Origin of the sequence: Nocardia bovistercoris (assembly GCF_015674855.1) — a bacterium.
Classification (GTDB): domain Bacteria; phylum Actinomycetota; class Actinomycetes; order Mycobacteriales; family Mycobacteriaceae; genus Nocardia; species Nocardia bovistercoris.
Genome location: NZ_JADMLG010000001.1, coordinates 417,536 through 474,229, shown reverse-complemented (window position 1 = coordinate 474,229; position 56,694 = coordinate 417,536). Strand labels below are relative to the sequence as shown.

General features: G+C 67.9%; 53 protein-coding genes and 4 tRNA genes (2 of these 57 only partly in view). 37 read left to right on the top strand and 20 right to left on the bottom strand.

Going from position 1 to position 56,694, the window contains the following annotated elements; genetic code table 11:
- Positions 1–1,189, top strand: partial view of a protoporphyrinogen oxidase gene (locus IT779_RS02150; protein ID WP_196147407.1) — the 3' portion only. Its footprint begins 182 nt before the window's first position; only the last 1,189 of its 1,371 coding nucleotides appear in the window; its start codon lies off the left edge, out of view; the stop codon is at positions 1,187–1,189.
- A 34-nt stretch (positions 1,190–1,223) separates the two neighbouring features.
- Complete coding sequence (gene hemQ, locus IT779_RS02145) at positions 1,224–1,919, top strand: hydrogen peroxide-dependent heme synthase (RefSeq protein ID WP_196147406.1); 696 nt, start codon at positions 1,224–1,226, stop codon at positions 1,917–1,919.
- A gap of 453 nt (positions 1,920–2,372) precedes the next feature.
- On the opposite strand, the gene msrB is transcribed toward hemQ, so the two are convergent.
- From msrB to IT779_RS02125, 4 genes are all read right to left on the bottom strand, one after another.
- Positions 2,373–2,816, bottom strand: a complete 444-nt coding sequence (msrB, locus tag IT779_RS02140) for a peptide-methionine (R)-S-oxide reductase MsrB (protein ID WP_196147405.1) — start codon at positions 2,814–2,816, stop codon at positions 2,373–2,375.
- Entirely contained in the window at positions 2,813–4,183 is a 1,371-nt protein-coding gene (locus IT779_RS02135; protein ID WP_332838611.1) for a glycosyltransferase family 87 protein, read from the bottom strand. The genes msrB and IT779_RS02135 overlap by 4 nt, the downstream gene beginning before the upstream one ends.
- Positions 4,184–4,260: 77 nt before the next feature.
- Positions 4,261–5,814 carry an alpha/beta hydrolase gene (locus IT779_RS02130; protein ID WP_196147403.1) on the bottom strand — a complete coding sequence of 518 codons (1,554 nt, stop codon included), beginning with the start codon at positions 5,812–5,814 and terminating at the stop codon, positions 4,261–4,263.
- A gap of 115 nt (positions 5,815–5,929) precedes the next feature.
- Positions 5,930–6,691, bottom strand: a complete 762-nt coding sequence (locus IT779_RS02125) for a pyrimidine reductase family protein (protein WP_196147402.1) — start codon at positions 6,689–6,691, stop codon at positions 5,930–5,932.
- 35 nt (positions 6,692–6,726) lie between these two features.
- Between IT779_RS02125 and zapE the strand changes: the two genes are divergently transcribed.
- The 3 genes from zapE (at position 6,727) to IT779_RS02110 (ending at position 9,461) form a co-directional block, all read left to right on the top strand.
- Entirely contained in the window at positions 6,727–7,746 is a 1,020-nt protein-coding gene (gene zapE / locus IT779_RS02120) for a cell division protein ZapE (protein ID WP_196147401.1), read from the top strand.
- A 50-nt stretch (positions 7,747–7,796) separates the two neighbouring features.
- The gene (locus tag IT779_RS02115) at positions 7,797–8,594 is read left to right on the top strand and encodes a tyrosine-protein phosphatase (RefSeq protein ID WP_196147400.1); all 798 of its coding nucleotides are present in this window, start codon (positions 7,797–7,799) and stop codon (positions 8,592–8,594) included.
- 114 nt (positions 8,595–8,708) lie between these two features.
- On the top strand, positions 8,709–9,461 hold the full coding sequence (locus tag IT779_RS02110) for an alpha/beta fold hydrolase (RefSeq protein ID WP_196147399.1): 753 nt from the start codon (positions 8,709–8,711) through the stop codon (positions 9,459–9,461).
- A gap of 12 nt (positions 9,462–9,473) precedes the next feature.
- Here IT779_RS02110 and IT779_RS02105 read toward each other — a convergent pair whose 3' ends face one another.
- Both IT779_RS02105 and IT779_RS02100 read right to left on the bottom strand, forming a co-directional pair.
- The gene (locus IT779_RS02105) at positions 9,474–10,025 is read right to left on the bottom strand and encodes a GNAT family N-acetyltransferase (RefSeq protein WP_196147398.1); all 552 of its coding nucleotides are present in this window, start codon (positions 10,023–10,025) and stop codon (positions 9,474–9,476) included.
- A complete protein-coding gene (locus IT779_RS02100) occupies positions 10,022–11,236 on the bottom strand; it encodes an MFS transporter (protein WP_196147397.1) in 1,215 nt (404 codons plus the stop codon). Before IT779_RS02100 ends, IT779_RS02105 begins: the two co-directional genes overlap by 4 nt.
- Positions 11,237–11,477: 241 nt before the next feature.
- On the opposite strand from IT779_RS02100, the gene IT779_RS02095 reads away from it, so the two are divergent.
- From IT779_RS02095 to IT779_RS02085, 3 genes are all read left to right on the top strand, one after another.
- Positions 11,478–12,710, top strand: coding sequence for a cytochrome P450 family protein (locus IT779_RS02095; RefSeq protein WP_196147396.1), 1,233 nt, complete (start codon positions 11,478–11,480; stop codon positions 12,708–12,710).
- Positions 12,711–12,905: 195 nt separating this feature from the next.
- On the top strand, positions 12,906–14,450 hold the full coding sequence (locus tag IT779_RS02090) for a flavin-containing monooxygenase (RefSeq protein ID WP_196147395.1): 1,545 nt from the start codon (positions 12,906–12,908) through the stop codon (positions 14,448–14,450).
- Between the two features lie 361 nt (positions 14,451–14,811).
- Complete coding sequence (locus IT779_RS02085) at positions 14,812–15,747, top strand: LysR family transcriptional regulator (protein ID WP_196147394.1); 936 nt, start codon at positions 14,812–14,814, stop codon at positions 15,745–15,747.
- A gap of 4 nt (positions 15,748–15,751) precedes the next feature.
- Here IT779_RS02085 and IT779_RS02080 read toward each other — a convergent pair whose 3' ends face one another.
- Complete coding sequence (locus IT779_RS02080) at positions 15,752–17,368, bottom strand: hypothetical protein (RefSeq protein ID WP_196147393.1); 1,617 nt, start codon at positions 17,366–17,368, stop codon at positions 15,752–15,754.
- A gap of 464 nt (positions 17,369–17,832) precedes the next feature.
- Here IT779_RS02080 and IT779_RS02075 point away from each other — a divergent pair, with 464 nt between their 5' ends.
- Entirely contained in the window at positions 17,833–18,792 is a 960-nt protein-coding gene (locus IT779_RS02075; RefSeq protein ID WP_332838610.1) for a hypothetical protein, read from the top strand.
- Between the two features lie 17 nt (positions 18,793–18,809).
- Here IT779_RS02075 and IT779_RS02070 read toward each other — a convergent pair whose 3' ends face one another.
- Positions 18,810–19,982, bottom strand: coding sequence for a sigma-70 family RNA polymerase sigma factor (locus IT779_RS02070; protein WP_196147392.1), 1,173 nt, complete (start codon positions 19,980–19,982; stop codon positions 18,810–18,812).
- Positions 19,983–20,087: 105 nt separating this feature from the next.
- Positions 20,088–20,771: a hypothetical protein gene (locus IT779_RS02065; protein ID WP_196147391.1), complete on the bottom strand. Its 684-nt coding sequence runs from the start codon at positions 20,769–20,771 to the stop codon at positions 20,088–20,090.
- Positions 20,772–21,783: 1,012 nt separating this feature from the next.
- Between IT779_RS02065 and IT779_RS02060 the strand changes: the two genes are divergently transcribed.
- Together IT779_RS02060 and IT779_RS02055 are read left to right on the top strand one after the other, a co-directional pair.
- Positions 21,784–22,959, top strand: coding sequence for a site-specific integrase (locus IT779_RS02060; RefSeq protein ID WP_196147390.1), 1,176 nt, complete (start codon positions 21,784–21,786; stop codon positions 22,957–22,959).
- Positions 22,960–23,039: 80 nt separating this feature from the next.
- A complete protein-coding gene (locus IT779_RS02055) occupies positions 23,040–24,248 on the top strand; it encodes a tetratricopeptide repeat protein (protein ID WP_196147389.1) in 1,209 nt (402 codons plus the stop codon).
- Here IT779_RS02055 and IT779_RS02050 read toward each other — a convergent pair.
- On the bottom strand, positions 24,231–24,938 hold the full coding sequence (locus tag IT779_RS02050) for a creatininase family protein (protein WP_332838608.1): 708 nt from the start codon (positions 24,936–24,938) through the stop codon (positions 24,231–24,233). The genes IT779_RS02055 and IT779_RS02050 overlap by 18 nt on opposite strands.
- A gap of 192 nt (positions 24,939–25,130) precedes the next feature.
- On the opposite strand from IT779_RS02050, the gene IT779_RS02045 reads away from it, so the two are divergent.
- From IT779_RS02045 to IT779_RS01985, 13 genes are read left to right on the top strand one after another with little or no spacing between them, the layout of a single operon-like run.
- The gene (locus IT779_RS02045; protein ID WP_198428043.1) at positions 25,131–25,361 is read left to right on the top strand and encodes a MerR family transcriptional regulator; all 231 of its coding nucleotides are present in this window, start codon (positions 25,131–25,133) and stop codon (positions 25,359–25,361) included.
- Positions 25,362–25,387: 26 nt separating this feature from the next.
- Positions 25,388–25,666: a hypothetical protein gene (locus tag IT779_RS02040; RefSeq protein ID WP_196147388.1), complete on the top strand. Its 279-nt coding sequence runs from the start codon at positions 25,388–25,390 to the stop codon at positions 25,664–25,666.
- A 35-nt stretch (positions 25,667–25,701) separates the two neighbouring features.
- A complete protein-coding gene (locus tag IT779_RS02035; protein WP_196147387.1) occupies positions 25,702–25,989 on the top strand; it encodes a hypothetical protein in 288 nt (95 codons plus the stop codon).
- On the top strand, positions 25,986–26,390 hold the full coding sequence (locus IT779_RS02030; protein ID WP_196147386.1) for an RRQRL motif-containing zinc-binding protein: 405 nt from the start codon (positions 25,986–25,988) through the stop codon (positions 26,388–26,390). Before IT779_RS02035 ends, IT779_RS02030 begins: the two co-directional genes overlap by 4 nt.
- Positions 26,387–27,481, top strand: coding sequence for a hypothetical protein (locus IT779_RS02025; RefSeq protein WP_196147385.1), 1,095 nt, complete (start codon positions 26,387–26,389; stop codon positions 27,479–27,481). Before IT779_RS02030 ends, IT779_RS02025 begins: the two co-directional genes overlap by 4 nt.
- Entirely contained in the window at positions 27,478–29,499 is a 2,022-nt protein-coding gene (locus IT779_RS02020; protein WP_196147384.1) for a type IV secretory system conjugative DNA transfer family protein, read from the top strand. Before IT779_RS02025 ends, IT779_RS02020 begins: the two co-directional genes overlap by 4 nt.
- Before the next feature lie 55 nt (positions 29,500–29,554).
- Positions 29,555–30,208 (top strand): hypothetical protein, encoded by a 654-nt coding sequence (locus tag IT779_RS02015; RefSeq protein ID WP_196147383.1) that lies wholly within the window; start codon positions 29,555–29,557, stop codon positions 30,206–30,208.
- Between the two features lie 42 nt (positions 30,209–30,250).
- Entirely contained in the window at positions 30,251–31,687 is a 1,437-nt protein-coding gene (locus IT779_RS02010; protein ID WP_196147382.1) for a hypothetical protein, read from the top strand.
- Positions 31,688–31,689: 2 nt separating this feature from the next.
- The gene (locus IT779_RS02005) at positions 31,690–32,058 is read left to right on the top strand and encodes a hypothetical protein (RefSeq protein WP_196147381.1); all 369 of its coding nucleotides are present in this window, start codon (positions 31,690–31,692) and stop codon (positions 32,056–32,058) included.
- A gap of 3 nt (positions 32,059–32,061) precedes the next feature.
- The gene (locus IT779_RS02000; protein ID WP_196147380.1) at positions 32,062–33,159 is read left to right on the top strand and encodes a toprim domain-containing protein; all 1,098 of its coding nucleotides are present in this window, start codon (positions 32,062–32,064) and stop codon (positions 33,157–33,159) included.
- 27 nt (positions 33,160–33,186) lie between these two features.
- Positions 33,187–33,564, top strand: a complete 378-nt coding sequence (locus IT779_RS01995) for a hypothetical protein (RefSeq protein ID WP_196147379.1) — start codon at positions 33,187–33,189, stop codon at positions 33,562–33,564.
- 45 nt (positions 33,565–33,609) lie between these two features.
- On the top strand, positions 33,610–34,518 hold the full coding sequence (locus IT779_RS01990) for a DUF2637 domain-containing protein (RefSeq protein ID WP_196147378.1): 909 nt from the start codon (positions 33,610–33,612) through the stop codon (positions 34,516–34,518).
- A complete protein-coding gene (locus IT779_RS01985; protein WP_232541348.1) occupies positions 34,518–34,892 on the top strand; it encodes an ASCH domain-containing protein in 375 nt (124 codons plus the stop codon). The genes IT779_RS01990 and IT779_RS01985 overlap by 1 nt, the downstream gene beginning before the upstream one ends.
- Positions 34,893–35,119: 227 nt before the next feature.
- Here the strand turns inward: IT779_RS01985 and IT779_RS01980 are convergent, their stop codons facing one another.
- A complete protein-coding gene (locus IT779_RS01980) occupies positions 35,120–38,167 on the bottom strand; it encodes a tetratricopeptide repeat protein (RefSeq protein ID WP_196147377.1) in 3,048 nt (1,015 codons plus the stop codon).
- A gap of 74 nt (positions 38,168–38,241) precedes the next feature.
- A complete protein-coding gene (locus tag IT779_RS01975) occupies positions 38,242–38,586 on the bottom strand; it encodes a trypco2 family protein (protein WP_196147376.1) in 345 nt (114 codons plus the stop codon).
- A 698-nt stretch (positions 38,587–39,284) separates the two neighbouring features.
- On the opposite strand from IT779_RS01975, the gene IT779_RS01970 reads away from it, so the two are divergent.
- The 6 genes from IT779_RS01970 (at position 39,285) to IT779_RS01950 (ending at position 43,523) form a co-directional block, all read left to right on the top strand.
- Positions 39,285–39,971, top strand: coding sequence for a hypothetical protein (locus IT779_RS01970; RefSeq protein ID WP_198428042.1), 687 nt, complete (start codon positions 39,285–39,287; stop codon positions 39,969–39,971).
- Positions 39,968–40,096, top strand: coding sequence for a hypothetical protein (locus tag IT779_RS38415; protein WP_269781518.1), 129 nt, complete (start codon positions 39,968–39,970; stop codon positions 40,094–40,096). Before IT779_RS01970 ends, IT779_RS38415 begins: the two co-directional genes overlap by 4 nt.
- Complete coding sequence (locus IT779_RS01965) at positions 40,093–40,332, top strand: hypothetical protein (RefSeq protein ID WP_196147375.1); 240 nt, start codon at positions 40,093–40,095, stop codon at positions 40,330–40,332. Before IT779_RS38415 ends, IT779_RS01965 begins: the two co-directional genes overlap by 4 nt.
- 293 nt (positions 40,333–40,625) lie before the next feature.
- Positions 40,626–42,272: a DNA cytosine methyltransferase gene (locus IT779_RS01960; protein WP_196147374.1), complete on the top strand. Its 1,647-nt coding sequence runs from the start codon at positions 40,626–40,628 to the stop codon at positions 42,270–42,272.
- A 163-nt stretch (positions 42,273–42,435) separates the two neighbouring features.
- Positions 42,436–42,882 carry a hypothetical protein gene (locus IT779_RS01955; protein WP_198428041.1) on the top strand — a complete coding sequence of 149 codons (447 nt, stop codon included), beginning with the start codon at positions 42,436–42,438 and terminating at the stop codon, positions 42,880–42,882.
- A gap of 458 nt (positions 42,883–43,340) precedes the next feature.
- Positions 43,341–43,523 (top strand): hypothetical protein, encoded by a 183-nt coding sequence (locus tag IT779_RS01950; protein ID WP_196147372.1) that lies wholly within the window; start codon positions 43,341–43,343, stop codon positions 43,521–43,523.
- 146 nt (positions 43,524–43,669) lie between these two features.
- Here the strand turns inward: IT779_RS01950 and IT779_RS01945 are convergent.
- The 3 genes from IT779_RS01945 to IT779_RS01935 all read right to left on the bottom strand — a co-directional run bounded on the left by IT779_RS01945 (position 43,670) and on the right by IT779_RS01935 (position 43,935).
- Positions 43,670–43,744: transfer RNA gene (locus tag IT779_RS01945), tRNA-Val, on the bottom strand.
- Position 43,745: 1 nt separating this feature from the next.
- A tRNA-Cys gene (locus IT779_RS01940) sits at positions 43,746–43,816 on the bottom strand.
- A gap of 46 nt (positions 43,817–43,862) precedes the next feature.
- Positions 43,863–43,935: transfer RNA gene (locus IT779_RS01935), tRNA-Gly, on the bottom strand.
- Positions 43,936–44,279: 344 nt separating this feature from the next.
- On the opposite strand from IT779_RS01935, the gene IT779_RS01930 reads away from it, so the two are divergent.
- Positions 44,280–44,351: transfer RNA gene (locus IT779_RS01930), tRNA-Val, on the top strand.
- Between the two features lie 485 nt (positions 44,352–44,836).
- Here the strand turns inward: IT779_RS01930 and IT779_RS01925 are convergent.
- The gene (locus tag IT779_RS01925; protein WP_196147371.1) at positions 44,837–45,694 is read right to left on the bottom strand and encodes a helix-turn-helix transcriptional regulator; all 858 of its coding nucleotides are present in this window, start codon (positions 45,692–45,694) and stop codon (positions 44,837–44,839) included.
- Between the two features lie 143 nt (positions 45,695–45,837).
- Here IT779_RS01925 and IT779_RS01920 point away from each other — a divergent pair, with 143 nt between their 5' ends.
- The 6 genes from IT779_RS01920 to IT779_RS01895 all read left to right on the top strand — a co-directional run bounded on the left by IT779_RS01920 (position 45,838) and on the right by IT779_RS01895 (position 50,223).
- A complete protein-coding gene (locus IT779_RS01920) occupies positions 45,838–47,454 on the top strand; it encodes an AMP-binding protein (protein ID WP_196147370.1) in 1,617 nt (538 codons plus the stop codon).
- A 233-nt stretch (positions 47,455–47,687) separates the two neighbouring features.
- Positions 47,688–48,041 (top strand): CocE/NonD family hydrolase, encoded by a 354-nt coding sequence (locus IT779_RS01915; protein ID WP_196147369.1) that lies wholly within the window; start codon positions 47,688–47,690, stop codon positions 48,039–48,041.
- The gene (locus IT779_RS01910) at positions 47,924–48,439 is read left to right on the top strand and encodes a CocE/NonD family hydrolase (protein WP_332838607.1); all 516 of its coding nucleotides are present in this window, start codon (positions 47,924–47,926) and stop codon (positions 48,437–48,439) included. The genes IT779_RS01915 and IT779_RS01910 overlap by 118 nt, the downstream gene beginning before the upstream one ends.
- Positions 48,440–48,670: 231 nt before the next feature.
- Positions 48,671–49,060, top strand: coding sequence for a hypothetical protein (locus tag IT779_RS01905; RefSeq protein WP_196147367.1), 390 nt, complete (start codon positions 48,671–48,673; stop codon positions 49,058–49,060).
- Positions 49,061–49,211: 151 nt separating this feature from the next.
- Positions 49,212–49,616 carry a hypothetical protein gene (locus IT779_RS01900; protein ID WP_196147366.1) on the top strand — a complete coding sequence of 135 codons (405 nt, stop codon included), beginning with the start codon at positions 49,212–49,214 and terminating at the stop codon, positions 49,614–49,616.
- Between the two features lie 37 nt (positions 49,617–49,653).
- A complete protein-coding gene (locus tag IT779_RS01895) occupies positions 49,654–50,223 on the top strand; it encodes a TetR/AcrR family transcriptional regulator (RefSeq protein ID WP_196147365.1) in 570 nt (189 codons plus the stop codon).
- Positions 50,224–50,680: 457 nt separating this feature from the next.
- Here IT779_RS01895 and IT779_RS01890 read toward each other — a convergent pair whose 3' ends face one another.
- The 4 genes from IT779_RS01890 to IT779_RS01875 form a co-directional block, all read right to left on the bottom strand.
- Entirely contained in the window at positions 50,681–51,067 is a 387-nt protein-coding gene (locus IT779_RS01890; protein WP_196147364.1) for a CU044_2847 family protein, read from the bottom strand.
- Between the two features lie 294 nt (positions 51,068–51,361).
- Positions 51,362–52,477 (bottom strand): LLM class flavin-dependent oxidoreductase, encoded by a 1,116-nt coding sequence (locus IT779_RS01885; protein WP_196147363.1) that lies wholly within the window; start codon positions 52,475–52,477, stop codon positions 51,362–51,364.
- A 91-nt stretch (positions 52,478–52,568) separates the two neighbouring features.
- Positions 52,569–53,366, bottom strand: a complete 798-nt coding sequence (locus IT779_RS01880) for an SAM-dependent methyltransferase (RefSeq protein WP_196147362.1) — start codon at positions 53,364–53,366, stop codon at positions 52,569–52,571.
- A gap of 343 nt (positions 53,367–53,709) precedes the next feature.
- Positions 53,710–56,694 carry the 3' portion of a tetratricopeptide repeat protein gene (locus IT779_RS01875; RefSeq protein ID WP_196147361.1) on the bottom strand. Its footprint extends 1,209 nt past the window's final position, so the window shows 2,985 of its 4,194 coding nt (coding positions 1,210–4,194); its start codon lies off the right edge, out of view; it ends in the stop codon at positions 53,710–53,712.

The window sequence follows — 56,694 nt, the reverse complement described above, 5'->3', positions numbered from 1 at the left end:
CAGGCGGCCCGAGGTGCCCGCGCTGTTGCGCGAACTCGGACTCGAAGACCAGCTCGTCCATCCGGCGGGTCTGCGTCCGCTGGTGTGGTCGGGCGGGGCCGCGCACCCGCTGCCCGCCGCGACGCTGATGGGCATTCCGTCCTCGGCCGAGTCGGTGCGTGGACTCGTGGACGAGCAGACGCTGTCGACGGTCGCCGCCGAGCCGAGCCGTCCGATGACCTGGTACCCGAATGCCGATGTCGACGTGCACAGCCTGGTCGCGGGACGTTTCGGCGCGCAGGTGGTGGCGCGCAGCGTCGATCCGCTGCTCGGCGGCGTGTACGCGGGCACCTCGCGCACGATCGGCGTGCGCGCCGCGCTGCCGACGCTGGCCGCCGCGCTCGACGCGGGCGCGCCGAACTTGACCGCCGCCGTCGCCGCCGCGCTGCCCGCCCCCTCGTCCGCGCCTGTCTTCGGCGGCATCCGCGACGGCTACGACGTTCTGCTGCGGGCACTTTCGCGGCACACCCGCGCGCACGTGCACACCGGCGCGGCCACCGGGCTCACGAGGTCGACGCACGGCTGGATCCTCGACCCGGTGGGCGCGGTCGACGCGGTGGTCCTCGCCACGCCCGCACCGGTGACCGCACGCCTGCTGCGTACCGTCGCCCCCGAAGCGGCAGCGGCGGCGGGCGGCATCGACCTGTCCTCCTCGGTGGTCGTCGCGCTTGCCATGCCCGCCGAGACCGCCCTGCCGCGCAATTCCGGAATCCTGGTCGCCACCGACGAACCGTTGCGCGTCAAGGCGTTCACGCTGTCGAGCCGCAAATGGCCGCATCTGGCCGCCCGCGACACCGCCGTGGTCCGTGCGTCGTTCGGCCGATTCGGCGACGAGACGGCGCTGTCGTGGTCGAACGAGCGACTGGTCGCGGCCGCTGTGCGGGATCTGACCACGGTCACCGGCGTCGCGATCGAACCGGTCGACGCGGTGGTGCGGCGGTGGCGCGGCGGTCTCGCGCAGTACGCGCCCGGCCATCTGGACCGGGTCGCCGAGATCGAGTCAGCGGTCGCCGGACTGGACGGACTCGCCGTCGCGGGCGCGTATCTGCACGGTGTCGGCGTGCCCGCCTGTGTCGCTTCGGGGGAGCGCGCGGCACGGACCGTCGCCGCTCGTTCTCCCGAGACCACGGCGGCCACCCGGACCGGCTGAACTACGCGGCGTAGGCGAGTGGCACGATAGGAATATGGCGCGACTCGACTACCAGGCCCTCAATTCCACCATCCGCTACCTGATGTTCTCGGTGTTCCAGGTGAAGCCGGGCGTGCTCGGGGAGGACCGGGCCAAGGCGATCGCGGACGCGCAGGCGTTCTTCGCCGGTCTCGCGGATCGCGATGTGGTGGTGCGCGGCATCTACGATGTCGCGGGTCTGCGCGCCGACGCCGATTTCATGATCTGGACCCATGCCGAGCGTGTCGAGGGCCTGCAGGCCGCCTACGCGGATTTCCGCCGCACCACCGAACTGGGCCGCGCGAGCACCCCGGTGTGGAGCAATGTGGCGCTGCACCGTCCGGCCGAATTCAACAAGAGCCACATCCCGGCCTTCCTCGCGGGCGAGGATCCGGGCGCCTACATCTGCGTGTACCCGTTCGTGCGTTCCTACGAGTGGTATCTGCTGCCCGACGACGAACGCCGCAAGATGCTCGCCGACCACGGCAAGGCCGCGCGCGGCTACCCGGAGGTGCGCGCCAATACCGTGAGTTCCTTCGCACTCGGCGACTACGAGTGGATCTTGGCGTTCGAGGCGCCGGAACTGCACCGCATCGTCGACCTCATGCGCGACCTGCGCGCCACCGAGGCCCGCCTGCACGTCCGCGAGGAGATCCCGTTCTACACCGGCCCCCGCGTCGAACTCGAGGCACTGATAGCCGCCCTCCCTTGATCGCGTTCGACCTTCCGCCTCACGCGCGGGAAGGTCGGGTGCGTGTGGCGAGTTGGAGGCGCTGGTAGCTGCTTTCGCTTGATCGTGCTCGGCCTTCCGCCTCACGCGCGGGAAGGTCGGGTGCGTGTGGCGAGCTCGAGGCGCTGGTAGCGGCCCTCCCTTGATCGTGTTCGACCTTCCGCACTGCACGCGGGTCGGCGGCGCGTCGAGTGGTACGCGTGGCGAACTCTGTTGCTCGCTCGCCTGCGTGCGATGCGACCCACCCTGCTCGGTTGCGCGTGGCAGTGATCGACGTGCGAAGGTGTCCGCACGCTCGCGATTCGGCGCGACGCGATCAGGCTGGTGGCATATTTGCGACACACCCATCGGATCCTGCGCACGCCCCGAATTGCCGGGGCGTGCGCAGGTGTCCGCGCGGAAAGTATGCTGCGCCGGAGCGCGAGATTCGGTCGGCTACCCCGCAGCACTGTCCGAGGGGTGCAGTCGCAGCGCGATCGAGTTGATGCAGTAGCGCTTGTCGGTGGGCGTGTTGTATCCCTCGCCCTCGAACACGTGGCCGAGGTGGCTGTGGCAGTTCGCGCACAGCACCTCGACGCGGTGCATGCCGAGCGTGTTGTCCGAGCGCAGGATCACCGCGTCGGAGGCGGTCGGGTCGAAGAACGACGGCCAGCCGCAGTGCGAATCGAATTTCTCGGTGCTGCGGAACAATTCGGCGTCGCAGGCGCGGCAGACGTAGACGCCCTCGGTCTTGGTGTCGGTGTACTCACCGATGTGAGGGCGTTCGGTGGCGGCTTCGCGCAGGACCGCGTATTCCTCGGGGTCGAGCTTGGCCTTCCACTCCTGCGGGGTGAGCTGGATCTTCGGCGCGGGCAGTGACGTATCGGCGTCGGCACTCATGGTTCCACGCTAATACGTTTCTCCTCGAGCGGGGTCGTGCCGTTGCGCGGCTCGGTGCGCGGAGGCGCGGTCGGCGCGGGCGGCGGCGTTTGCGGAGTCCTCGATTCGGGGAGTTCGGGGTCCGCGTCCGTCCCGTCGCGCGAATCCGGCGCATACCGCATCCACGGCGGATCGATGATGCCGCTCGGCAGTCGGCCGTCGCGGCGGGCGGCGAGGTACCGGTCGCCGAGCACGCAGAAGATCACGATCAGCAGCAGTGTCCAGCCGAAGGTGATGCGCAGGTACTCGAGGTTGCGCCCGATGCTCTGCCAGCGGTCCGATAGCCACTTGTCGTAGGACATGAAGCCGAACACCGCGAGCCACGCGGGCCAGTTGCGCATCACCGAGTTGCGCAGCACCACCGTCATGAGCAGCGGGAACAGCATCATCGAGTAGTACATCTGGCCGAGGCCTGGCAGCAGGAAGATCGCCGTGAGCAGCACGCCGGAGGAGGTGGTGACGAAGAACAGCTCGTCGTGGCGGTAGTAGCGGTAGAGCAGCCACAGCGAGATCGCGACCAGCGCGGCCATGGTCAGACGCATGGTCCAGGTGAGCCAGTCGGGCAGGCCGTAGTAGGCGGCGTTGCCGGAGATCGCGCTGTTGAAGTAGTCCCTGGTCTCGAGGATGTAGGGCAGGGTCCTGGTGAAGAAGTCGTCGGCGTCCTTCATCAGCGGCCACGCGATCGCGGTGGTCGCCACCGGCACCCCGACACCGCCGATGAACACCTTCCACTGGCCCCTGGCCGCCGCGATCAGGATCAGCGGGGCCAGCGTGGGTTTCACCGTGACGCTCAGTCCGAGCACCACACCCGCCCACAGGTCGCGCCGTCGCAGCAGTAGGTGCAGGAACATCAGCTCGGCCAGCAGGATGCAGCCGTTGACATTGGTGAAGACCAGCGTGTTGGTGACGGTCTCGGACATGAACATGGCGAGCAGCAGCGCGGGCGCGGCGATCGAGTGCACCGTGTACGCGAACAAGCGCAGCAGCAGGTACCAGGCGAGCAGGATCGCCACCACGTTGAGCAGGATGAAGCACCAGCGCGACTTCTCGGGGTCGATGAGCGCGAGTGGCGCGATCATCAGCGTGCCGCCGGGCGGGTACAGGTAGTGGGGGTCGACCGAGTCGAAGTTCGCGGTGTACACGGGGCGGCCGTTGAGGAAGGCCAGCGACGCGTTGTACACCGGCTTGAAGTCGTCGGTGACGAATCCGTTGACGGCCTTGATGAAGACTCGGTTGAGCACGGTCATGACCGCGATCGGCCACAACGCGAACTTGATCACCTCGGCGGTGGTCCGAGCGGTACGTGGCTCGAGCTGTCGAAGTAACACTGGGGCACGGTACACCGGATCGCCGTCGAACAGGTTGCCGGGGACTGTCCAGACGCGTCGGGAGCGCCGAAAAAAGCTCACGCCGGGCAGGCGGTGCCGTCGCCGGGAAGCTTGCCCTCCTTCAGGTAGGTCACCACCGCGCGCTGCGCGCAGGAGGAGTGCGTGCTGACCGGATGGCCCCAACCCTGCCAGGTCAGCGTCGCGTGGGTGGCGCCCGCGGCGCCGAGCGCGCCCGTCACCGAGGACGATCCGCCGCTGCCGACCACCGGGTCCGCGACGCCGCCGAGCACCAGGACGGGCAGTGCGAGTTTCTCCGGCATGGCCGGGGCGGTCGCGACCGGCCACGCGGCGCATTCCATGAGCGCGATGGCCGCTGCCCGGCCGAACACCGGATATTTCTGGTCCCAGGTGGTCGTGAGTTCCTGGGCCTTGACCGGTGTCGGCGGCTGCTGGGTGTCGGTGCAGCGGTTGACGAACTGTCCGTCGGCGGCGGTCGCGGCGCTCTCGCGCTGGATCAGGGTGGTGAGCGCGGCCCGGTCGCCGCGTCCGGCGGCCGAGAGGGCGTCGGCGAGTTCGGTGACGCGGGCGGGTTGGTCGGCGCGCGGCGCGCCGAGGAAGCCGGTGATACCGGTCAGCAACGCGTTCGCCGAGATGTCGCCGAGCCCGCCGCTCGCCGCGCGGTCCACGAGCGCTTCGACAGCGGCGCGCGGATCGGCCCCGAGCGAGCAGGACAGGCCGACGCAGCGCTGCGCGAAGCCCTTGAGCGCGGCTTCCGCGCCCTGCAACCGCTGGTCCTCCTTGGTGACGGCGTCGCCGCCGACCGGTTCCGGCGCGTCGAGCACCAGCCGCGAGAGGTGGTCGCCGAATTTGCGGGCGTAGCTGAGCGCGACCCTGGCGCCGTTGCCCGCGCCGAGCAGGTCGATGTGCTCGACCTGCCACTGCTTGCGCAGCTGCTCGATGTCGTCGGCGGCGTGCGGGGCGTCGAAGGTGCCTTCGTAGGGCTGCAGGAAGTCGCGGCAGGCGATGGTGCCGTCCTGGCTGTAGCCGGTCACGGCCTCGATCGGCTGGTTCGCCTCCGGCCCGAACTGGCCGTTGTCGGCCAGACCGCGCCGGACGCTCGGCGGCAGGCAGTCGATGGCCTGCGAGGTGCCGATGCCGCGCCGGTCGACGGCGACCACGGGACGGTCGGTCAGCAGCGTGCCACCGGCGACGGCCATGCCTGCCAGCGTCGCGGTGGAGGAGCGGTCGGTGCCCGAGGTGAGGACCAGCGGCGGCGCGCCCGCCGGGGTCTGCGCGGTGCGCGCGCGCATGGCGCCCGCGCGGAAGCTGCCGAGTACCGAGCCGGAGGCGTCGATCGGCGTGGAGAATTCGGCGCATTCGAGCACGAGCCCGGCGGGCGCGGGCCCCAGTCCGAGTTGGTCGACGGTGGTTGCGGTGCAGTCGCGCCAACTCAGGTCGGTCTTGGGTACCTGCGCGGTGGGCGGCGGCGCGGGCGCGACGGACGTGGTCGGCACGCCGCCGACCGCGGGACGTTCGACGGCGACGCCGGGACGATCGGAGGGGCCCGCCCCGCAACCGGCGAGCACGATCGAGAGTGCCGAGGCCACAACGGCCGCTCGAGTCCAGCGCATGCGCTACAGCCTGCCAGGTTCGCGCGCGGGTTTCACACAGTGGGCGCGGCGCGCGGTGTGGCTCGCGTCGCGGTGCGGCCCGTGACGTGCGGGCCTGCGGCGCGCCACGGTCCGCTCAGGCCCGCGCCCACCGGGTCAACAGGGTGCCGTCGGCGTCGAGCAGTACGTGCCTGCGTTCCATCCTGCGGTGGAATTCGTGCGCCGACAGCGAGATTCGGCCCGCCGATCCGCCGACGAGCACCGGTGCGACGGTCAGGCACAGTTCGTCCACCGCGTCCGCGCCGAGCAGTTCGCCGAACAGGTGCGGACCACCTTCGCAGAGCACCCGCCGCAGCCCGCGTGCGGCGAGCGCCGCCAGCAGCGCTTTCGGGGTCACCGCGAATTCGCCGACCTCGATGACCTCCGCCCCCGCCTCGGCGAGCGCGGCCTTGCGGTCGCGCGGCGCGATGGCGGTGGTGATGATCAACGGCGCGACCGCGGTGTCGTGGAACAGCCGCCCGGCCGGATCCAGCGACGCGCTCGCGGTGACCACGGCGATCGGCGGCGGCGCCCCGTCGGCGGCGCCGCCCGCGCCACGTGCGTGCAGCGCCCGACGGCGCGCGGCGTCGGTGCGGGCGCCGCCGTAGTTCTCGGCGCGCACCGTGCCCGCGCCGACCAGGATCACGTCGGCCAGATCGCGCAGCAACATGAACACGGTCTTGTCGGCGGGCGTGCCGAGTCCGCCGGACAGCTCACCGCTGGTGGCGGCGCCGTCGATGCTGGACACGAAATTCGCACGGACCCAGGGGACATCGAGTGCGGACGGGTAGGCGTACAGCTCGGCCAGGTCGTCGGGATTCAACTCTGTGAGCTGGATCGCATTGTGGATACGCTGCATGACGCAACATCACACCACGTTATTAGGCTTCGTCCATGCAAGAACGCCTCGTCGATCGCCACCCTGAGGTCCCGGCGGATCAACTCGTCGCCCAGATGACGCCACCGCCCATGTTCGACGAAGTCAGTTTCGCCTCCTACATCCCGGATCCGAAACAGCCGTCGCAGGCGGCCGCGGTCCGCAAGGCCGAGGACTTCTCCGGCCGGGTCGGCGAGATCCACCGCGCCGTCAACAAGAAGGGCCTGTTCGGCAGGCGCAAACAGCTCAGCGGGGCCGGGCTCTACCTCGACGGTGGATTCGGCGTCGGCAAGACCCACCTGCTCGCGTCGATCTTCCACAGCGCGCCCGCCCCGAAATCCTTCGGCACCTTCGGCGAACTCACCAATCTGGTCGGCGCGCTCGGCTTCGACAACTCCGTCGAACGGCTCGCGCGCAACAGCGTGCTCTGCATCGATGAGTTCGAACTCGACGATCCGGGCGACACCATGCTGGTCTCGCGCCTGCTCACCGAACTGTCCGCGCGCGGGGTCTCGATCGCGGCCACCTCCAACACCCTGCCCGGACAACTCGGCGAAGGCCGTTTCGCCGCACAGGACTTTCTGCGCGAGATCAAGAAGCTCGGCGCCATCTTCGAATCGGTGCGCGTGGACGGACCCGACTACCGGCACCGCGACCTGCCGCCCGCGCCCGATCCCACCTCCACCTCGGCGCTCACCGAACGCGCCGCCGCGACACCGGGTTCCACCCTCGACGCATTCGACCCGCTGTTGAAGCACTTGAGCACCCTGCACCCGTCCAAGTACGGCGCGCTGATCTCGGGTGTCAGCGCGGTCTACATCGCGGATGTGCATCCGGTCACCGATCAGGCGGTCGCCCTGCGCATAGTGGTGCTGGCCGATCGGCTCTACGATGCGAGCGTGCCGGTCACCGTCTCGGGTGCGAAGCTCGACGAGATCTTCTCCGAGGAGATGCTCGACGGCGGATACCGCAAGAAGTACCTGCGCGCCATCTCGCGACTGCTCGCGCTGTCGCGTTTCGAGGCCGCCGCCACCTGAGGCGAATCGCCGTTCTCGGCGAATTCGTCGAACGGAAGGAGTCCACCACCGTGGTCCGTCACCGTGCCGTGCGCGCCTGCGCCGCCGTCACCCTCGGCCTGAGCCTGGCCTTCGGGTTCGCGCACACCATCGCCGCCGCGGCGCCGCCCGCGGCCTCCGATACCGCCGCCGACCGCGCGCTCGGCCTGCAGGGCGTCCAGAACGCCCGTGACGCGGGCGGCTACCGCACCGTCGACGGGCGCTCGGTGCGCACCGGACTGGTGTATCGCACCGGGCAGCTCAACAACGCCACCCCCGCCGATCTCGCCGTGCTCGGCGAGCGCGGCGTCGCGGTCGTCGACGATCTGCGCACCGGCTACGAGCGTGTCCTCGCCCCCGACCGGGTGCCGCCGGACGCCGTCTCGCACTGGTACGACGTGGTCGGCCGAGCCGCACCGCAGACCCTGGCGACCACCCTGGTGCCAGGAGCAGGCATGTACGACGCCTTCGTCACCGCACCCGAATCCTCGCGGGCCTTCGCCTCGGTGCTGCGCGACATCATCGCCACCGACCGCGGCGCCGTGCTCTACCACTGCACGGCGGGCAAGGACCGCACCGGCTGGACCTCGGCGGTCCTGCTGACCGTGCTCGGCGTCGACCGCGACACCGTCCGCCGGGATTTCCTGCTGTCCAACACCTATCGCGCCGCCGACGAGAACGATCCGCTCAACGGTGTGTCGCCCGCCTGGCTGGACGCGGCCTTCGCGCAGGTGGATCGCAGTTTCGGCGGTTTCGACGCCTATGTCCGCTCGGGACTCGGACTGACCGACGCCGAGATCGTCGCGCTGAAAACGAAGATGCTGTCCTGACGCCGACGCCTTTTCCTTCGAATGACGCCTGCGCGTTTTCCTTCGAATGACACAGCGGCTCTTCGCCATCGGGAGCCCGTATGCCCCGTCGCCCCGCGCGCATAGGATGCGGCGATGGCGACATTCAGAACACACGACGGACTCGAGCTCTCCTATCGGGTGTGGGAGGGCGAGGGCACGCCGATCGTCCTGCAGCACGGTTTCGTCGCCGACACCAACGCCAACTGGATGAGTGTCGGCGTGGTCGCCGCACTGCGGGCCGTCGGTCGCACGGTGATCTCCCTCGACGCGCGCGGGCACGGCCGTTCGGAGAAGCCGCACGATCCCGCGCGTTACTCGTGGACGGCGATGGCCGCCGACGTGCGCGCGTTGTACGACGAACTCGAGTTGGACGAGGTCGTGCAGGTCGGTTATTCGATGGGCGGGGTGATCTCACTGCTGGTGACCGCGGCGGACAGCCGGGTGCGGCGCCTTGCGGTCGGCGGCATCGGGTCGGGCGTGATCGATTGCGGCGGAATCGACCGCCGGGTCATCGACATCGAGGAACTCACCGAGGCGATGCGCGACGAACCGGGGCAGACGCCGCCGCTCGCGGGGATGTTCCGGATCCTCGCCGACGCGGTGCGCGCGGATCGCGCCGCCATCCGCGCGGTCGTCGCGGCCTTGGACGAGAGTCCGATCGGCACGCTCGCCGACGTCACGGTGCCGGCCCTGGTGCTCGCGGGCGAGGACGACCCGCTGGCGGCCGAACCGGAGCGTCTGGCGGCGGCGCTGCCCGACGGTCGGCTGGTCGTGGTGCCTGGCGATCACATGATGGCCCTGGTCGATCCCGGATTCGCCTCGGCCCTGGTCGATTTCGTGAAGTGAGGGCGGCCTCGACTAGGCGGCCGGAGTGAAGACCAGCCGAATCACGTAATCGTCGTGGAGTTGGTTGCCTACGTGGAAGGTCTTCGTCCCCACCCGACGGAAGCCGTGCTTGGCGTAGAACCGTTGCGCCCGTTCGTTGGCCTGGTTGACCCCGAGCCACAGCCCGGCCGCGCCGTCGGCACGCGCGCGTTCCAGCGCGGCGCGCATCAGCGCGGCGGACACGCCGCCGCCGTGATGGCCAGGCAGCACGTACATCTTCGAGATCTCGACCACCGGAGCCAGATCCACCGCGGCGGCGACCTCGGGATCGGCGGGCTGTCCGGCGTGCAGCATCGCGTAGCCGACGATTTCGCCGTCGGCGACCGCTTTGAGCACGGTGCGGTCCGGGTCGGTGAGGTATTCGCCGAAACGTTCGCCAGAGAGCGCCTCGGCGAGGAAGATCTCGATGTCGTCGGCGGTGGCATCGGGCGGGCAGGCCAGCGGGAAGGTCGCGGCGGCGACGTCACTGAGGGCCTCGGCGTCCCACAGCCCGGCCCGGTCGACGGTCACCGATGTGTCGCTCATGGGTCAAGTACAGCACGGTCGGCGGGCGATCCGTGACGGCTGTCGGTCGCCCGCCCGCCGTGGAACGCGCCCGCGAGCAGGATCAACGCCGCCGCGCACAGCAGCGGGACCACGAATCCGATCCGATAGGTGAGCGCCGCGGTGATCCCGCCGACGATCAGCCCGGCCGCCAGCGTGCCCGCGTAGTTGAACAGGTTGAGTCGGGCGATGAGCGCGTCGAGCGCGGCGCCAGAGGCCGATTCCCCGGCCTCGCTGAAACACAGCGGCGCGATCACGCCGGTGCCGAGTCCGGCGACGAGGAATCCGGCGACGGCCACCGCCGGTCCCGGTGCGACGACCACGAGCGCCATGCCCGCGGCGCCGAGCCCGGCGACCGCGCGCACCACAGCGCGCGGCCCGAAACGCCGCACCCAGCGGTCGCCGGTGAGTCGGGCCAGCAGCGCCGCCGCCTGGTACGCGGCCAGTCCGACCGCCGCGGTCGCCGAACTCGCGCGCAGTTCGTCGGTCAGGTACAGCGCCGACCAACTCCCGACCGCGACGTCGACGGCGAACACGAGCGCGATCGCGAGCCCCAACGCGAGGAACATCCGTCTCGCGATCGGTTCCGCGACCCGGTCCGCTGTGGTCTCGGCGCCTTCGGCCTCGTCCTCGGTCAACAGTGACGGCCCAAGCGCGAGCCCCGCGACCAGGGCGATGCCGACCGCCCCGAGCAGCGAAGGGCGCAGCGCGACGTCGAGTGACTCGGTCGCGGCGACATAGAGCGCACCCCCGATCGAGCCCGCGCTCCACGCCGCGTAGAACGACGCGAGCACGACCGTGCCGTACCCGCGCTGGATGAACACGGCCTGCATGTTCGCGCTCGCGTCCACCATCCCGAGCGCCACTCCGTAGCACCCGAGGGTCACCAGCAGCACCGGCGTATTCGGCGCGTACGCGACCGCGCAGCCCGTCACCGCGATCAGCAGCAGGCCAAGGCGCAAGGCGGTGCGGCTCGAGCGGCGCAGCGCGAGGCGTTCGGCCGCGAGACTGCCCGCGCCTGCCAGCGCCGAGGCGAGCAGGATGCCCACCGCGATGGTCGCGTCCGAGAGCCCGAACTTCTCCTGCTGTTGCGGCAGGTGGCTCAGGACGACGGCGAAGAAGAAACCCTGTGTCGCGAAGGCGCCCGAATCCGCGATCCGGGCGCGTCGCAGCTCGGGGGCCTGCGTGCGCATCCATGGAGGGTAGCGGCGGGCGTCGCGGCGCGCGCGCCGCCGGTGCGCGGCGCGGGCGGTTCTGGCCGGATCCGGGGATTCGTGCCACTATCGATGGCGGCCGGATCGGCCGATACCGCAAGCGATTTCGATCCGGCGCCGGGTTCCCGCGCGGGTCGCCGATGTACGGGCACGGCGGGGCACAGGAGTAGGCGAAGGCCGTGGTGCGCCGTCCGCGCATCCGCAGCGGGGAAGGGTCCGTATGAAACGTTTGCCACCCGAATTCTTTCGAGCGCCCTACGAGTACTACGCGGCGCTGCGAGCCGAGGGACCGGTGCATCCGATCGAATTCCGCACCGGCCTGCGCGCCTGGCTGGTCGTCGGCTACGACGCCGCGCGGCAACTGCTGCGCGATCCGACCGTGCGCAAGGATCCGCGCACCGACGCCGGGATGCGGGCGCGCGGAGAGGGCGCGGGCCGCAGCGGCCTCACCGCGGTCAACCACCGGCTGTCGCACCACATGCTCAACGCCGACGCCGCGCGGCACGCCCGCCTGCGCCGCGCGGTCACTCCGGCCTTCGCCCCCGCTCGCCTCGACGCGCTGACCGATCGCATCCGCGAGATCACCCACGACCTGCTCGACCGCATGGCCGCCGCGCCGGGACCGGTCGACCTGATGACCGAATTCGCCTTCCCGCTGCCGATCACCGTCATCTGCGAACTGCTCGGCGTCCCGTTCGCCGACCGCGAACTGTTCCGCGACTGGTCGACGATCGTCTCCGACACCGCGATGGCGGATCCGCACGATATGCGTGTGGCCACCGACGCCATCGTCGAGTACTTCGACGCCCTCATCGCGGCCCGGCGCTCGAACGGCCTCGGCGATGATCTGCTGTCGGGCCTGATCGCGACCTCGGACGAGCAGGACGGCCTCGACGACGACGAGCTCATCTCTATGGCGTTCGTGATGCTGATCGCGGGCCACGAGACGACCGTGAACCTCCTCGGCAACACCGTGCTCACGCTGCTCACCGACCGCTCGCGGTACCGGCGGCTGTGCGAGCGTCCCGACGAGATTCCGGGGCTGGTCGAGGAGATGCTGCGCTACGACGGCCCGGTGAACATGTCGACCATGCGCTACACCACGGCCCCGACAACCGTCGGCGGCGTGACCATCCCCGCGGAGGAACTGGTACTGGTCGCGCTCGGGTCCGCCGATCACGACGAGTCCCACTTCACCGACGCCGCCCGCTTCGATCCGGCGCGCGACACCGGCGGCCACCTCGCCTTCGGGTACGGCGCGCACTTCTGCCTCGGCGCGGGCCTGGCCAGGCTGGAGGCCAGGATCGCCCTCACCGCGCTGCTCGAACGGTGCCCCGACCTGCGGCTCGCGGTGGACACCGAAGACATCCGCTGGCGCGAGAGCATCCTGTTCCGCGCCGTGCACACCCTGCCCGTTGAGTCGACGCCGGTCGCCGCCGCGGCCGGGATCTAGGGTCGCCCACATCACGGCGGGCGGCGCACCGCGCACACCCGGGTGCGCGACATCACCGCGCACTCGTCGGACGGTTCGCCTCCGGTGGTCGAGCGGCGTGTGCGCCTGCTGTTCACCGGGGTCGACGGGCTCCTCGAACGGCAAATCCGGTACGCGGGCTTTGCGACGCCGCGCGGGCGGGTAATCTCGGTGCCCATGACGAGCGGGAACCGTATCGCGATCGTAGGTGCGGGCATAGCAGGGCTCGCCTCCGCGAAGGTGTTGAGCCGGGAAGGTTTTCCGATCGAGGTGTTCGACAGGACACCCGATGTCGGCGGCGTGTGGAGTGCCACGCGGCGCTACCCCGGACTACGGACCCAGAATTCGAAACGGACCTACCGTTTCTCGGATCTGCCGATGCCCGATGACTACCCCGACGTGCCCGACGGCGCGCAGATGCAGGCGTACCTGGAGGGCTACGTCGACCACTTCGGGCTGCGCGACAGCCTGCGCCTCGGCACCGAGGTGGTGGCCGCCGACCCGGTGGACAGCGGCTGGCTGCTCGAGATCCGCGACCACACCGGCGTGCACCGCGCCTCCTGCGATCACCTCGTCGTCGCCAACGGCGTGTACAGCGATCCGTTCGTCCCCGATTTCCGCGGCGCCGATCTGTACCAGGTCGGCGGCGGGCAACTGCTGCACACCTCGAACTTCCACGATCTCGAGGCGGTGCGCGGCCGCACGGTCCTGGTCGTCGGATACGGCAAATCCGCCTGCGACGTCGCCGAGGCCGTGAGCCATGTCGCCGCCTCGACCAGGGTCGTCGCGCGCAGGCTGCTGTGGAAGATGCCGCGCAAACCCGGCCTCAAACAGGATTACGAGCGACTCATCCTGACCAGGGCGGGGGAGGCGCACTTCCGCTACCAGCGGCTCGGCCGCGCGGAGAAACTGCTGCACGGCGCGGGCCGCTCCTTCCGCGACACCAACTTCGACGTGCTGCGCGAACTCGCCACCAAGAAGCTGATGCTGCGCGAACTCGATCTCGTGCCCGAGGGACGGTTCGAGGAGATCGCGCAGAGCAGTGCGAGCCTGGCCACCGAGGGTTTCTACGAACAGGTCCGCGACGGCAGGATCGTGGTGCACCGCGACACCACCGTGGTCGACATGCTCAGCACCAAGGCCGGCCCCGCCGTCGACCTGTCCGACGGGCAGCGGGTGCAGGCCGACGTGGTGCTGTGCGCCACCGGCTTCCAGCAGCGCGTGCCCTTCCTCACCCCGTACGTGCAGCGCCGACTCACCGACGAGAACGGCAACTTCCGCCTGTACCGGCACATTCTGCCCGTCGAGGTCCCGAATCTGAGTTTCGCGGGCTACAACTCGTCGTTCCTGAGCCCGCTCGGCGCCGAGGTCGGCGCGCACTGGACGGCGGCCCTGCTGCGCGGCGGCATCGTGCTGCCGCCGCAGGAGGAACTGGCCGCCGCGGTGGACGAGCGACTGAGCTGGATGGATTCGGGGACCGACGGCCACCACGCGCACGGCACCGTCGTCACGCCCTTCGCCATCCACAATATCGATGACATGCTGCGCGACCTGAAGTTCCGACTACCGCTGCGCACCCGGCTCGGCCAGTGGTTGCGGCCGGTCAAGCCGTCGTCGTATCGCGGGTTGGGCGCACGTTCGCAGCCCGCGACGCAGGCGCAGGCCGTGCGGCCGCAGGCCGAGCGATTGGAGCCGCACCGGTCCGGCGCGGATCTGAGCTGATCGGTCGCGGCCGAGCCGCTGTGCGCGAGCGTTCCTGTCGCCGTTCGATTCTCGTTCGGTGTGCGAGTCGCTCTCGCCGTGTGTGCTTGTGGCCGGAGACGACCGCCTACCCGCGATGTGGACGCGCAGCAGCAGAGCCGGATTCGATCGAGGCGACACGGCGGTGTGCTGGTATGTTGCCGAAGCTGCTGAGTGAGCGCGCGGGGCGGTCGTTCGAACCGTGCGGGCGGTAGGTTCGTCGACTGCTCACCGCATCGCCGCCTGCGGACCCGAGGTCGGGAACGCGCGTTCGCGCACTCGCCCGCCGATTGTCACCGAGGCAACGGTGCGGCCGAATCGTTCCGTTGGTGATAATCCTTGTGTGGAACCCTTGGATATGAATCTGCTGGTTGCACTGGACGCGCTGCTGGAGACGAGCAGTGTGACCAAGGCCGCCCACCGGTTGGACACCTCAGCCCCCGCCATGAGTCGAACGCTCGCGCGGCTGCGTCGCGTCCTCGGCGATCCGCTGTTGGTCCGCGCCGGACGCAACCTGGTCCCCACGCCGCGTGCCCTCGAGATGCGCTACGAGGTGAGCACGCTCGTGGCCAAGGGGCGGGAGTTGCTGAGCCCGCGCGGCGAGGTCGATCCCGCGGCGCTCAAACGATCCTTCGCGGTGCGCGCCGGTGACGCGGTGCTCACCGAACTCGTCGCGCCGCTGCTTTCGGCGGTGCGCACCCGAGCCCCCGGCGTCGGCCTCAACATCCGGCCCGACGCGCCGGAGGACATCGCCGCCCTGCGCGACGGCCGCGTCGACATCGAAGTCGGCGTCATCGAACGCACCGATCCCGAGACCACCGTGCAGCGGATATTCGGCGACCGCGCGCACGGCGTCGCCGCACCGGACCATCCGCTCGTGACCGAGCACGTCACCGTGGCCCGTTACGCGGCCGCCGCGCATCTGGCCATCTCGCGGCACGGGCGCGCGCACGGCCCCATCGACGACCGGCTCGCCCTGCACGGCCGCACCCGCCGCGTCGTCGCGACCGTCCCCGATCTGACCGCCGCGCTGCTCGCGGTCCGCTCCGGCGACGTCGTTTGCTCGGTGCCCGCGCACCTCAGCCGTTCCGCGGTCGCGGCACTCGGCCTGCGCACCTTCGAGATCCCGTTGCCGTTACCCGAGATCGCGGTGTCCATGGCCTGGCATCCGCGCAATGGCGCCGACGGCGGACACCGCTGGTTACGCGACCTGATCCGCGCACTGCTCACACCGCCCGACGAACCCGATCGCCCGAGCGGTGGGCGTCGCCGCCGCTGACGCCTCAGGCGGGCATCTCGCCGAGCGGCCGCCCGAAGGGGCCGTTGGGGTTGCGCTTGAGTTCGTCGAGCATGGCCTGCAACTTGTCGACGTGCGCGTGATCCTCGATGGTCGGCCGGTGCGCGCCGTTGGTCCCCGGTTCCGGGCGCGGGGCGGTCAATCCGGAGGGCGCGTGGCCGTTCCGTGTCGCGGGGGAGAGTTCTACCCGCCCGTTCGGGCTGGTAGGCGGCGAGTCGAGGTGCTCGGCGGCAAGGCCGTAGTCGGCGCTCGGCCTGCCTGCGTCGGACACCGGGACTGGTTCGTAGCGCGGGGTGAAGGTGTCCGCGGGTGGCGTCTCCACGCGGGATTCGTGTGCGGTCACCGCTGACGGCGGCTCCACCCAGTCGTGCAGGGCGGGCGGCACCGCGGGCATCCGGCGTTCGGTGCTCACCTCCGGCGGCGTCTGCGTCGGGATCTCGGCACTGTCGGCGGTTGGCGCCTCGATCCGTTCGCCTCGGCCGGCGGCGGCGCGGGGGAGCAGGCGTTCGCGGGCGGGGGCGCCTGCCTTGTCGCGCACCGGTAGGGCCGACTCGCCGCGCGTGGGTAGCTCCTGTTCGGCGCGGGCCGCGAGTTCCCGCCGCTCCGCCCGCGTCGGCGGCTGCGGGCGGGTGCCGATATCGGCGCGCACCATCGGCGCGGCATGCTCCAGGGAGGTATCGGTGGCGTGCGGCGGAAGCGTCGTCCCCGCGCGCGGGGAAAGTGCGTGCGGGGAATGCGTGTCGGCCGTGCCCGTCGGTGGTGCCGCGCCCACCCGAGAGGCAGCCTCGTCGGCGGCGTGCGAGGAGAGCGCGTCGGCCGTCCGCGGTGGAGGCGCCGCGCCTGGGCGGGCAGCGGGCGGGTCCGCGGCGTGCAGGGAGAACGTGTCGGCTGTGCGCTGGGGAAGTGTTCCGGTGGTCCGGGGCGCGGACGTGTCGGCGGCGTGTGCGGAGAACGTGTCGGTCGTGCGCGGTGGCGGTGCCCCGACCAAGCGGTGCGCAGTCTCGTCGGCGGCGTGCGAGGAGAGGGTGTCGGGAGTGCGCGAGGGCAGAGTCGCGGTGGTGCGAACCTGAGTCGCGTCGGCGGCGTGCGGGGAAACCGTGCCTGCCGTGTGCGTCGGCAGCGTTCCGGTGGTGCGGGGCGCGGGCGTGTCGGCGTGCGAGGCAGGCGTGTCGGTCGTGTGCGCGGCGAATGAGTCGGGCGTGCGCGAGGGAAAGGTCGCGGCGGTGCGACCCGAGGTCGAGTCGGCGGCATGCGAGGACAGCGGGTCGGCAGCGTGCGACGGCAGCGGGGCGGGTATGCGCGAGGGCGGCTGATCGGCGGCGTGCGATGGATTCGGATCGACCTGCCGTGGCCGCGGCGCGTCGGGGTGCCCGTTCGATTCGACGGCGGCGAGTCGCGTGTCCAGCCGTGCGACGTCCTGTTCGGTACGGAATGCCCAGGCTTCGACCTTCGCCAGGCGGGCGAGCAGACTGCCCTCGTCGGCGTTCTCTTCGCCGACACGGGCCGCGACAGCATCCAACTTGTCGCTGACATCGCGCAGGGTCCGCGCGATGCCCGACAAGACCGCACCGATCGACTCGGCGTCGTGCCTGCCGTGCTCCATCCGTACCTTCTTCCCCGTCGAGGCCAGGGGCTGCGCCGTGGCCGGCCGATTCTATCCGTCAACCCGTCACCGCGCGGAGCGAGAGCCCTGTTCTCGCCACGGTCCCGCGACCGGCTTTCCTCCGCGCGACACACCCGGCCGGTGCACCGCCGTCCTTGGACCGCCCGGCCGTGTCGCCGCGGGCTCCCGCCGCCCGTACGCGACCGTGGTCAGGCCGGTGCGCGTGTCCTGCGGATTGGCGACAAAGATCAATTCGGCGGGATTTCTGTGGCGATCCTCTCGCATGTCGCTACGAAATGCCTTGTGATGCATTACACATCGCCAGGTCGAGCGACGAACCGGGGGCCGCGGCGCGCGCGGGTGCGGGGTATAGGGGGCTGGCGAGCGGGCCGCGGACAGCGCACCCTTGATACAGGAGCGGGTCCAGCGGGACCGATGGTGGTATGGGCTAGGGGTGTGATCGCGTGAGGTCTCGGCAGCGAGCCGATCTGCCGTGCGGGCGTCGGGCTGTGCTCGCCGAATTGGGAATGGGAGAACTCGGCGCCGAGGAGCAGGCCGTCGCGGGCGGAGCACAGTCCCGCTTCAGCTGCCACTGCCCCGGATGCGCCGCCGCACAGTGGGATATTCAACGGTTGAAATACTGGATGTGCGCGCGGCTCGTCGCTTTCGGCGCCGACTCCGCCGAAGTGGATCAGCGAATCGGCATTCATCGCGTCGACGTCCTGTGGCGAAAAGGTGAGCGCACCTTCGCCGTCGAGGTGCGCGGCGGCCCGCTGGATCGCGCCTTGGCCCAGGACCACACCGCGCGCCTACGCGAGGCGGGCTGCGACGGTGTGCTGTGGCTGTGCCCGCCGGGATACTGGGTGCCGCATCTGCCCGCGCTCGGCGTCGCCGACTTCGCGCCGCCCGCCTGCGACTACCTCGCGCAGACCGGAATGCTCGACACCTCGACAACGGCGGTGGTCGTGCCCCGTCGCGCACCCTTCGAACTGCGCGAATTCCTGGAGGGTTGGGTGACGGACCGGATCGCCTGGGGCTATCGTGACGAGGTGCAGGGAGGCTGGGCAACCGTGCAGGACTGGGAGCATCACACACGGACGCAGGCCGCCGTCATCGCCCGCCAGCGCCAAGAGCTGGTCAATCAGCGCACCGCGCTCGCGCTGTCCCGTAAAGCGGTGCGGGACAAGCAGAAACAGGTGATGAAGCTCACCGCCCGCATCGAGCGCGCCGAACTCGACGCCCAGAAGCACGCCGACTCGCTGGCCGACGTCAGCCGCAAACTCGCCGACCACCATCGCGTCGACGCCACCCTGCGCGCCACCATCTCCCGCATGCAACAGACCATCAGCCACTGGCAACTGGTCACCTACTGCGCCATGCTGCTGATCCTCACCTTCGTGGCAGGCGCGATGGTGGTGAAATAAGCCGCTGACGACGGCCGTCACTCGGCCGGTGGTTTCGTCGCCCGCAGCACGAAAGGCGCTCGCTCCCAGCGCCAATCGTTGCGCAGGACCATGGCGAGCAGGTCGAGCAGGTCGAATTCGAGCTCCGTCGCGAGCGTCCGCGTCGCCGACCAGAACACCGGCCCGCTCGCCAACCGATCCCGCAGCCGCTGTTCGGTCTCGGAATCGACAGCGCGCTCGGACAATTCCTCGACACCGAGGTGACTGCCCGTCCAGATCAGCAGCCCCCAACCGTTGGCGTGCGCGTGCGCGCGAGCCGCCGCGGCCGCCGCGCGCCGGACGTGGAATCCGATCTGACCCAACGGTTGCACGTCGATCAACACCGCGCGACCGTCGGTCAGTTCGGCCACCACGCAAGGATGAACCACCTGGCGGACACCGTCGCTCTCGTACTCCACCGCGCAGGGCCGTTCGCGGAAGGTCGCGATGCCCTCGTCGGCGGTGAGCGCCTGGAACAATCGCGCCTCCATCGCCGATTCGAACGCCACTTCGCGCCCCACCTTGTCCAGATAGAAGCGCACGTCGCCCGCGATGTCGGTGACCGAGGCCGACGGGAGCGGCGCGACCGTTCCCGCCGCGGGCCACACGACCCGCGACAGCAGCGCGTCCAGCGCGCTGTCACCCCGCGCCGCACGCAATTTCGCGAGTTGGTGCCGAGTTTTCTTCTGCCACGCCATGATCCGCTGCGCCACATAGCCTGCGATCCGTTTCGAGTCCTCTGGATCGTGGCCCGCCAGCCGCAGTTTCAGATAGGACAACTCGGTGGCGGCGAGATCGGCGTCGCCCGCGTAGGTCTCGGCAAGCAGCGCGCGCGTCAACTGCCCGTCACGGGCGTCGAGCGGGTAGCGTTCGGCGAACACCTTGCCCGCCCGGTGCCCTGTGGTCGCGGCCTCGCGCACCAACTGCCCGACCGTCCGCGTGTGGACCTGCCGCACCCGATCGCGCGCGAGATCGAACCGCGCGCCGATCCGCGCGAACGTCTGCGGCCGCTGCCCGTGGATACCGAGCCGCGCGGCCACGATATCGGCGTCACGGCGCCGCCGTTCCCCCTGCGCCTCGACCAACTCCCCGAGCAGTTCGTTGATCTCCTCCACCCCGAAGGACACATCCCCGGCGACATCGTCGAGCAGGTCTTCCTCCTCGTCCGCCATCACCCGCCACCGCCGTCCCGAAACCCGAGCACCATCACCGCAGACTATCCCCGCCCACCGACACCGATCCGGCGCACGCGTCCATCGGCGCGTTCACCGCTCGGGTCAGTGCGGCAGGAGATCGTCGAGGTCGCCCGCGAAGACGCGCGCGATCTCGGTGGCCCTGATCCCGAGATCGGCGAGGGGGACGGGCGATGTGGCCGAGGCAGGCCCGGTGACATCGGTGCCCGACACCGACACGGTGACGACCGCGTTGCCGATCCGAAACCCCGTCTCGGCGGCCTCCCGGCCCGAGAACGGCGTCACACCCGAATACGCCTGGTCGCCGAGTCCCGCGACGGGCCGACCACCCGCGGACTCGCTCGCGGCGACGATATACCCGCGCATGTTGTCCACGGCGCGATCACCGGCGCCGACGACGAGCGTCACATTCACGGCACGCGTCGCGGGCGCTCCCAACGCGGCGCTGACCCCCGAGCCTCGCCGATCCGGATACCGCATCCTGCATTCCAACGTCGAACGGCTCGGGTCCGCCGACTGCGCGCCCGGTGACTCGAATTCGAGTGCCTCACTGAACAACTCCCCGGCGAACTGCCGGATCGCCACCTTCGCGACACCGATCACCTGCGGGCATCCGGCGGGCATGCCCCGATATTTCGGTGCGCCGCTCGAGTCGGAGGAGCACCCGGCCTGCGACAGCGACAGCACCGCCACGATCCCCGCCACCGCGAGAGTGCGCGCCGCAGTGACGAACCCCCGTCGGACGACCCCAGCCTTCGAGTCCGTCATCGCTACCCGCTTCCCCGCCTACGATCTCGCCGAAGGCGCGTTCATCGACAGCAGAGACTACCGACCCTTCGGTTGCCTCCAGCATCGATTCGACCGAATCCCCAGTCGCGCGGAAGCATTCGCAGCACCGCGATGACAACGCGATGGAATCGGCGCACCGACCGACCTCCGCACTCCCGATCCCTCGCGCGACAAGCGGTCGGCTGGAGGTTCGAGTGCCGACACGATTCCTGGCCGAGTGGATGTGAGGCGACAATGTTCGGATATCTGATCAGAAAATTTCGCAAACCTGTCGACCAGGTCTCCACCCCGCAGTACCCGGCGGGCGATTGTCGCTGCGACACACCGCCCTTCGACCTCAGGTACGCGAAAGTGGATCGCATCGGCGTCGCCATCGACGCGCGCTACGGGGAAGTCTCGGTCAAGTCGTGTAGGGACTGCGGCACATTGTGGCTCGAATACTGGTTCGACACCCCGCTACAGGAAATACAACCTCGGTTGGTACCGCGCGATCATCGCACCCGAGCTGGTCGAGACGGTGACGCCGGAAACCGCACCGCGGTTCATCGGATCCCAGAGCTGGTGGGTTCATGGCGGCAGCTACCGGTTCGACCACAACTGCTTCAACCACGGGCCATATCCGAGGGTTGGGACTGATCCGGCGCCACAAGCTCACCCGTTCGGCGCGAATCCAAGACGCCAACGGTGCGGCTCGCTTGCCTGAACGGAACCGACCGGGGGAATCGGATATCGAAAACACGAAGACCCTGACCGAATTGCTGGTCAGGGCCTTCGTGATGCACAGTGCGCGATACTGGGATTGAACCAGTAACGTAATCGCCAGCATCGTGAGGCGTGGACCGGCAAGTATCCCTCAAATATGCCGTTCTAGCAGCTATTTAGCTCTCTCGCACCCGTGTGCAAGGCGTTGCATTGGGGTACACTTGTTGGGCAGCATTTGGGCAATTTCAGCTGAATTGGGCACATGTTGGGCACGCCCGAAGGGGGAGGAATGGAGGAGGAGCGGCGACCTAAGCGGTCGTTCGGATCGCTTCGCCAACTTAGTTCAGGCCGATGGCAGGCGCGGTACACGGGGCCTGATCTACGGCGGCACAAGGCGCCGAAGACTTTCAGCACGGACGATGAGGCAAAAGCGTGGCTTCAAAAGCGGCACCGTGAGATTCGTGATGGGTTGTGGACCCCGCCGGGTGTTGCCGTGGGTGCCCCCACGGCGGCGAGCCTGACTCTCTCGGCTTACGCGACAGGTTGGCTCGCTCGGCGGCAGGTTCGAGGCCGACCACTCAAGGAGCGAACGAAAGACCACTACACCGACCTGCTTGAGCTCCACATTCTCCCAGAACTGGGAACGTTGCCGCTCCGATCAATCAATCGCGGCGACATCGAGAGTTGGTACGAGAAGACATTGGTCGATCGGCCGACCTACCGCGCGCACGCGTATTCGCTTCTGCGTACGATCTTCGCGACGGCAGAGCACGAAGGCCGGATCACCGTGAATCCGGTTCAGATCCGTGGCGCTGGCGCCGTCGAGTCCGTGCACGAAGCACCTCCAGCAACTCTTGAACAGCTGGCGATCATTGTCGAAGAGATGCCCGAGCGGCTGAGGCTCATGGTGCAACTGGCAGCCTGGTGCGCGCTCCGATTCGGGGAGCTGACCGAACTACGCAGGGAAAGCGTGGTTGTCGCCAACGACCGGGTGACACTCAGTGTCCGTCGCGGTGCAGTTCGGACGAAGCGAGGCCGCCGCGCCGACTCTACGAAGTCTCGGGCGGGATCAAGGCAGGTCACGGTGCCCCCGCACCTTCGGTCTGAGGTACTCGGTCACTTGAGGGACCACACTGGACGCGCACCGGACGCTCTCCTCTTTCCAGCGAACCACGGTGGTCACCTCGCGCCCTCAACGCTCTATCGCCACTACTACCGTGCCCGGAAGACAGCCAATCGACCCGACCTGCACTTCCACGACCTGCGTGTCACTGGCGCGACGATGGCAGCCGTTGCTGGCGCAACCCTCAAGGAGCTTCAGACTCGGTTGGGCCACAGCACTGTCGCAGCCGCGATGCGCTACCAGCGCGTGGCACAGGGCCGTGATGTCGAACTAGCAAGCAAGCTCTCGGCGATGGTGCCCAAGGCTGCGCCGAGCAATGAAACCGACGAATCTGAGACGTAGGCTTGTCGCAGGCAGGGGAGGCAGAAATGCACGCAGAACGGCAGTCGAGTAGGCGGCCCAATGAGCGGTTGGTCCGACTCATGGCCGAGCACAACGTGACGAACAAGGGTCTCGCCCGCCGGATGAAAGAATACAGTGAGCGCGACGGCGGCTCACTGCTGAAGCCGACCCATACGACAATCGCGCGCTACCTGAGCGGCGCTACAGAACGTCCATCCGAGCGAAGCTGCGCGGTCATGGTGGCGGTGCTGAGTAGTCTCACTGGTAGGACGCTGACCAGCGATGACCTCGGATATCCGGACGAGAAGTTCTCGATCGGCACGGAGTCGACCTCCGGTGGCGACCTGGCCTTCGATTTGGTGCTGTTGCCTCCCGCGCCTGTCGATGCGATCGCTCCGGAATTCGTGCAGCACTTGGGCAATATCCTCGCCGAGCATGTCCGAATGGATGCCTTGACCGGTCCTCGGTATGTGCTCGGGTCGCTACGCGCTCAGCTAGCTCTCGTTGAAGAGTTGTGCGGAAAGGCCCGCGGTGCCATACGTCCGGCACTGCTCGACGTCGGTGCTCGATTCTGCGAGTTTGCCGGTTGGCTCTTTCAGGATTCCGGAGACTTGCGAGCGGCGCTGTACTGGAGCAATCGGGCGATGGACTACGCGGAGGAGTTAGGAGACGCGCAACTTACCGCTTACGTGTTGCAGCGGCGAAGCAATATCGCCACCGAGAGCGGCTACGCGGCCCAAGGTTTGGGTTTGGCGAATGCGGCACTTCGCCGTAGCGCCGAACTTGCACCCGACGTCCGGGCTGTCGCGCTCCGACAGCGGGCGCATGCCTATTCGCTGACCGGTGAGACGGATGAATGTCGGCGCGCATTGGACGAGGCCATGGTAGCGACGTTGTCCATCGACGCTGGGAACGTGAACGGGCTCGCCGCGTACTGCACCCCTTCCTACATCGAGATGGAAGCTGCCCAGAGTTGGGCGCGGATCGGTCGGCCTGATCTGGCGGCAGAGACATACGCAAGTGGGCTGGCCGACTGGCCGGCTACACAGCGGCGTGACCGCGGGCTGTGTGTCGCGCGGCTGGCTTCTGTACATGCCACGCTTGGAAATCACGATGAAGCCGGTCAGTTGGGGGTTGAGGCAACGCAGCTTGTCCGGATCGCGCCTTCGGCGCGATCGCTGGCGGTCTTGCGGGATGTCGGTCGCGTTCTTGCGTTCAACGCTGGTCCAGCCGTGGTGGAGTTCAAGTCAGCGATGCACGCTTTCGGTGAATCAGGACAAAGCGCGTAGATGTGCCTCGAATGACTCGGATAGTGATTCGAGTGCACGACGGCCTTTCTCTGCTGTGCCAAGCGAGGGAAATCCGATCACACCGCTTTTCGTATACTCGCCCAGCCCCTTGACCAGCAGCAGCCGTCGATCATCAGCTCGCCAGTCGGCAGTTTCGTACCCAGGTCTCAGCAGCTCAGGCTTGGTGTGAAGCAAGATCGAAGTCTCCAGCTCGCCAGCATGCATGTCTTCATGTCCGCTGGTGACCATGCCGGCCGCGCGCCGGGCATCGTCCCAGTCGTCCTTATAGGGGAAGAGGGTCATACGTCGCCCATCGACGTTCGACTCCTGGACGACATTCTGGAGCACATAATTCCCGCCGTGGCCATTGACGATGGCCAGTCTATCCACTCCAGAGCGCGCGAGTGAGTCGAAGATATCAGCGACAACCGCCGCTAGAGTCGTCGCGCGAATACTGACCGAGCCGGAAAACGCCGCGTGCTCATGGGAGCACGAAAACGTAATTGGCGGCAACAGCAGCAAATCGTAATTTTGAGCGATCCGCTCGGCAATGACGCACGCGATTACGGTGTCAGTGACCAGCGGGTGGTACTCCCCGTGCTGTTCGAAGCTCCCGATCGGGAGAACGGCCGTCCGAGCGCCCTGCGCTTCGGCCTCGGTTGAAGTCGTAGTTGGCAGCAGGTGCTTCACGCGCGCCAACACTACTCCGCGTGCCCTGGATCAGATCAGCGCACTTGACTGCTCGGGGGCGCTCGCGCTCACCAGGTGAAAGCGCCCCCTGAGCCGCGCATGTACCCCAATGCGCACTAATGAAGCGCCCTGTTCACGAGTTTCGCTGTTTGCCAAGCGGTTTGAGCCGATGCAAACGGAAGGGAACAAGTGATGGGGCGTTCAACAAGACAGGAGACGCCGGGAGGCGCGGCGCGTAAGAAGTACATCCGTCTTCAGACGGCCGCCGAGATCCACAGCGTTCATGAGGTCACGATCCGTCGCTGGATTGAGGCGGGTCTGCTGACCGGCTACTGGGTCGGGCCGCACGCAATACGCGTCGACCTTGCCGAAGTCCATGCACTCGCGCGTCCGATCGAGGTAGCGGCAGGCGGTGAATCCTGATGCGGGCGCGTACGGCGGGTTCTGCGGTGTCTGCGGTCGGCGGTGACATGTCGCGGTCGGGTCTGGTGTCTTCCGGTGTGGTGTACGCCTCGCCCAATTCGTATCTGTTGGCGTTGCGGTTGGCGGCGTTGGTGCCGTCGGTGTTGCTGCTGGTCGGTATGGCGGGGTGTGCGCTCGCGTGGGTCGATCTGCAGGATTCTGTGCCTTCCCTGGATGTGTGTCGTGCGGTGGATGCGGGTGTGCCCGCGGAGCCGCCGGGTTCGTGTGTTCCGCGTGAGCAGTTGCCGTCGGGGGTGTCGCGGTGAGCGGGGCGCGGGAGCGGGGTCGGGAACGTGCGGAGTTGGAGGCCGAGTACGCCCGGTTGGACGTGGTCAATGGCGTGCTCACCGACATGATTTTCGCTGCTGGTGATGCGATGGCGGGCAAGGACTGGCGTGGTGTCGAGTTCGAGCGTGCACGCCAGGATCGTGCCGCCGAGCACGGTTCGCGGGCGTATGCCGAAGAGCACGCGGTGTGGGATCGGTTGCTCGATTACCGCTATGACGCGCAGGACGCTGCGGAGATTCGTGCTCGCGTCGCCGCTGATGGTGAGCGTCGCAAGCGTGGGCGTGAGGGGCGTTCGCGATGAGTCGTTTCCACGATCCCGAGGGGGAGAAGCACGGTATCCCGACCTGGCCGTGGGGGTTGGCGCCGCAGCACTTGCGCACCACCCGCCAGCTTGCCGGTGAGGGACTGCGGCCTGGTGGTGAGTACGAGGGCCAAGTTCTGCGCGCCCGACGCGGCAAGGAGCCGTTGCGCGCCTATCTCTTCGACGTGGATTCGGCTGTGCCCAAGCGGGAGTCGTCGGCGGCGCAGTTGGAGGCGTTGGAGTTGGCGCGGTGGCAGCGGTCGGTGAACGCGTGTGAGCGCCGCGGTATCGACGCCACGGATATGCGCGAGGTGATCGTGCAAGCCCGCGCCGATATCGCTGCCCGCCGCGCTGCCCAACGTCCTGCCCGCCGCAGTGAGCGTGAGGAGCGGAGTAGATGAACCAGAAGACGAAGGTCCGCCCGCGCTGGGATCGGTACGCGGAGTTGGAGTTCGACCACCGCGACCGGATCGTCACCGGTTTGCGCGGTGTCGGGTTGTCGTATCGAGAGATCGCGCAGCTGTTGGGTATCCGTGCCCGCCAGGTCGAGAGCGTCCTGGGTGAGGTGGCCGGTTTGCGGGCGCGGGAGGTCAGCCAGGCCGAGATCGCGCGTCGGGTCGGGTTGCCCCGCACCACCGTGCAAGGTCTGTTGCGTAAGGAACGCGCGCCGCGTTCGACGCCGCGTAAGACCGCAGTCTTGCGGGCGCTCTCGGAGATGCACGGCATGCAGCTCGATGTGTTGGGCTGGTTTCTGGGCATGGAACGCAACCATGTCTATGAGCTGGTCAAACGCTTGCACGTCGAGGGCATTGTCAAGGACCTGGAAGACGTGTTGGCGGGGGAGAAGTGGGTGATCCCGACCCGGTTCACCGCCTCGAAGTATCTGGGGTGGCGCACGGCGGAGTGGATGCCGCCCAACGGGCTCGCTGAGCACTACCGTCGGGTCGCTCAAGCCCGGGTCATGCTCGTCGGTTCCGACCCGGACCTGTGGGTTTCCGAGCGGGTGCTGCGCCACCGGATCGGTAGGACCACCGGCGCCAAGGCGGGGGCGGAGTTCGAGGTGTCGAGCGGGCGTGAGCCGCGCAAGGGGCACCCGCATGTGCACGACGGCCGCTTCCTGGGGGTGGTGGAGGGGTTGCGGGGTTGGTGGGCGCTGGAAGTCGAGTTGTCGATCAAAGATCCCGAGTACATGGATACCGCGTTGCGGGGTGCGATCCGCGCGGCCCGCGACGGTGTCTCGGAGTCGATGGTCGGGGTGCTGTATCTGTGCCGCGGCACGCGGGTCGCGGCGAATGTGACCGCGGCGTCGGAGCGTTTGCCGTCGGCCGAGTTCGCGCGTCTGGCACTGCATTTGGTGATCCGTGATTTCGATACCGAGTGGTCGCGGTGGCTGCGCGACTACACCGCGCGGCGTGAGGCCGCGAAAGCCGCGAGCGCCAATCGGCGCCGCCGCACTCTCGCCCATCTGACCAAGGAAGCCGAAGCCTCATGAGCAACGATCCGAATTGCACCCCGATCCTGACTCCCACCGATTGCGGCCCCATCGACACGGCGCCGCACGCCGACCCGAGCACCGCCGGCGCGGTCGATCCGACCATATCGCCGATCACGCCGCAGGCTCCGCCGGTCGAGGGTGTGCAGGGTTGGGACCTGCCCACACTCGATGTGTCCGCGGTGGGGCATGTCGCCGCGACGGGGACGGTGTGCGGGGTGGTGATCGTGGCCCTGCTGATACTCATCGTGGCGGTGGCCGTGGCGTGGTTGCCGCCGGCGCGGTTGCGGAACTTCGCGATCGCGTCGCTGCTGCTGCCCGCGACCTCCGCGCTCGCGGGTGGTTCGTGGTCGGTGCCCGCCTCCCTGTTGTGGTCGGGCGCCGAGCGTGTCACCACCGGCGATCTGGCCGGGCTGCGCGCCATGCTGATCCTGGGTGCCCCGGTCGCGGCGCTGATGGCGACCTATTACTGGGCGCAGTTCCTGCACAAGACCCACACCGTCGGCCTGAAGTCGTTGGAGCGCACCGAGCGGGTCAAAGACACCATCCACACCCGGCGCTTCGCCGCCGCGGCACGCGCCGCCCGGGTGGGGGCGCCGTCGATCACCGGTCACGGCATCGTGCTGGGTCCGCTGGCGAAGACCACGACGGCCAAGACGGCGGGGTTGTGGCAGGAGTTGACCGCGCGGCACGAGAACTGGCTGGTGGTGCCGCACAAGCAGGCTCGCCGTCACCTCGCGTTGGTCTCGACCACCGGTGGCGGGAAGACCGAGCTGATCAAACGGTTCTTCGCCGGGATGCTCGAATACGAGTGGACGGCCTGGCAGCAGTGGAAAACCACCCCCGGTGTGCGGGGGAAGTATCCGCGGCCGTTGATGGTGGTGATCTCGTGCAAGGGCGGCGCCGACGACAAAGCACTCGGCCTCGAAATCTCGGACCTGTCCCGAGGTTTGGGGATCGAGGCGGACCGGATCGCGACCGTCGGCCCCGGTGGTGACCGCCTCGATCAGTTCCGCGCCTTGTCCGCGCGGGATATGCGTGGGGTGGTGGGGGAGATGCTCAACGCCGGGCAGGCCAGCACGAGCGAGGGCCAGCATTTCGATGAGATGCGGCGTCGGATCGTGTCCCTGGTCGTCGGCGCCCCGGGTGGCCCGCCGCGTTCGTCGCAGGAGTTCTTGGCCCGCCTGAACGAGGACACCCTGCTCGACTTGTGGGGTCACGCCCCGGATGTGAAGCGGATGATCGATGCGTTGCAGGGCGAGAAGGTGCCCCAGCTCGATGACGCCCTGATCAAAGCGATGAACCTGTTCGATCTGTTGCAGGACCAGAACGGGGCGATGGTCTTCGACGGCGGCAAGGACCTCGACGCCCTGGACGTGCTGTATGTGACGGTGCCGGGGTTGGACAAGGACGCCGCCCGCGCCCAGGTCGCCGCGATCTTGCGCATGGTCATGCAGAAAGCCGGGCGCACCGCGAAGCATTTGCGGCGTTCGGTGACGGTCGTCATCGATGAAGCCTCGGCGACCACCACCGCCACGGGGGCGTTGAACCTGGTCGATGTGTGCGAGCGTGGCCGCTCCCAAGGCGTCGCTCTCGCGTTCGCCGCCCAATCCCAAGAGGGGTTGGCGACCGACAAGTGGTCGCTGAACCGTCTGCTGAAAGCCTGCGCGGGTGGGCTGATCCTGGGTTACAACGAGAACGCCGGTGACCTGTGCGAACACCTCGGGACCGTGCGCTCGATGCTGCCGTCTCGGCACCTGATCAAGGGCCAACGCACCGGCGACGAAGGCCAGGTCTCGGTCGGTGACAAATGGCTGGTCGACCCCGACCGGCTCCGTGAACTGGCCACCGGCCAATTCGTCTACGCCCGCGCCCGCCGTGCGGACTGGGGCCAGGTCGTGCAAGTCGACCGCTCCAGCGTGCGGCCGATGCCGGGCACACCCGCCCACACCGCGCACAAGACCGCGACCACGACACCGGGCGTCGGCGCCCCGAGGACCGCGGGCAACGCCGCCTGACCCCTCGACTCCCTACTTCCATTTTCTGTCTGTATTCGATTGCGAGGCAACAGCTATGCGCATCATCCGACCCGACGACAACCACGACCACAACGACGACCACCACGACGACGACGGCGGTGAACTGGGCCTGCCCGAGAGCGCGTTCACCGATGTCGGCGACGAGGCCGAGGAATACCTCGCCCAAGTCCTGGCCGACATCCCGCCCCCCGACACCGACGAACCGCCCCCGGCGCCGACGCGGCGCCCGGCGACTCCGCTCGGACCGAAACGACCCGCCCTGCACCTGGTCGCACCCGACGACGACCCCGATCCTTACTCCGCCGACCAAGACACGACCGCCGTCGCCGTCGACCCCGATACCGCGATTCGCGCGGGACAAGCGGCGCGGCGGCGGATGGTGCGCGGCGCGGCGGGCGGTTCCGCGGTCGTGGTCGCCGCCGCCGCGCTCGCGGGGTGGGGTGAACCGGTCACGGTCACCGGCCCGCTGGCCCTCTACGGCACCGGGTGGGTCGCCTTCTTGTGGTGGAACGCGGCACTGCGGCCCAGCATCCCCGACACCGGCACCGCAGTGGTCGGCGGGATCGGTCACACCGTCACCACCGTCTTCCTCGCCGTGATCGCACTCGCCCGCGCCGGTGTCGGGCGCTTGGACTCGGCGCGTTCGCGTCAGGAATCCCAGCGCACAGCCACCGAACCCACCACCTGACACCCCTGCTGAAACCCCCACCCGAAGAGAGGAATCCGATCCATGTCCGATCACAGCACCGAAGACGAGATCCGCGCCGAACTGCGTCAGTTCGCCCGCAGCCTGCCCGCATTACTGCGTCTGCATGCCCAGGCCGGGAATTGGTTGGAGCGCAGGCAGATCCGCAAACAGATCAGCCGCACCCTGCGCGAGCAGCGGCGTGAGGAGGACACCGCGCGTGGCCATCAACTGTCGTGGACACAGCGGATGGTCGAGAACTACCGAGCTCACTCGCTGACCGTGGCCGAACGCGCGCATAACCCGAACATCGACCACACCCGCCGCCACGAGGACCACCTCGCACTGCGCGCCCACGCCGATGGGTTGCGTGCCCGGATCGCCGTCGATGAGCGCCTGACCGTCACCGAGCGCGGTATCGCACTGGATGGTCTGGACGCGGCGACAACGTTCCCGGAGTTCGAACCGGGAAGGCTGTTCCGGAACGCGCACAAGGTGAAGGGCCGCGAGGCGTTGCACTACCGGGCGCAGGTCGCCCGGGTGCTCGGCGCCGACACCTACACCCGACAGCTACGCGCTCCCCACCAGCAGGACCGGGAGCCGGCCGACAGGATCACCGCCCGCCAGAATCCACAGCCCGGTCGGGACCGCGACCAGTCGATTCCGCCGTCCGCCCCGACGGACCGCGACCACGAGGAGACGGTGGGGCGGGCCGAGGGGGATCGGTTGGCCGCGGTCGAGACCGAGGTCTCACACCTGCGCGGCGACCGTGACCGGTTGGACGCGCGGGTAGGTGTTCTGCAGCGCGGTGTGGACGCGGTCACCGCCGACCGCGACGAATTGCGCGGCAAGCTCGCCACGGTCGGAGCCGAGGTCGCCGGGTTGAGAACTCGTAACCAGCGTCTGCTGGCCGAAATCGGCGACTTGCGCGAACGCGAGCAGGGGCAGGGGCAGCCGGTGCAGCGGTCGGTGGCCGAGCATCTACGCCATTTCCGTGACGAACGTGACCAGGCCCGCCGCGAACGCGACCGCTACCAGCGCGAACGCGACCAGGCACGCGCCGAACTCGCCCGACGCGACACCGACCACGACCACGAACGCCGCGACACCCACCGTGACGAATCCGCGCCGCTCTCGTCCGCGACGGGGGAGGCGGTGCGGGAGTGGAACGAGACCGTGGGCCGCAATATCGCCGAAGCGTTGGAGGGTATCGAGCACCCCGAGATCGCGAAACGTGATCTGGGACAGGTCCGGTGGGACAAATTCACCACCGGCACCGAATCCGCCGAAGACGTCGCGCGGTGGTGGGTCGAAGACGGCGCCACCGCCTACTGGGCCGAACAGAGCACCCCCGACCGGAGCGCCGAGCGTCCCAGGCTATCGCGACCGGAGAACACCCAGCCCTGGCAGCCCGACAGGGAGAAGCCCGCTCGTGAGCGGCGTAACAGGCACCGCCGCAACGGGATCGAACGGAGCCGCTGACGATGCACAGTGAACACGAAGACCACATGCGCGCCGAATACGACACCTACTATCGGCTCGGCCGCGACATGTTCGAGGCAGGCACCGAAGCCGAGATCGACCGTATGGAGGACCAGCAGAGCGAGATAGCGCGGCGCTGGCAGCAAGGCCCGCACGCCGAGCACTGGAATTACCTCGCCGACGCCGAACACGACTGGGAACACGCCCCCGACACGATGCGCCGGTTCATGGACAACGTCGCCTTCAACCGCGAACACCACACCGGTCTGGCGGCGTTGACCGATGTGCAGGTGCGTAGTCAGGAGCAGGCACGGGAGTTGACCGGCAACGACCGCCCCCAACCCCGCCGCGAGCGCGGGCGCGGGCGGTGAGCCGTGAACGCGCGCGATCAGTCCCGTGACTCCTACCGGATCGTCACCGACGCGTTGACCGCGCGGGTGGGTCCGCCCAGGTATCCGCGTTCGCCCGAGCAGTGGACGAACTACCTGTGCCCGGTGCACGAAGGCGACGGCCAACACCACAACCCGTCGTTGGGGGTGCGTTATGACCCGAAGCAGGCGCGCACCATCGTGCGGTGCTGGGCACGCTGTGACGACGAAGAAGTCGTGTCCCGCATCGGGTTACGGGTCCGCGACATGTTCGACCGGCTCCCCGAACGCACCCACGACACCACCCGAACCACCACCCCTTCTCCTTCTTCTGGTTCGCCTCGCCGGTCGGTGACCGGCGGGCGGAGTGCCCCACCCGCGACCACACCGCGGGGGCGCGGCGGATCGAACGGGGTATCGGAGCCGGGGCGGGTCGCTTCCCCGGTCGAGAGGGCGATCCTGGCCGCGCGGTTCCCGATCCTGAACAAACCCGACCTGGGTGTGCGGACCGGGCGCCCCGAAACCGTCGATTCCTACATCTACCGGTGGCCCAACGGCCGCGTCGAGGGCGCGGTGCACCGGGTGCTCACCCCGCACGAACACGGGCACGCGAAGAGTTTCTGGCAAGCGCACTGGACCGGCAGCGAGTGGGAACGCACCGGGTTCGCGCCCATCCCGTGGAAACTCGCCGACATCCGACAAGCCCTCGACACCGGCCGCGAAATCTATGTCTGCGAGGGAGAGAAGGACGTCCAACACGCCAACCGAGCCGGACAGATCGCCACCTGCAACGCCATGGGCGCCGGTTCCTGGACCGAACAGCACGCGCGCTGGCTGAAGGGCGCGGCGCGGGTGATCGTGGTCGCCGACCGCGACCGCCCCGGCTACCGCCACGCCGCCAGAGTCGCCGACTCCCTCACCGGACGAGTAGGAGAGGTCCGGGTCGTGCAGGCCCGCGACGGCAAAGACCTCGCCGACCACTTCGCCGCCGGACACGACCTGTCCGACCTGGACCCCGTCCCCTACCTCGACCGCGCCCGAGAACCCCGGTTTCGACCCGCGCCCGTGAACCACGGGCGCCCACCCCGGCAACGCCACCACTGAACCCGACCACAACGAAAGCGAACACCGATGAACCACACCCCGATTCCACCCGACCCCTACACCCGAGCCATGTGGTTGCGCCGAGACCTGTTCAACGCCGTCGCCGCCGACAACAACCCCGGACTGCTCTACCCCGACCTGCCCGAGGGCACCCCGCTGCCCGAGACACCGTCACGGGAAGAGGAAATCGAACTCGCCTACTACCGCCACCTCGACGCGCACCGCGCCGAACTCGGCGACCACCCGGACTTCGCGCGGGCCTACAGCATCATCGACGACCTCACCGCCGACGGACTCGACATCACCGACCTACACACCGAACCCGACGATCCACCACAACGCCACGACCACGACTGGCCCGACCCCGCGCACCGGGACCGACCCTCCCGCAACCGCAGCCGGTGACCCGCACCGCCTGCGCACCAAGCGAACCGAGAGGAGACACGAACCATGACCACGAACCAGACCGGTGCGCAGGCGGTGCACACTCCCACCGCCACGCACCGCAACGCACCGACCACCGTCGCGCGGACTCGTGAGGAAACCTCCGCGATCCGGTTCTTCTGGGGTGAGTTGTTGCTCGTGGCGGCCATGTCGATCGCGGGCAACATCGTGCACGCCTGGCTCAACGCACCACCCGGAAAGCAATGGGTCGCCGCGTTCGTCGCCTCCTTCCCACCCATCGCGCTACTCGCGGCAACCCACGGCGTCGGACTGCTCGTACGCGCCCAGAACAAGGCGAGATTGGCGTATTGGGCCGTCGTGGCGCTCACAGCCGCCATTGCCGCGATCGCGTTCCGGCTCTCCTTCGACGCGCTGCGGGAACTGTCGATACAGGTCGGGATGAGCGAACACCTGGCATTCCTGTTCCCGCTCATCATCGACGGCGCCATCGGACAAGCCACCGTCGCCCTGCTCGTACTCGCACGCACCGACCGCACCGACCCCGAACCAACGGCGCGCACCGAACACGAACCGGTGCGCACCCCTGAACCGGTCCACGCTGTCTCGGTGCGCGAGGTCCGCACCGAGATCCAGTCCACCACCAGCCAACTCACCACCGAACCCGACCGGACCGAGATAGACCGATCGCAACGCACCGCGATCGAACCGCTCCCGCACCAGCCACGCACCGACGAACCCGAACACCTCGACACTTGGGCCGCGGTCGCTCAGCAGTTGTGCGCCGCCGACCCCGCCGGGCGCCGAGACCCCGACACCGTCACCACGATCCTGCGGTTGAAGCACGAACAGGGATACACCCATTCCCAGATCGCCGAACGGATCGAGGTCAGCAAATCCACCGTGACCCGCACACTGATCGCGGCACGAGAAATCACCGAGGAAGGAACGCTCTGATGCCGCGGTTGATGTCGGTCTCACTGACCGAGCACCAGGTACGCGCCCGCACCAAAACCGTCACCCGCAGAACGGGATGGCGCCACCTACGACCGGAAACCCGATTGACTCTGTGCCGCAAAGTCATGGGACGCCGCACAGGCGAGCCACTGGTACGGATCACCGACGTCGAAGTAGTCGACGTGCGCCGCGAACGCCTGGACCACATCACCACCGAAGACACACGCGCCGAAGGATTCCCGGAGATGACCGCGGCCGAATTCGTGGCCTTCTTCTGCCGCACCCACACCGGATGCACACCAGAAACGATCATCACCCGAATCCAATGGCGCTACCTCGACACCCCGGTCGAGGACCACCCGATACCCAGGTAGCCGAACACAGCAGAAGCGACACAGCCCGTGACCAGCAACATGGTCACGGGCTGTGTTGGCGAAGACGCCCCTTCGTCCCGAACTACCAGGTCCGGTGTTCGGCTGGTCGTGATGGCGTGGATTGTGTTGGTGGCGTGGCGGTGACCTGTAGGTCTGGCGTTGGTCAGATTGGTGACCGATGGGAGGTGTTGGTGAGGCTGCGGACGGTGTGCGGACCGGAGGCGGAGCTACCCACGTCGGCGTAGCCACGAGAAGCGGCCTTCCGCGCGCTCTCGTACTGCTGGAAGCTGTGGCGTGACTTGCTGGGCAAGTAGGGTCTGTACCTGCTGTGCACGCTCCAGCGCTTCACCGAACGCCGCTGGCTCGGATCGAGCGAATTTCGTCAGGATGTCGACGGCTTCGGTGGCGGCGCGTAGTGCTTCCTCGTGCTGTCCGGCGTCGGCCAAATCGGCGGCGAGGTTGTTCATGCTGGTGGCGAGGTTGGGGAGGTGGGCGTCGGGGTTGGTGGTGGCGAGGGTGCGGTAGAGGTCGACGGCTTCGGTGGCGGCGCGTAGTGCTTCCTCGTGCTGTCCGGCCGTGGCCAGCCGGACGGCGAGGTTGTTCACGCTCATGGCGAGGTCGGGGAGGTGGGCGTCGGGGTTGGTGGTGGCGAGGCGTCGTCGGATGTCGGCGGCTGCGGTGGCGGCGCGTAGTGCTTCCTCGTGCTGTCCGGCGTCGGCCAGGCGGTTGGCGAGGTTGTTCACGCTTCCGGCGAGGTTGGGGAGGTGGGCGTCGGGGTTGGTGGTGGTGAGGGTGCGGTAGAGGTCGACGGCTTCGGTGGCGGCGCGTAGTGCTTCCTCGTGCTGTCCGGCGTCGGCCAGGCGGACGGCGAGGTTGTTCACGCTTCCGGCGAGGTTGGGGAGGTGGGCGTCGGGGTTGGTGGTGGCGAGGATGCGGTAGAGGTCGACGGCTTCGGTGGCGGCGCGTAGTGCTTCCTCGTGCTGTCCGGCGTCGGCCAAATCGGCGGCGAGGTTGTTCACGCTCATGGCGAGGTTGGGGAGGTGGGCGTCGGGGTTGGTGGTGGCGAGGGTGCGGTAGAGGTCGACGGCTTCGGTGGCGGCGCGTAGTGCTTCCTCGGGTCGCCCGACCGCGCCCAGTCGGATGGCGAGGTTGTTCACGGCTTGTGCGAGTTGCGCCTGGTCGGACTCGGTGAGGTCGTCGGTGGTGCGGTGGTGGTCGGCGATTGCGCGGGCGATGGTGACCGCGGTACGGGCCAGCACGAGTGTGGACGTCGGGATGCGGTCGTGCAGGCTTTTCAGGGTGTCGGTGCTGGTTGTCGGGTGGGTGGCGATCTGGTCGAGTGCGTTCAGCAGTGGTGTGGGTGTTTCGACTTGGGTCGCCACCCGTAGTGCGGGGAACAGGAGGGTGTCGGGGTGGTCGAGGCAGAGCCGGGTGAGCCGGTCACCGACCTCGGGGAGGTCGGGGTGGGTGGTGGCGCGGGTGCAGACGGTGAGCAGGTGCTCGGCCTCACCCTCACTGGTGGTCGGGGCGAGGGCGTCGATGACGGTGGGGCGAGAGGTGTCGGTGAGCAGGTCACCGATGAGGTGTTCGGCGAGCCGGTCGGGCGCCAAACCGGCGAACACGCCGGGGTGTTGGCCGGGGTAGAGGCTCATCAACCAGTCCCGCAGCATGGTGATGGTGATCTGGGCCTGGTCGGTGAACTCCGGGATCCGTCGGACGCAGTTTTCGATGTCGGTGGGGGTGGTGGGTGCGAGGACGGCGGTAGCGGCGACGGCGTCGGTGAGGGTTTCGAGTGGCCATTGTGGTGTCAGGCCGCGTGCCTGGGCGGTCCTGCGCCAGTAGCTGCGTTCGTGGACCAACACCCGCCGCTCCAAACCTCCACCTGCGTTCGGTGTCCGGTTGGTTGTGTCCAGGAGGTCGACCAAGGCCCGCATCTGCACCCCCAACACCGTGGTATCCGCCTCCAACCCCGCCGGTACGGCCGCGGTCAGTGTCTCAACCGCAGCGGTGGGGTCGGGGAGCCCGGTGTGGCGCAAGCCCGGTAGTGCCTGACCGAACGCGCGGACCGCGCTCCGGTACGAGTCGTGGCGTTCCTCGCTGCTGGCGTCCAGGGCGGTGAGTTCGTGCAGGTGGGTGGTGTCGAGGATGTCGGTGACGGTGTCGGTGGTGCCGGTGGCCAGCTGTGGCCACCACGAATCGATGGTGCGGGCCAGCAGCAACACTTTCACCACCCGGTCGGTGCGCAGACGGGAGAGATGGGTGAGCAGGGCACGTAGTTGGTCGGGGCGGGTCTCGGCGTAGTCGATGACCACCAGCAGCGGTACCCGCACTTGGGCCAGGACCCGCAATTGGTCGGTGGCGGCGGGATCCAGCCACACCACCGCCCATCCACTGGTGGTGAGAATTTCGCCGAAGTAGTGCGCGAGGCGGGTCTTGCCTTGGCCGCCGCGCCCGTACAGCAGCCATACTCCCAATCCGGGTTCGGTAGCCCAAGTGTGGAGTTTTCGCAGGAGATCGGTGCGGCCGTGGAAGGGCACCACCGCACGGCGTGCGGTCAACAACGAGGCGGGTGTGGCGATGGTGGTGGTCATGTGCAGGGGCGATTGTCGGTCCATCAACTCCTGCAACTCGACCGGTTCACACCGCAACCAGCCCTCACCCGCGTTGTCCTCGACCGCGGTCCGGAAGTCGGGGTTGGTGAGCAGGACGTAGGCGGGGACGGCTTCGAGGGCGGCGTGGTCGCGGTGGGCGGGATCGACCGCGACCACGCCGGTCAGCAGGGCGCCGCAGAACACCGCCGCTCCTGACATGCCCGCCCAGGGTGATCCGCCGTCGGGCATGGTGGTCGGAGGGTGGGTGTCGAGGTGTAGGACGTAGGTGTCGGTGCTGTAGCGGTCGCCGGGGTTGAGGGTGCCGCGGGGTTGTTCCATATCGACGGGCTGATGCCGGCGTTGCACGAAGTCCGGGAATCCCCAGGACCGGCAGGGAATGCCGGGCTGGTAGGTGACGGTGCGCCCCCACACGATCGGCTCGATCGGTAGGACCGGCCACGCCGGGTCGGTGACCTGGACCAGGGCGGCGTCGTCCTTCCCGTCGGGGGTGCCACGCCACACCACGACCGCGGTGTAGGTGGTGGTGCGGGCGGGTTGGGTTACCGTCACCGCCCCACCCGTTTCGGGGACGACGTGGGCAGAGGTCAGCACGAGGGTGGGCGCGATCAGATACCCCGAACCCTCACTCCCACCGCGCACACCGACAACCTGGTCCCGCTCCACCCCGACCTACCTCCCCTTATCGCACGTGATCCCCCGAACCCTGTGGGCGGGCGAGGGATGATGTTCTGCTTCGGTCAGCGACCGATATGGCCAGGCACCGCACCCGAATCGGTTTCGCCCGCATCGCCGTTGGTGGTGCGGTGGCTGCCGACCCGGACGTCACCGCCACCGGGCATTTGCGGGTTCAACGTCAACGACACCTTCTGTCGACGGGCGCGTGAACCACCGGCTTCGGCTTCACCGGTCACCACCCACGCGGTGAACTTGCCTTTCACCTTCGCGTCGGCGCGCAGTTCGACCTCGAAGGACAACTCGATCGGCCCGACCACGAACTCCACTCCCGCACCGGCGCCTTTGGCCGCCGCGGCCAGCAGTTCGTCGCGCAGTGCGGCGACGGCGTCGCTCAACTCGATATCCATATTCCACCCATCGTTATCGGACTTCGACCGCTACACCCCACCACACAACACACCCCGACACGCCGCAGGCAGCGCCGAAAGCGGTTCGGGGTGGCTGATTTCTGCCGGGATTGTGCCGGGACTCTGCCGGGACAGTGCCGGGACTCTGCCGGGATTTCCAAGTCCCGGCACTGTCCCGGCAGGGTGTCGCTCACACGGGGTGTGAGCTGGGTGTTTTGTGCCGCCTGCTGCCCTGCCCGGCCGTCACTCTCTAGCGCTTCGCTGTTTCTAGAGAGTGACGGCCGGGCAGGGCAGCAGGCAACACAAAACACAAAGGACGGAAGAACGAAGAGACAAGAGATGACCACAAGGGGGGAGGGAGACCACAAGGGGAAGGGAGGACCACAAGTAGGGGTTGGGAGCGTGGCTGGGTTGGGAGCGGATGTCGCGTATAGGGCACGCGGGTTGGGGAAGTGGCTGGGTAGGTCGGGGCGTGTGCGGGTCGCGAGGGCTGTGGATGGACCACAAGAGGGAGGGGTGGGGGCATGCGGGCATCGGATGGTTGATGCGTAGTCGTAGGAGCGGATTGAGGCATATGCATCAAGAGATCTTTATGCATATGCGCCGACATCAATGTGGCGGGCAGCATGAAAAGTGCTGCTAGACAGGTATTTTCGTGCTAATATTGATGCATAAGGCTCAACCTGGGGAGGTCGATTGTGAGCCGATTCGCGGGAACCGTAGTCGTGGCGATCGAGCAGGCGTGGGCGGCGATCCGCGCCGCTCATCCGGACGTACCCGATGTGGTGGTGACGATGGCGTCGGGTTCGGCCGGTTCACCGCGGGCGCTGCGGCTGGGGCATTTCGGGCCGGACCGCTGGGTGCGCGGCACGGACTGGATGCCGGAGTTGTTCGTCGGCGGGGAAGGGTTCGCCTTCGGCGCCCGCGATGTGTTCGGCACCCTGTTGCACGAGGCCGCGCACGGCATCGCGCGGACACGCGATATCCAGGACGTGAGCCGGGGCGGTGCCTACCACAACGGGCGATACAGGAAGATCGCCGAGGAACTCGGACTCGCCGTCGCCCGCGATGGCCACCGAGGTTGGACCGACACCACCGTGCCCGACGAGGTCGCCGCACGCTACCGCCGCCAGATCGACGCGCTGTCGAAAGTGTTGATCGCGCACCGCCGCAACGAACACGATCCGGCTCCGGGGACACCGAAAGGAACAGCCGCCCCCGAGGGAGAGGGCCAGGACCGCGCTCCGCGCAACGGACGCGCCTTGGTCTGCGGGTGCGATCCGGTACGCCGGGTGCGGGCCGCGCAGCGCACGATCGAGGCCGGACCGATCCTGTGCGGGGTGTGCGGCCAAGCGTTCGCCGTGGTCGAGGCGGAAGCGGCATGACGCGTCCGCCAGTGGCCCCCATGTCCACCACCGCCGACAACCGCGACCCCGCCAGCTACGACGAGATCGACCCCATTGACCGGGACGGCGTGGCCGTCCCCGACACGACAAGGACCCACCGATGACCGAGAACACACCCGCCCCGCTGACCCTGCCCGCCGAGGTGCTCACCGACCCCACGCAGGTATGGGTGATCGCGGTAGGAGATCCCGCCGACCGGGTACCGGTGGAAGTGGTGCGCGGCACCGCCGCCGACGCCGAAGCGCGCGCCGCCGCCTACACCGCCGAGTACTACAACCCCACGTACGGCCCCGCCTACGTCTGGCTGTCGGTGCCACTGGTCGCCCCGTCCATCCAGTGACCACGTCCTCGTCGCCGAACGGCCCGGCCGATCGTCGCCGGCGCCGCGCGCGATCAGGCCGAACCGATCCCGTGCGGGGTGGGCAGACCTTGCCGTGGCCGAGACGGACGGGGGTGATGCGTAGGCATCAACCGGATTGATTCCTACGCAACAACTTCAACGGGGTTCGAGCCCGATTTCGGCCCTCGAGAACACACGCAATAACGGGTAAACTAGTGAATAGAATCGGTGGTGTGGCAGGACACCGCACCACCGATTCCTCGTCCACGAATCCGAGAGGGAGAACAGCGACGATGTTGGAATTGATGGATTGGTTCTGCGGTGCGGGCGGTTCGAGTCAGGGCGCGCATTCGGTGCCCGGGGTCCGGGTGACGCGGGCGGCGAACCATTGGGCGCGCGCGATCGAGACCCACGCGGCGAATTTCCCCGACACCGACCACCACCTCGGCGATATCCGGGAGGCCCCGGTGGCGCGGTGGCCGGTGGCGGATCTGTTCTGGGCTTCCCCGGAGTGCCCGCAATGGTCCTCGGCGCGGGGCAGGTCCCGCGACTTCCACAACACGATGCAGCCCGATTTGTTCGACACCCCACGCGATGCCGAGGCGGATCGTTCGCGAGCGTTGATGGAAGAGGTGCCGATGTATCTGCGCGGGGTGATCGCCCGCGGCGGCAAGGTCCGCGCCGGGGTGGTCGAGAACGTGATCGAGGTCCGCGCGTGGGATCAGTGGGACCGCTGGCTCGGCGAGATCCGCGCGCTGGGCTATCGGGTGCGGGTGATCGCGTTGAACTCCATGCACGCCCAAACCGCGCGGACCCCGGTCGCCCCACAGTCCCGAGACCGGCTGTACGTCGCGTACTGGGACACGAGTTTGGGGCGGGAGCCGGACTGGTCGAAATGGTTGCGTCCACAGGCGTATTGCGCGCGGTGCCAAGCGTGGGTGGCGGCGATGCAGGTGTTCAAGACCGAGGGCGCGGATATGGGCCGCTACCGCCAGCAGTACGTGTATCGGTGCCCGAGGGTGCGCTGCCGCAACGCGGTGGTCGAGCCGCCCGCGTTACCGGCCGCCGCCGCGATCGACTGGACCATCGAGGGAGAACGGATCGGGGACCGGGAGCGGCCGTTGGCCGAGAAGACCATGGAACGCATCCGGATCGGGCTGGCCCGATACGCGGTCCCGCAGCCGTTGATGGTCCCCGCGGGCGGAACCTGGCGGGTGGACCCGTCGCCGGTGACGGTGCCGTTGTCGGCGCGCACGACCCGCGAGAACGACGCGCTCCTGATTCCCCAACCGTTCCTCGCCCTACTGCGCTCAGGCCGCCCGCGCACGATCGGGGTACACGAGCAGCTGGCCACGATCGTGGCCGACGGCTCCAACCACGCCCTGGTATCCCCGCCTCCGAACGCGGAGGCGGAGGGCCGCGACGGCGGAGCCGCCGCCCCGGTCACGCTCCCGGAGCGCGCCCGAACCACAAGAGCGGAAACGGCGGTGGCGTTCTTGCCGTTCACGGCCGAACCCCACAGCGGTAGCGGCGGCGTGCGCTCGGCGGACGCGACGGTGAGCGCCGGTAGCGAGCGGTACGGCCTGGTCGTGCCCGCCGGTCTGCCGCCGCTGGTGCGGGATTCGTTGTTGCTGCCCTACTACGGCACCGGTGCGGCCAGGCCGGTGGATCAGCCGATGGGTACCCAGTCGACCCGCGACCGGTTCGCCCTGGTCGAGGAGACGAACACCGCCCTGGTCGAGGACGTGCGGTTCCGGATGCTGCAACCCCACGAGATCGGGCGCGCGATGGCCTTCACCACCGGCTACACCGTGCTGGGCAACAAACGCGAACGAGTCCGCCAATACGGCAACGCCGTCACACCCCCGGTGGCCGAGTTGCTGGTCTCGGCCTTGGTGGAGGCCATCACCGGCGAGGACATCGAACGCTGGGCCGCCTGACGGAAGAAGGGCGGCCGGTAACCCGGACCCGCGAGGGTTCGGTAGGACATACCGGCCGCCCGAACGTCCCGCCCACGAAGGAAAGGACCCCCGCACGATACCCACCCCAGCCGCCGTGGCCGGCGCGTGGCCACCGCGGCGACGATCGGGACACAATGACGGAATGGGAGACATGCTCACCCTCGAGGAATGGGCCGCGCGCCACGGCTACGGCCCCGATACCGTCCGCAACCAATGGTCGGTCCGCGACGACTTCCCCACCCACAAGCGACACCGGCCCAGGGTCGGGTCCGGCGCCCGCAGCGAAGAATACGACGCCGACGAACTCGACACCTGGCTCACCCACTGGCACCAGCACCGGCGCCCGACTCCCCATTCCGTGCCCGAGCACCCCGACGAATACCGCACCCTCGGCGCCATCGCTCGGCTGCTGGGCCTCGACGGCAAAACCGTCACCCAATACCGAGCGCTGATGGACGAACACGCCGAGCACGAAGACCGCGGCCAACGACGGTATTACCGAACCCGCGACGTCGTCACCGCTCTCAATGCTCGCCCAGGCCACGGCCGGACCACCGACCCCGACACCGACCGCCGCAGGAAACCTTGACGTACAAGCGTCAAACACCCGCGTCGATGCTCACGCACCACTCAGCGCGCCCCAAGCGACCGTCGGCGCCACCATCCCCGGGCGAGGACCCGCCGACGGCACGGGAGACTCGATTGACCGTAGGCGTAAAGCGCTTCCACACACGCGGATCGATCGAACGTCCACCGATCGGGCTGTGTGGAAGAAAAATTCCGATGTATCAAGATCGAACCGTCTCCGGATAACGTGCCCGCTGGACTCCGCCACAATATTTCCGGCTCAGGTTGATGCAGATGCGTCAAAACCGCTTGGTCGGCGATCACGAGTTCCATCGACTCTCTCGCAATGTCGGCGGCTCGAGTTACCTTGCCATAGAGGAAGTTTGACGCAGAGGCTGTCGGCCTCAAGGAATAGACGTCAAGACTTGGTCGAAGGTCAACAGCGACCCATTCATCACCCAGCACGGAGGACCACTGACCATGCAGCGCAACCAGTACCCGAGCTTGTGCATCGAATGCGCCCGTGGCGTAGCCAAGAGCTGCGGGTTCATCTACGACCCCGGCGGCCGAAACATCGTCGTCTGCGACGACTGCGTATACGCCATCTATGGCGAGCAGAAAGGCTTCCTGGTACGGCTTCTCGACAACGATTCAGAGCAGTAGCTCCGACCACCCCTCAGGTCGGCGTGCCGCTGAATCTCTCGACCTTGCCGCTCGCGTCTGTCTCATCTATCGGGACGGCCAAGGGCACGCATTGGGCACGAACAGAATCAGCCCCGGTGAAAACCGGGGCTGACCTCGTACTACGGTGGTGCGCGATACTGGGATTGAACCAGTGACCTCTTCCGTGTCAGGGAAGCGCTCTCCCGCTGAGCTAATCGCGCGAGGTGGAGACGGGAATCGAACCCGTGTGCACGGCTTTGCAGGCCGTTGCCTCACCACTCGGCCACTCCACCGTGCGAAGGGGGAAGGCTATCTTCTTTCGCCAAACCCTACCTTTCGAGCGGATGACGGGATTCGAACCCGCGACCCTCACCTTGGCAAGGTGATGCGCTACCAGCTGCGCTACATCCGCATTGTGCACCTTGAGGCCCCATTCGGACCTCTCTGCTGCGAGACAGAACATTAGCCCACCCCCGATGAAAGGTACAAATCCGCTGGTAGAACGCCCGGGAACCCGCATGTGACGAATGTGGCCCCGGTGGCCTGTGCGATTCGACGCGTCCCCCCGACCCGCACCCGATTCGCCCCCTCCCGCGTACCGAGTCCTGCACGCGCCCGCCGTATCTCGCCACCGACCACCCTCCGTCGAGCCCCGCGGCAACGGCGATTTGGTACCTCCCCGGTGCCGCGTGCTAGTGTTCCATCTCGTTCGGCCGCCACCTCGATGTCATCCGAACACCGCCTACGGGCAACCCTGGTCCCATAGCTCAGCGGGAGAGCGTCCGCCTCACACGCGGAAGGTCGCTGGTTCGAAACCAGCTGGGACCACTCTGTATGGCCTGGTCGGGGATATTTTGCGATGTCGCGTCTATTGTAATGCACCTATTGTGCCTCTACCGACCTGCGGCGATGTGGCGAGGCTGAGCTAGGGAAGTCATGGCACTTGTCCATGTGTGATCCATGTCACTGACTTGAGATATGCCTCGCCAACCCGGACTTCGGGCAGCCTGGGCGGTCTCGTGTTGGCGGAGGCGGGGCTCAGCGTAAGGGACGCATTGCCTTGTCGATGTCTTCGATTGCCAAGCGGATCTGTCCTCTGAACCGATATGCGGGCAGCGCGCCCTGCGATCATCCGTCGGATGGTGTCTTTGCTGACGCTCGCACGCTCGGCGGCGTACGCGATCGAGACGTAGCGGCTGATCTCCTTGGGCGGGTGTGCCGGCGGGTGACCGTGGAGCCGGACCCCAGCGAGCCTGGCGCGGGGCGACCGCAGCAGCCGACCTTCTCCGACGATCGGCCTGGACGGTGTGCGCTCAGCCCAGGAAGCCGAGCCTGCGGGCAGCGATGATGGCCTGCACACGGTTGGTGGCATGCAGCTTGTGCATGGCCGATTTGAGGTAGGACTTCACGGTGTTGGGCATCAGCCCGAGGGCCTCGGCGACCTGACGGGTGCTCAGCCCCTGGGCGACCTGCTCGAGTACGTCGATCTCGCGGGGGCGAAGCAGGGCGGGCGGCCACGCCGGCGCATCGGCAGCGATAGGCGCGACGCGGTTCCCGACGGCGTGCAGCCGCGCACGCAGCCCTTCGTCATCGATACGATCGGCCAGCTCGGTGAGTTCGCGGGCGATGTCGATCCGATCGTCGCGGCTGAGGCCGGGGTATCCGGGCTCGGCGTTGGGGCGCAGCAGGCTGAGCCTGCGCCCGACCTCGTCCTCGACGGTGATCTCGCGCTCGATGCGCCGCACCATCGGGGCGAAGCCATCGAACCAGCGATCGCCGAGCCGGACGTGGGTGCGGGCGGCCAGGTAGACCAGCAGCCGCGGCGTCCGGTCGACGATGATCGGCAGGGCGGCCAGGGTCTGGATGGCCTCCGGGCGTACGGCGTGGTCGTAGACGTGGGTGATGCTCTCGTCGGCCATGTAGTCGGCCACCGCCACCGGGCGGCCGAGCATCAGCGCCTTGCCGCCGAGGCCCTCGCCGTTGCGGACGACGAGGTCGGCTGTCGAGCGGGTCCGGCCGCCGGCCAGGTCGGTGATCTGCATGGCGACAGCGCCGTTGCGGACCGGCCCGCCGAAGGCCATGTCCATCCTGCCGTGCCGGCGCAGCGGCTCCAGATCCCGGGCGAGCACGCGACGCTCGATCGGCATCTGCGGTGGATTCAAGCTGGTCATGGTGGGCCTCCGGAGATATTTCCCCTGAGATTAGTGAGTGCCGTCACAGCCGACAACGCTCTACCTCCGAAGGTAGGTAGGCGGCCGCTATACCCCCCTTCGGGGGTCTTCACGGTGCGTGCAGGCGGGCAGAGTCCCTTCTCGTGAACTTCACTCAGCTCACGACGCTCGCCTTCCTGCAGCGGTCGGCCGAGGTCTATCCGTCGAAGCCCGCGATCGTCTACGGCACGCGCGTCTACACCTACCGGGAGTTCTCGGCCGCCGCCGAGCAGCTGGCCCGGGCGATCCGCGCGGACATCCGACCGGGTGACCGCGTCGCGTTCCTCGCCCCGAACATCCCCGAACTGCTGATCGCGCACTACGCGGTGCCGCTGGCCGGAGGGGTGCTCGTCGCCCTGAACTCCCGCCTCGCCCCGGACGAGGTCGCGAGAATCCTCCGCCACTCCGAGGCCGCGGTGCTGTTCGTGGACGCGGAGCTCGCGCCGTCGCTCGGGGACGCGCGATCACTGAGCCCCGCACTGAACGTGGTCGTCGAGATCGCGGACGCGGAGTTCGGCTCCCCCGCAGGCGGGAACGACCGCGGCCACGCCTCCTACGACGACTATGTCGAGCGCGCGGTCCCCGACGCCGAGCCGCTGGCCTGGAGGATCGCTGACGAGCTCGCCGCGATCTCGATCAACTACACATCGGGAACCACGGGAGCGCCGAAGGGCGTCGTGTACTCGCACCGCGGGGTCTACCTCAACGCGCTCGGCGAGATGCATCACACCGCGCTGACCTCGGCCTCTGTGTTCCTATGGACCCTCCCGATGTTCCACTGCAACGGCTGGTGCATGCCGTGGGCGGTCACCGCGGCGGGCGGAACGCACGTCTGCCTGCGAGCCGTGCGTTCCGACGCCGTCTGGCAGGCGATCGACGTGTACGGCGTGAGCCACCTCTGCGGCTCGCCGACGGTCTGCGGCACGATCGCGAACGGACCGGAGGCACATCCGCTCGACCGACCGCTGCGCATCACGACCGCGGGCGCCCCGCCGACGCCGACCGTGCTCGAGCAGCTCGACGTGCTCGGCATCTCGGTCGTCCACGTCTACGGGCTCACCGAGGTCTACGGCCCGTACACGGTCTGCGAGTACCGCGCGGAGTGGGACCTGCTGCCCGCGGCCGCGCGCGCCCGCAAGCTCGCGCGGCAGGGCGTCGCGATGGTGCAGGCCGACCCTGTCCGGGTGGTCGACGAGCACCTGGTGGACGTGCCGCGCGACGGCATCACGCTCGGCGAGATCGTCATGCGCGGCAACAACGTCATGACCGGCTACTTCAAGGACCCGGAGGCGACCGCGGCGGCCTTCGCGGGCGGCTGGTTCCACAGCGGCGATCTGGGGGTCATGCACGAGGACGGCTATATCGAGGTCAAGGACCGGGCCAAGGACATCATCATCTCCGGCGGCGAGAACATCTCGACCGTCGAGGTCGAGAACGCGCTCAGCTCCCATCCCGCTGTGCTCGACGTCGCTGTCGTCGGGCACCCGCACGAGACATGGGGCGAGCGCCCCGCAGCGTACGTCCTGCTCCGGCCCGGCCACCGCGCGGGGGAGCAGGAGCTCCGCGATCACGTGCGCGCTCGCCTCGCCGGCTACAAGGTGCCCGATCACGTGGTCTTCGTGGGCGAGCTGCCGCGCACGGCGACGGGCAAGGTCACCAAGGACGCGCTACGCGGGATCCCGGTGCCGCCCGAGTCCGCGACGGCGCGAACGACCTCATGAATCGGAAGGCCGAGCGCGGAGGCGCCCTATTCCGCTGTCGCCGACGTTCGGCGCGGCCTCCTCCCCTTCCACCGCACGAGTTTCCCTGTCACACCACCGATCGGAGTTCGACGATGAACGACACCAGTGACCGCACGACGAACGGGTCGCGCGGATGACGGCGCGGTCCCGGCTTCGCGCGCGCCGCGCCGGGCTGGCCCCGGCGACGCGATCTCGGGTGCGGGTCGAGCGCCGTGCCGGTGCCGGACGGCGTCGCGCTGCTGACCGACCGGTGGTACTCGAGCGACGGTGCGGATCCGATCGTGCTCATCAGGTCGCCCTACGGCCGGGGGATGGTCGCGTCCTATGCCCGTCTGCTCGCCGAGCGCGGATTCACCGTCATCGTGCAGAGCTGTCGCGGCACGTTCGGCTCGGGAGGAGTGTTCGACCCGATGTTCGGTGAGGTGGAGGACACCCGCGCCACCTGGGAGTGGATGGACGCGCAGCCGTGGGCGCACGAGCAGGTAGTTCCCGAAGTTTCGTCACGACAGCGAAGCCCGCGCCCGCTCTGGGCGGGACCACGCTGTTCCCGCCCGACGCGGGCGTAAAGAATCAGAAGAAGCGCGAGCGCCGCGCCGACGTGCTGAGTTACACGTGCGAAGAGCTGACCGAGCCGGTGACGATCGCTGGGCGGCCGAGCGTGCGGCTGTCGATCGAGGGCGACCCCGGGCCGTGGTTCGTGCGGCTGTGCGACGTCTCCCTGTCGGGGAAGTCGGTCAATATCTGCGACGGCGTGACCGGCGCTTCACCGGTGGGCGAGGTCGAGATCACGCTGTCGCCCGCGGCACACGTTCTCCTGCCGGGGCACCGGCTTCGCCTGCAGGTGTCGGCGGACGCGTCGCCGAGCTACGCCGCGGCCCCGGCCTGCTCTCGCCGCACGATTCTCGACGTGCCGGAGCGCCGGTCGGTCCTGACTCTCCCGACTATCGCCGGGGTGTCCGCGTGACTGCGCAATCGTGGACGAGGTGTACGAAGTCGATTCGGATTGGAGTTTTCGATGAAGTTCCCGCTCAGCCCTGCTCTGTCCATCCTGTAATGCCGACAGCGTGCACCGGTCGCCCCGAAGCCAGGGCGCAGCGAGGGTCGAAGTCGCTGAGCAACCGAGCCGGTGCACCGTTTCACACGGCGCTACCGGCAGCTGTGTGGATCACTGGCGGTCGCCGCCATACTGTGCGCCGTGCCGGGACCGGCCGCCGCACCCGACGACTTCTACACGCCACCCACTCCGCTGCCGACCGGAACCAGTGATGATCTCATCCGGGCCGCCCAGCTCGCGCTACTCGACGGATCGCCCCTCGCCGCAGCGCTACCGCCGGTGACCGCAACCCGACATCCGGGGAGCCCCGCCGCGGCCATGACGAATGCCGACGGCAGCTACGCAACCGGCCTCGCCTGCCTGTTCGTCAATGGACTTCTCGCCGGTCACCCGGAATTGACCACGCAGGTCACCGCACGCGGTCGGCGGCTGCGGTTATCGGTGTGTGGGGCGGGTTCGGCCGCGGGGAAGTGCTGTGTCGGTGGCGACGGCGCCCGGTCCCCAGCCCATGCTCGCCCCTGCCGATTATGATGATCATAATAGTAAACTGTCAAGTTATCCTGATATGAATAGCCACCCGCCCTTGCGCCTGGTTCGATGTGCTACCTATGATGATCGTAATTAATATATTATGATCGTACTAGAGAGTCGCCGCTGAGCCGCGGCGAAGAGGAGCGCGACCATGTCGAACCCACATACCGATCCGTCACCCGAGCTGTTTCCGCTGCGTGTACTCATCGCCATCCGTGCCACCCTCGCGATCGGGGGACTGCTCGTTCCGCGCTTCGGCTTCCGGCTGTTCCTGATGGAGGCCGCGGGCACACCGGCACCGGTCATGGGCCGCATGTTCGCGGTGCGAAACGCCGTGATCGCCTTGGGGCTGGCGCGACTCGACACGACTCGGGTGCCCCGTGCTTTCCTCCGCCTGAACATGCTCATCGATATCGTCGACGCGCTCGCTTTCGCGGCCTCGGGCCGACGGCGCGAGATCGGCGGCGGCGCGGCGGCGCTGGGCGTCGGGGTAGCGTTGACCGCCGCGACGCTGGGCGGCGCCGTCGGGGCGCGGATGCCCGCGGATCCTCGGTAGAGATTTCGCGAACCCAGCTCAGTGAAGGGAACCACCGATGACCGTGACGACCAGAGAACGCATGATCGCCAGCGCCGCGAGTGTCCTGGCCGAACGCGGATTCGAAGCCGCCAGCTTCACCGAGATCATGCAACGCGCCGGAGTCACTCGCGGGGTCATCTATCACCACTTCCCCGGCGGCAAGTTCGAACTCGTCATCGAAGCGCTCGATGCCACCGGACGCGCGGCCGAGGCACTGCTGAAAGCGGCCCGCGCGGGCGACGATCCCCTGGGAGCGATGCGCGCTTTTGTCGATCTATGGGCAGAGAACCTGCAATCGAGCAACTTCCGCAGCGGGTGCCCGGTCGTCGCCGTCGTGGCCGACGCACCCGCCGACCCCGAACTACTCGACGCCGCCGACCGCGCGTTCGGCCTGTGGCATCAAGCCCTCGCCGACACCCTCATCAACGGGGGCGTCGACTCCGACCGCGCGAATACCCTCGCCACCGTGATCATCTCCTCGGTCGAAGGCGCGGTGGTGCTGTGCCGAGCACAGCGAAACAGCCGCCCGCTGACCCACGTCAAAGACGAGCTCGAACGGCTACTCCACGCGGCAATACCGAGCTGACACACCCGCCGAGACCTCCGCGAACTCCTCACCGAGCCCGAACCAGCGCACCGTCCCCGGCCGAGGGCTCGAGCACGCCAGGGATTCGACGTCCTCGCCGTAGTCGGCCGGACCGCCGGTGCGCGAGGCGCCCGCGCAGGAGCACACAAAGCGGCGGGGTCCACGGTGCAGACAACGCGCGGCGGTCACGACCGCCAGGCCCTGCGGGGTCGCAGCGGACCACGCACTGCTCGCGCGACCACCAACCGTCGCCTGCACGTCCGGGCTGTAGGTCAGGTCCGCAACTCCTCGAGTCGAGCCGCAGTCAACTCCACCTCAACAGACCTACCCACGTAAATGAAACAGCGTTACGTTACGCCAGTTGATGGCTGTGTGGTCCGGGCGCACGGCACCGGACATTGATATGCGGGCACCCGCCGATCCGGGTCATCCGTGGAACGGGAGGCGGTGTGAGTGGTCACGGCGTCGGCGTCGGCGCGCCTTCGGCACCGGTGTTCTCCGTGCCGTTGTCCTCACCGGGAGGGCCGGGGTGAGCCTCGTAGATCAGCTTCACCTTCAGGCTCATGTTCGCGGTGCCGCTGGCCACGATGATGTCGCCCTTGGCCGAGAACCCGACCCCGAACTCCACCTCCAACCGGTCCGGGCGGGTCTTCTCACCCAACTCCCGCACCGTATTCGCCGTCGAGGCGGCCGCCGCGCCGATCACCGCGCGCGCACGATCGAGCGCATCCACCATCTTCGAGGACCCACCGGTTCCGGTGCTGGTGTTCTCGGAACCGGGCACCCGCACCGTCTCCACCAACACCTCCACACCCCCGAACCGCATCTCGGCCAACCCGGCCACTATGAACCACTCCTCACAGAATCGAAAAAGCTTCCATCCCGGCGCAACCAGCGGGCTACGGCCGGTGTCGAGGACCTTACGGTACACATTCCAACCCGTTCCGTGGCGACGGCGGAACAGAGGGTCTATTCGGCCGGCGACGGAGGAAGTGTCGCGACGAAAATGACACATCGGCAACAAGTCTCAGCGGATCTGGAATGCGACCGCCCAGTCTTCAACGAGCGCACTCGAAGCTCGAACGCTGCGACAATTCGTGCGCGAGATCGACCGGACGGCATCAGCTACGGATGAGTGTCAGCACTCCAGAGACAGCTTCGGCACGACCTCATCCATCAGAAGTCGGTGACTGCGCCACATCTGCTCCTGCTTGCCCAGGTGGTCGTACTTCGTGGGCAGTACCGTCCCGAATCCGCCGAGTTCTCCGTACAGGTCGTCCAGACGCCGGCGAACGGTGTCCGGTGAACCGACGATCCACAAGCGGTCCATCAGGTAGTCGACGGTGATGTCCGAGTCGTGCACGGAGTCATCGTGCTTCAGGTGACCCAGCCAGCCGAACACCCCCATGAAATCCAGGTAGTGTTTCCGCCAGACTTCGGCCTGGAGGCTGTTGCGGACGAATTCGCGCGCGTCTGCGTCGGTGTCGGCGACGAAGATCTCACGGTTCACACGCCACATGCCGCGGTCGACCTCGTGGCCGTTCTTCTGCGCCGCAGTCGAATAGGTTTCCCAGTGCCCCTTGAGGAATCGCGCGTTGAAGAACACGCTCAGGGGAATGTGGCCGCCGCGGCCCGCGAACTCGATACTGGCGCTGTTCGGTGAGATACCGGCGATCGCGATCGGTGGATGCGGAACCTGATAGGGCTTCCAGAAGGGACCGAATCCATACGAGCACCTGGTCGGATCCTCACCTGCCTGCAGTCCGTGGCCGGGGTTGCGGAAGTGCCAGAACTTGCCCTTGAATTCCCATTCGCCGTCGAGGTGTTCGGTCCAGATCCGCTTCATGATCTCGATCGCCTCGGCCTGCATCTCACGGTGCTGACCTGAAACATTGTCGACGTTCGTCAGCGCGAAGTCGCCCGGTATCGTGCCCGCCGCGATGCCGCACATGTATCGGCCTCGAGCCATGTGGTCGAGTTGCATGATCCGGAACGCCAGTGCCGCCGGATGGTAGAACTGGGGAACGTATCCGCCGGAGCAGAGTTTGATGTTCTTCGTCCGCGGGATGGCCTGCGAGATGATCAAGTCACCGGCAGGCCATGGCTCGGTCTTCGCGGTCAGATGTTCACCGAACCACGCCTCCTCGACGCCCAGAGAGTCCAGGAAATCCAGTTCGTCGAGGTCTTGGGCGATCCCGTCGAGCACGGAGGTGTTCGGCGGGTGAACAGGTTGCATGAAGAATCCGACCTTCATTCGCGTTCCCTTCTCGTGGTGGTGTGGTGACAGTCGAATCCGGGGTGGCTTGCGGCGGTGCGACCCCGATTCGAGGAATTGTCTTGTGCGGTCACGGTTTGCGTGCGACACCGCCGTAGGAGGAAATCGATTGCCACGCGCCGTCCTGCGTGGCGTCGTTGCGCCATGCTGTGATCGGTCCGAAGCCGGACTCGACGAACTCGAACCCGTCGAAAACAGCACGGATCGCGTCCTGGGTGCGCGGAACATAGGGGACGCCACCGGATTTGGTGTACTCGTCACACAGGGTGACATACGCCTGACTGTCGGTGGTTCCGTCCCACAGGGCCAGATAGCTTCCGGAGGGGGTCGCGTCCATTACGGTGCGCACGATGTGGACCATGTCCTCGTATGTGCGAGCATGGCCGAGCACGCCCATGAACATGACCCCGATCGGCTCGGTGAAATTCAGGATGTTGCGGGCTTCGGCGACGATCTGGTCGGGGGCGTGGAAGTCGCAGTCGAGATAGGCCGTGACACCTTCGTCGGTGGTGCTGTTCAACAGGGCGCGCGCGTGGGTGAGCGCTTTGGGGTCGTTGTCGATGTAGACGACCTTCGATTCCCGTGCCACCGCTTGCGCGACCTCGTGCGTGTTCTGCATGGTGGGCAGGCCGGTGCCGATATCGAGGAATTGGCGGATCCGTGCCTCGCCCGCGAGGTACCGCACCACCCGGGCGAGGAACTGGCGTGACTGTACGGCCACGGTCGCGATGTCGGGGTCGATCTTCAGACTCGCTTCTCCGACAACACGATCCACCTCGTAGAAGTCGTTGCCGCCCATCCAGAAGTTCCAGATCCGCGCGGAAGAAGGGATGTCGGTGCGGATCATCGCTTCGTATTCATTGGGCATGGGGTTCAGCTCCTCGGTCGAAATCGGACAGGTATCGGTGGCGATACGGCGACGACTTACGGTGAATCCTTCGATCGGACGGGCTACTCGATACCGTGGAGACAGAATGTATTGCGGTGCTTGAGTATTCGCAACTTTTCGCGTCACGGACAACATGTTTCCCGTGTCCTGGAGTGTTCGCCGGTTGTTCGGGTGGCGTCCACCGAGATGAATTCTCGGGTCGTGCGCCCGCGGCGGGCGGATCGTGATTTCGTGAGTATCTGATTCGTCCGAATTTTCTACCGGACCCACGGCGGATCGCGTGATCGATATCGAGGCAGGCGATCACCTCGCCGTGACCGGACTACTGTTGTCGATCGAGCAGATCCTCGAGAGCGACGGCCTGCGTGGTATCCAGGACTTGACGAATTCTTGCGTGAAAGGACCTCGGACCGATTCGGTCTCGCAGCTCGCGCAGTGCCCCGAGATTGTGCCCGGCCGCTGCCCCGAGTTTCATTTCGGTGCGTAGAAGCCAGGCCTGGATGTGCGGCTCTACTGCTTCGATCAGCTGGTTGCGCTCGATCTTCAAGGACCCGAGAGACGAGATGGTGGTGGCTATTCCGGCGCGGTAGCCGAGTTCCTCGGCTGCGGTGAGGGCGCGTAGGTACCGATGCTCGGCCTCGGTGTAGTCGCCACGGAGTTGGGCGAGTGTCCCGAGCTGGTGGTGGTTGCCTCCCGAGCCCACGCGGTTGCCGAGTTCCTCGTTGATGGTGAGGGCGCGCCGGTACCGATGTTCGGCCTCGGTGTAGTCGCCACGGAGTTGGGCGAGAGCGCCGAGTTGGTGGAAGTTGCCCGCCGTGCCTGCGCGGTTGCCGAGTTCCTGGTTGATGGTGAGGGCGTGCTGGTACTGCTGTTCGGCTTCGGCGTAGTCGCCTCGGTCCTGGGCCAGCGCTCCGAGCTGGCTGTAGTTGATGGCTGTGCCCGCGCGACTGTCGAGTTCTCGGTTGATGGTGAGAGCGCGCTGATATTGCTGCTCGGCTTCGCGGTGGTCGCCTCGGTCCTGGGCCAGCGCTCCGAGCTGACCGTAGCTGATAGCCGTTCCCTCGCGGTTGCCGAGTTCCAGTTTGATGGTGAGTGCGCTCTGGTATTGCTGTTCGGCTTCGGTGTAGTCGCCCTGTAGTTGGTTGATGACGCCGAGTTGGTGGTAGCTGGTGGCCATTCCGGCGCGGTTGCCGAGTTCTTCGCTGATGGTGAGGGCGCGCAGGTATTGCTGTTCGGCTTCGGTGTAGTCGCCCCGTAGTTGGTTGATGACGCCGAGTTGGTGGTAGCTGGTGGCCATTCCGGCGCGGTTGCCGAGTTCTTCGCTGATGGTGAGGGCGCGCAGGTATTGCTGTTCGGCCTCGGCGTGGTCACCCCGTAGTTGGCTGACCACGCCCAAACGAAGCAGCCAGTGCGCGCGCTCGGGCGCGTCGGACGGTAGGAGGCGGAGAGTGTCGTGGACAAGCGTGGTCTCGTGATCCCACGCCCCGACCGTATGTAGGCGATCGCAGATGGCCAGGGTGAGGTCGTGGGCCGCGGTCGTGTTGGCGGCTTGCCGGTAGTGATAGCGGGCTTCCAGGCGGTCGTGCAGGTCTTCGTCGCGACCCTGCGGCCAGGCTGCCACGCGCCAGACCCAGTATGTGGCGGCGCGGCGGTGTGCGATGGCGAGTATGTCGTCGCGCTGGTGTTGTGCGAGTGATCTTTCGAGGGCGGAAGCGGTCGAGCGATGCACGAACGCACGCCCGGTATCCGGATCGATGGTCAATAGGCTGTTGCGCGCCAATTCCTCGGTGAGTTTCCCGATATCGGCATCGGTGGAGATCGGCGGGCAGGGTTCGGTGTTGTACTCGGTGAACGCCGGCTCGATCTGATCGAGTACGTGCTGCGGGATCGAGGCGAGGTCGACCGTGAGAGCGGGATCGAGGCCGTGGCGGCCTGCAATGGCGGCGATCTTGGCTTCGAGTGCCCGATAGTCCGGTTGCCTTGCGGCGCTGGGATTGTCGGTTCCGATCTGGTACAGCAAGGCATTGCCTTCGACAGCTTCTCGGTATACGGAGGCGCCGATCAACAGTTGGTGCGCGGCCGGGGTCAGCCTGCTGAGAAGCTGATCGAGCAGGATGTCGTCGGCGATGAGCGTGACAGTGGTGGCGAGGGCGGTGTCGAGATCGAGTGCTGTGAGCGCGGGGCGTGCGTCCGGGTTTCCCGCGATAGCGTTCTCGAGTCGGTGGGTGATGTCGTGGTGGCGACCGACCCGGTTGTTCAACAGGGCGTCGAGGTACTCCAAGCTGCGGGGATGGCCGCCGACGAGCCGCCAGATATGGTTCAGCTCGTGGAAGCTGAGCCGGTCCAGCGCGGGTAGGGACCAGATCAGCTTGGACGTTTCCGCCCGCGACAGCGGTCCGACCTGATGCATGAGCAGTCGGTGGTGGGCGTTGTCGGGGAGTACGAACGGATGACGCGACGTGACGAGCAGCCTGCTGCATCCAGGGTCGGCCAGCCATGTCGACAGCAGTGCGGCCAGCGTGGGATCCGCCATGGAGCGCACGTCGGTGAGATTGTCTTCGAAGTTGTCCAGCACCACCAGCACCGGCACGCGATCCAACACGAAGGTGCGCAGTGCCGTGAAGCGATTCTGCCACGACTCCGTGGCATCCGAGGCGATCTCGGCTGCACGCAGCACATGTGGGCCGCGCGAGGCATCGTCATCGATCAGGCAGTGTCGGCGGACGGTGCCTGCCACCGCCGACAGCAGGCTGTCGACATTGATGTGGCCGGTGACGACCGGGATCACCCTGGTCGAGCGTTGGCGATACACGATTTGGGCGGCCAGGGCTGTCTTGCCGACACCGCCGAGGCCGTGCAGAACGATGCCTGGGTATCGAGTCCCCGTCAGATAGGTAGGGAGCCTGCGTTGTTCGCGGCGCCGTCCGACGAATTCCCCGACCGGGCGAGTCGACAAGCCGGGCACGGCGATGGTGGCATGTCGCGCAACGGCTTCGGATACGGCCGGGACGTGCAGACCGGTGTCACCGGCGCCGCCGAGCACCGTGACGGCACTCCATTCGTCCATCTTCGCCAGCGCGACCTCAGCGGGATCGGTCGATGTCGACCACTGCTGGTGGATCACGCGGCGGGCGTCGGCGACCGCGGCGACCACATTCGGAATCTGTTTCAGGGTGAGTTCGTGGTAGACGCGGGCGAAAAGCGCCGTGGCGTAGCGATCGGTTACCGAGGTTTCCGTGCCTATCACCACGCTGGCGCCACGGGCGACCAGTGCGGTGGCGAACGACGGTGTGGCTGTTTCGGCGGC

Excerpts from the sequence above, each read along its gene's own strand:
- IT779_RS01995 (WP_196147379.1), top strand. The coding sequence starts at position 33,187 with ATGAACCACACCCCGATTCCACCCGACCCCTACACCCGAGCCATGTGG.
- IT779_RS02055 (WP_196147389.1), top strand. The coding sequence starts at position 23,040 with ATGGCCGAGCACAACGTGACGAACAAGGGTCTCGCCCGCCGGATGAAA.
- IT779_RS01880 (WP_196147362.1), bottom strand. The coding sequence starts at position 53,366 with ATGCCCAATGAATACGAAGCGATGATCCGCACCGACATCCCTTCTTCC.
- IT779_RS38415 (WP_269781518.1), top strand. The coding sequence starts at position 39,968 with ATGACGCGTCCGCCAGTGGCCCCCATGTCCACCACCGCCGACAACCGC.
- IT779_RS01960 (WP_196147374.1), top strand. The coding sequence starts at position 40,626 with ATGTTGGAATTGATGGATTGGTTCTGCGGTGCGGGCGGTTCGAGTCAG.
- IT779_RS02060 (WP_196147390.1), top strand. The coding sequence starts at position 21,784 with ATGGAGGAGGAGCGGCGACCTAAGCGGTCGTTCGGATCGCTTCGCCAA.
- IT779_RS01985 (WP_232541348.1), top strand. The coding sequence starts at position 34,518 with ATGCCGCGGTTGATGTCGGTCTCACTGACCGAGCACCAGGTACGCGCC.
- IT779_RS02065 (WP_196147391.1), bottom strand. The coding sequence starts at position 20,771 with ATGACGGACTCGAAGGCTGGGGTCGTCCGACGGGGGTTCGTCACTGCG.
- zapE (WP_196147401.1), top strand. The coding sequence starts at position 6,727 with ATGCAAGAACGCCTCGTCGATCGCCACCCTGAGGTCCCGGCGGATCAA.
- IT779_RS01895 (WP_196147365.1), top strand. The coding sequence starts at position 49,654 with ATGACCGTGACGACCAGAGAACGCATGATCGCCAGCGCCGCGAGTGTC.
- IT779_RS01990 (WP_196147378.1), top strand. The coding sequence starts at position 33,610 with ATGACCACGAACCAGACCGGTGCGCAGGCGGTGCACACTCCCACCGCC.
- IT779_RS02100 (WP_196147397.1), bottom strand. The coding sequence starts at position 11,236 with ATGCGCACGCAGGCCCCCGAGCTGCGACGCGCCCGGATCGCGGATTCG.
- IT779_RS02010 (WP_196147382.1), top strand. The coding sequence starts at position 30,251 with ATGTCCGATCACAGCACCGAAGACGAGATCCGCGCCGAACTGCGTCAG.
- IT779_RS02080 (WP_196147393.1), bottom strand. The coding sequence starts at position 17,368 with ATGGAGCACGGCAGGCACGACGCCGAGTCGATCGGTGCGGTCTTGTCG.
- hemQ (WP_196147406.1), top strand. The coding sequence starts at position 1,224 with ATGGCGCGACTCGACTACCAGGCCCTCAATTCCACCATCCGCTACCTG.
- IT779_RS01925 (WP_196147371.1), bottom strand. The coding sequence starts at position 45,694 with ATGACCAGCTTGAATCCACCGCAGATGCCGATCGAGCGTCGCGTGCTC.
- IT779_RS02125 (WP_196147402.1), bottom strand. The coding sequence starts at position 6,691 with ATGCAGCGTATCCACAATGCGATCCAGCTCACAGAGTTGAATCCCGAC.
- IT779_RS02025 (WP_196147385.1), top strand. The coding sequence starts at position 26,387 with ATGAACCAGAAGACGAAGGTCCGCCCGCGCTGGGATCGGTACGCGGAG.
- IT779_RS02105 (WP_196147398.1), bottom strand. The coding sequence starts at position 10,025 with ATGAGCGACACATCGGTGACCGTCGACCGGGCCGGGCTGTGGGACGCC.
- IT779_RS02110 (WP_196147399.1), top strand. The coding sequence starts at position 8,709 with ATGGCGACATTCAGAACACACGACGGACTCGAGCTCTCCTATCGGGTG.
- IT779_RS02130 (WP_196147403.1), bottom strand. The coding sequence starts at position 5,814 with ATGCGCTGGACTCGAGCGGCCGTTGTGGCCTCGGCACTCTCGATCGTG.
- IT779_RS02015 (WP_196147383.1), top strand. The coding sequence starts at position 29,555 with ATGCGCATCATCCGACCCGACGACAACCACGACCACAACGACGACCAC.
- IT779_RS02030 (WP_196147386.1), top strand. The coding sequence starts at position 25,986 with ATGAGTCGTTTCCACGATCCCGAGGGGGAGAAGCACGGTATCCCGACC.
- IT779_RS02095 (WP_196147396.1), top strand. The coding sequence starts at position 11,478 with ATGAAACGTTTGCCACCCGAATTCTTTCGAGCGCCCTACGAGTACTAC.
- IT779_RS02005 (WP_196147381.1), top strand. The coding sequence starts at position 31,690 with ATGCACAGTGAACACGAAGACCACATGCGCGCCGAATACGACACCTAC.
- IT779_RS01950 (WP_196147372.1), top strand. The coding sequence starts at position 43,341 with ATGCAGCGCAACCAGTACCCGAGCTTGTGCATCGAATGCGCCCGTGGC.
- IT779_RS02020 (WP_196147384.1), top strand. The coding sequence starts at position 27,478 with ATGAGCAACGATCCGAATTGCACCCCGATCCTGACTCCCACCGATTGC.
- IT779_RS01965 (WP_196147375.1), top strand. The coding sequence starts at position 40,093 with ATGACCGAGAACACACCCGCCCCGCTGACCCTGCCCGCCGAGGTGCTC.
- IT779_RS02090 (WP_196147395.1), top strand. The coding sequence starts at position 12,906 with ATGACGAGCGGGAACCGTATCGCGATCGTAGGTGCGGGCATAGCAGGG.
- IT779_RS01975 (WP_196147376.1), bottom strand. The coding sequence starts at position 38,586 with ATGGATATCGAGTTGAGCGACGCCGTCGCCGCACTGCGCGACGAACTG.
- msrB (WP_196147405.1), bottom strand. The coding sequence starts at position 2,816 with ATGAGTGCCGACGCCGATACGTCACTGCCCGCGCCGAAGATCCAGCTC.
- IT779_RS02045 (WP_198428043.1), top strand. The coding sequence starts at position 25,131 with ATGGGGCGTTCAACAAGACAGGAGACGCCGGGAGGCGCGGCGCGTAAG.
- IT779_RS01900 (WP_196147366.1), top strand. The coding sequence starts at position 49,212 with ATGTCGAACCCACATACCGATCCGTCACCCGAGCTGTTTCCGCTGCGT.
- IT779_RS01885 (WP_196147363.1), bottom strand. The coding sequence starts at position 52,477 with ATGAAGGTCGGATTCTTCATGCAACCTGTTCACCCGCCGAACACCTCC.
- IT779_RS02070 (WP_196147392.1), bottom strand. The coding sequence starts at position 19,982 with ATGGCGGACGAGGAGGAAGACCTGCTCGACGATGTCGCCGGGGATGTG.
- IT779_RS01955 (WP_198428041.1), top strand. The coding sequence starts at position 42,436 with ATGGGAGACATGCTCACCCTCGAGGAATGGGCCGCGCGCCACGGCTAC.